This window comes from Kitasatospora sp. NPDC043949, assembly GCF_056435365.1.
In genome coordinates this window covers 1-43,072 of the sequence record NZ_JBWKEQ010000009.1, presented here as the reverse complement: position 1 = coordinate 43,072, position 43,072 = coordinate 1, and the positions used below count along the sequence as shown (strand labels likewise).

The 43,072-nt window shown below is 73.7% G+C and carries 29 protein-coding genes, 4 tRNA genes and 1 pseudogene; 18 read left to right on the top strand and 16 right to left on the bottom strand.

The features are described 5' to 3' along the window. Window positions 1-865: 865 nt before the first annotated feature. From AC07AL_RS10010 to AC07AL_RS09970, 9 genes and pseudogenes are all read left to right on the top strand, one after another. Complete coding sequence (locus AC07AL_RS10010; protein WP_478317294.1) at window positions 866-3,217, top strand: hypothetical protein; 2,352 nt, start codon at window positions 866-868, stop codon at window positions 3,215-3,217. 114 nt (window positions 3,218-3,331) lie between these two features. Next, window positions 3,332-4,846 carry a GT4 family glycosyltransferase PelF gene (gene pelF, locus AC07AL_RS10005; protein WP_350876425.1) on the top strand — a complete coding sequence of 505 codons (1,515 nt, stop codon included), beginning with the start codon at window positions 3,332-3,334 and terminating at the stop codon, window positions 4,844-4,846. Beyond that, window positions 4,843-4,998 carry a hypothetical protein gene (locus AC07AL_RS10000; protein ID WP_478317293.1) on the top strand — a complete coding sequence of 52 codons (156 nt, stop codon included), beginning with the start codon at window positions 4,843-4,845 and terminating at the stop codon, window positions 4,996-4,998. The genes pelF and AC07AL_RS10000 overlap by 4 nt, the downstream gene beginning before the upstream one ends. Then, window positions 4,995-6,512 (top strand): hypothetical protein, encoded by a 1,518-nt coding sequence (locus tag AC07AL_RS09995; protein ID WP_363579762.1) that lies wholly within the window; start codon window positions 4,995-4,997, stop codon window positions 6,510-6,512. Before AC07AL_RS10000 ends, AC07AL_RS09995 begins: the two co-directional genes overlap by 4 nt. A gap of 183 nt (window positions 6,513-6,695) precedes the next feature. Next, window positions 6,696-7,688 carry an SDR family NAD(P)-dependent oxidoreductase gene (locus tag AC07AL_RS09990; protein ID WP_363579763.1) on the top strand — a complete coding sequence of 331 codons (993 nt, stop codon included), beginning with the start codon at window positions 6,696-6,698 and terminating at the stop codon, window positions 7,686-7,688. A 74-nt stretch (window positions 7,689-7,762) separates the two neighbouring features. Continuing rightward, window positions 7,763-8,464: pseudogene (locus AC07AL_RS09985) on the top strand (nucleotidyltransferase family protein); the annotation flags it as partial. A gap of 125 nt (window positions 8,465-8,589) precedes the next feature. After that, window positions 8,590-9,507 carry an NAD-dependent epimerase/dehydratase family protein gene (locus AC07AL_RS09980; RefSeq protein ID WP_363579764.1) on the top strand — a complete coding sequence of 306 codons (918 nt, stop codon included), beginning with the start codon at window positions 8,590-8,592 and terminating at the stop codon, window positions 9,505-9,507. Beyond that, window positions 9,504-10,199: a spherulation-specific family 4 protein gene (locus tag AC07AL_RS09975; RefSeq protein WP_363579765.1), complete on the top strand. Its 696-nt coding sequence runs from the start codon at window positions 9,504-9,506 to the stop codon at window positions 10,197-10,199. Before AC07AL_RS09980 ends, AC07AL_RS09975 begins: the two co-directional genes overlap by 4 nt. A 22-nt stretch (window positions 10,200-10,221) precedes the next feature. Next, a complete protein-coding gene (locus tag AC07AL_RS09970; RefSeq protein ID WP_363579766.1) occupies window positions 10,222-11,262 on the top strand; it encodes an endo alpha-1,4 polygalactosaminidase in 1,041 nt (346 codons plus the stop codon). Window positions 11,263-11,337: 75 nt separating this feature from the next. Here AC07AL_RS09970 and AC07AL_RS09965 read toward each other — a convergent pair whose 3' ends face one another. Next, complete coding sequence (locus AC07AL_RS09965; RefSeq protein ID WP_350876437.1) at window positions 11,338-11,547, bottom strand: hypothetical protein; 210 nt, start codon at window positions 11,545-11,547, stop codon at window positions 11,338-11,340. 154 nt (window positions 11,548-11,701) lie between these two features. On the opposite strand from AC07AL_RS09965, the gene AC07AL_RS09960 reads away from it, so the two are divergent. Beyond that, window positions 11,702-12,667 (top strand): aldo/keto reductase, encoded by a 966-nt coding sequence (locus AC07AL_RS09960; protein WP_363579767.1) that lies wholly within the window; start codon window positions 11,702-11,704, stop codon window positions 12,665-12,667. Between the two features lie 530 nt (window positions 12,668-13,197). Here AC07AL_RS09960 and AC07AL_RS09955 read toward each other — a convergent pair. The 6 genes from AC07AL_RS09955 to AC07AL_RS09930 all read right to left on the bottom strand — a co-directional run bounded on the left by AC07AL_RS09955 (window position 13,198) and on the right by AC07AL_RS09930 (window position 19,585). Further along, window positions 13,198-14,211 carry a C40 family peptidase gene (locus tag AC07AL_RS09955; protein ID WP_478317292.1) on the bottom strand — a complete coding sequence of 338 codons (1,014 nt, stop codon included), beginning with the start codon at window positions 14,209-14,211 and terminating at the stop codon, window positions 13,198-13,200. Next, complete coding sequence (locus AC07AL_RS09950) at window positions 14,208-15,431, bottom strand: SPFH domain-containing protein (RefSeq protein WP_478317291.1); 1,224 nt, start codon at window positions 15,429-15,431, stop codon at window positions 14,208-14,210. The genes AC07AL_RS09955 and AC07AL_RS09950 overlap by 4 nt, the downstream gene beginning before the upstream one ends. Window positions 15,432-15,688: 257 nt before the next feature. Then, window positions 15,689-18,799, bottom strand: coding sequence for an Ig-like domain-containing protein (locus tag AC07AL_RS09945; RefSeq protein ID WP_478317290.1), 3,111 nt, complete (start codon window positions 18,797-18,799; stop codon window positions 15,689-15,691). A gap of 277 nt (window positions 18,800-19,076) precedes the next feature. Next, a tRNA-Arg gene (locus tag AC07AL_RS09940) sits at window positions 19,077-19,152 on the bottom strand. A gap of 31 nt (window positions 19,153-19,183) precedes the next feature. Then, window positions 19,184-19,259: transfer RNA gene (locus AC07AL_RS09935), tRNA-Arg, on the bottom strand. Between the two features lie 235 nt (window positions 19,260-19,494). After that, window positions 19,495-19,585 (bottom strand) — tRNA-Ser (locus tag AC07AL_RS09930). 178 nt (window positions 19,586-19,763) lie between these two features. On the opposite strand from AC07AL_RS09930, the gene AC07AL_RS09925 reads away from it, so the two are divergent. Further along, a complete protein-coding gene (locus AC07AL_RS09925; protein ID WP_478317289.1) occupies window positions 19,764-23,234 on the top strand; it encodes a hybrid sensor histidine kinase/response regulator in 3,471 nt (1,156 codons plus the stop codon). 105 nt (window positions 23,235-23,339) lie between these two features. Here AC07AL_RS09925 and AC07AL_RS09920 read toward each other — a convergent pair whose 3' ends face one another. Next, window positions 23,340-25,001 carry a long-chain fatty acid--CoA ligase gene (locus AC07AL_RS09920; RefSeq protein ID WP_363627850.1) on the bottom strand — a complete coding sequence of 554 codons (1,662 nt, stop codon included), beginning with the start codon at window positions 24,999-25,001 and terminating at the stop codon, window positions 23,340-23,342. Between the two features lie 147 nt (window positions 25,002-25,148). After that, window positions 25,149-26,006 carry a glycoside hydrolase domain-containing protein gene (locus AC07AL_RS09915; protein ID WP_478317288.1) on the bottom strand — a complete coding sequence of 286 codons (858 nt, stop codon included), beginning with the start codon at window positions 26,004-26,006 and terminating at the stop codon, window positions 25,149-25,151. A 152-nt stretch (window positions 26,007-26,158) separates the two neighbouring features. Here AC07AL_RS09915 and AC07AL_RS09910 point away from each other — a divergent pair, with 152 nt between their 5' ends. After that, window positions 26,159-27,223: an EamA family transporter gene (locus AC07AL_RS09910; RefSeq protein ID WP_363579775.1), complete on the top strand. Its 1,065-nt coding sequence runs from the start codon at window positions 26,159-26,161 to the stop codon at window positions 27,221-27,223. Window positions 27,224-27,269: 46 nt separating this feature from the next. Here AC07AL_RS09910 and AC07AL_RS09905 read toward each other — a convergent pair whose 3' ends face one another. The 6 genes from AC07AL_RS09905 to AC07AL_RS09880 form a co-directional block, all read right to left on the bottom strand. Then, window positions 27,270-28,055 (bottom strand): pyridoxine/pyridoxamine 5'-phosphate oxidase, encoded by a 786-nt coding sequence (locus AC07AL_RS09905; RefSeq protein WP_350876456.1) that lies wholly within the window; start codon window positions 28,053-28,055, stop codon window positions 27,270-27,272. Between the two features lie 447 nt (window positions 28,056-28,502). Next, on the bottom strand, window positions 28,503-28,832 hold the full coding sequence (locus AC07AL_RS09900) for a hypothetical protein (RefSeq protein ID WP_363579777.1): 330 nt from the start codon (window positions 28,830-28,832) through the stop codon (window positions 28,503-28,505). Window positions 28,833-29,258: 426 nt separating this feature from the next. After that, on the bottom strand, window positions 29,259-30,623 hold the full coding sequence (locus AC07AL_RS09895) for an FAD-binding oxidoreductase (RefSeq protein WP_363619483.1): 1,365 nt from the start codon (window positions 30,621-30,623) through the stop codon (window positions 29,259-29,261). A 111-nt stretch (window positions 30,624-30,734) separates the two neighbouring features. Continuing rightward, window positions 30,735-31,562 (bottom strand): MerR family transcriptional regulator, encoded by an 828-nt coding sequence (locus AC07AL_RS09890; protein ID WP_363627853.1) that lies wholly within the window; start codon window positions 31,560-31,562, stop codon window positions 30,735-30,737. Window positions 31,563-31,680: 118 nt separating this feature from the next. Continuing rightward, window positions 31,681-31,768 (bottom strand) — tRNA-Ser (locus AC07AL_RS09885). A gap of 63 nt (window positions 31,769-31,831) precedes the next feature. After that, complete coding sequence (locus tag AC07AL_RS09880) at window positions 31,832-33,655, bottom strand: S1C family serine protease (protein WP_363627854.1); 1,824 nt, start codon at window positions 33,653-33,655, stop codon at window positions 31,832-31,834. A gap of 442 nt (window positions 33,656-34,097) precedes the next feature. Here AC07AL_RS09880 and AC07AL_RS09875 point away from each other — a divergent pair, with 442 nt between their 5' ends. The 4 genes from AC07AL_RS09875 (at window position 34,098) to AC07AL_RS09860 (ending at window position 38,397) form a co-directional block, all read left to right on the top strand. After that, on the top strand, window positions 34,098-35,555 hold the full coding sequence (locus AC07AL_RS09875) for a purine-cytosine permease family protein (RefSeq protein WP_478317287.1): 1,458 nt from the start codon (window positions 34,098-34,100) through the stop codon (window positions 35,553-35,555). A 79-nt stretch (window positions 35,556-35,634) separates the two neighbouring features. Next, the gene (locus AC07AL_RS09870) at window positions 35,635-36,459 is read left to right on the top strand and encodes a glycerophosphodiester phosphodiesterase family protein (RefSeq protein ID WP_363627855.1); all 825 of its coding nucleotides are present in this window, start codon (window positions 35,635-35,637) and stop codon (window positions 36,457-36,459) included. Window positions 36,460-36,764: 305 nt separating this feature from the next. Further along, a complete protein-coding gene (locus AC07AL_RS09865; RefSeq protein ID WP_478317286.1) occupies window positions 36,765-37,307 on the top strand; it encodes an ATP-binding protein in 543 nt (180 codons plus the stop codon). A gap of 106 nt (window positions 37,308-37,413) precedes the next feature. Further along, window positions 37,414-38,397, top strand: a complete 984-nt coding sequence (locus AC07AL_RS09860) for a DUF5926 family protein (RefSeq protein ID WP_363579784.1) — start codon at window positions 37,414-37,416, stop codon at window positions 38,395-38,397. 206 nt (window positions 38,398-38,603) lie between these two features. On the opposite strand, the gene AC07AL_RS09855 is transcribed toward AC07AL_RS09860, so the two are convergent. After that, window positions 38,604-39,281 (bottom strand): bifunctional DNA primase/polymerase, encoded by a 678-nt coding sequence (locus tag AC07AL_RS09855; RefSeq protein WP_363579785.1) that lies wholly within the window; start codon window positions 39,279-39,281, stop codon window positions 38,604-38,606. Between the two features lie 613 nt (window positions 39,282-39,894). On the opposite strand from AC07AL_RS09855, the gene AC07AL_RS09850 reads away from it, so the two are divergent. Together AC07AL_RS09850 and AC07AL_RS09845 are read left to right on the top strand one after the other, a co-directional pair. Then, window positions 39,895-41,331: a PP2C family protein-serine/threonine phosphatase gene (locus AC07AL_RS09850; RefSeq protein ID WP_478317285.1), complete on the top strand. Its 1,437-nt coding sequence runs from the start codon at window positions 39,895-39,897 to the stop codon at window positions 41,329-41,331. 136 nt (window positions 41,332-41,467) lie between these two features. After that, window positions 41,468-42,967, top strand: a complete 1,500-nt coding sequence (locus AC07AL_RS09845; RefSeq protein WP_478317284.1) for an aminopeptidase P family protein — start codon at window positions 41,468-41,470, stop codon at window positions 42,965-42,967. Window positions 42,968-43,072 lie beyond the last annotated feature (105 nt).

The window sequence follows — 43,072 nt, the reverse complement described above, 5'->3', positions numbered from 1 at the left end:
GCTCCCCCCGTCTCCCCCACAACAAACCGACCCCCCTAAGGGAGGAGACGAAAAGGAAGGGACCAAACACCCGAACCCCCCCCCCCTCCCCCTCCCCCCCCTCCCCCCCCCCCCCCCCCCAGGACGGCGTCGTCCATCGCCCGGGCCGGCCACTGCGGTGGCGCGTTCGACGGGCGCGCTCGACGGTGCGCAGGTAGTCGGCGAGGACAGTTCCGCGGTCGGCGCCGACGGCGTGCGCGCAGCGGGCCGAACTCGTCGGTAATGACATGGTTCAGGCCATCACTGCACAGGGCCGCGGCGCCCGCCCGCCGACCGTCCAATAGCCGTCGGGATCACGGTCGTTGAGCGCACCGCGCAGTCCGGGACTGCGCCCGACCAGCGCCGTTCGACCGGTTCCGGCGCCGCTTTCCGCCCGGCCCCGATTGCACCGGACTCGGTCCGCCGATCGGCCGCACGAGCACCTCCATTGCATATTCGGACTGTCACATGGCACAGCGGTGCCCGATATTGCATGAACCTGCCCAAGGCGTCGGCAAGATGTGCAAGAGTGTCATGCGCGACGACGACAGTGTAGGTGTCCGGTGGTCCGCCCAAGCCGCACGGGCGGTAACCAGGTGTAGCTCTCAGCTTCCGCTTTTTCATTCTCAATTCATTATTTGCATGGCCGGTCCGGTTCCGGTCACAATCGGCGCCTTCATGGCTTCGCCATGAACGTTGGTAACAGGTTCGCTGCACTCTCGCCCAATTGGTCCCTCGCAGAGGCCCCCCTCGACCAGGATGGGCGCCGGGCAGCCTGCTGCCCGCGAACAGCTACAGGGCAGGCGAGCGCTGAGCAGCGAGGCGCCTACCCAAGGGGAGGATCACCATGGGTCGAGCGACCCGAAGAGTTGCCGCGTGCGCGGCGGCAGTTCTGCTGGCCAGCGGCCTGCAGACCACCCTGGCCCACGGCGACACGCCGCCCAGGATCGACCTCACCATCCTGGTCATCGACGACGGAGGCCCGTCGGTCGCGGCGATCACCGCCGAACTCAAGAACCAGGGCACCCCGTACAAGGTCGTCAACCTCAACGACACCAACCGTCCCATCATCAACTCCGCTTTCCTCAGCGACACGGTGAACGGCCAGCCCCGCGGGAAGTACCAGGGCATCGTCCTTCCCAACGAAAACCCCTTCCCCAACAGTGCGGCCGAGATGACGGCCATCGCGGGCTACGAAGCCGCATTCGGAATCCGGCAGATCGACGCGTACACGTTCGCCAGTCCTGCGGTGGGGCTGAACTACGCGGTGAATCCCGGTTACTACGGCACGCTGGACGGATTCCAGGGCGCCACCACCACGGCCGGCACTTCGGGCCCGTTCGGGTACCTGAAGGGCAGCGTTCCGTTCGAGGACAACGACCCGACCGTCAGCGAGAGTTACGGTTACCTGGCCACGCCACTGGCCAACCTGCCGGCCGGCGCCTCGTTCGTCCCGCTGGTCGACGCCGCGATCCCGAGCACCACCTCGCGCGGTTCGCTGGTCGGCGAGTACACCCACGACGGCCGCAAGGAACTGGTCGTCACGTTCGTCTACAACCAGTACCAGCAGCAGTACCGCCTGCTGGCCCGCGGCATGGTCGACTGGATCACCCAGGGCGTCCACCTCGGCTACGACCGCAACTACTTCGCGGCCCACGTGGACGACGTCTTCCTGGCCGACGACCGCTGGGACACCGTGCTCAAGTGCACCCCCGGCGACGTCACCTGCCCGCCCGGCACCCCGGACACGGCCAGCCCGATCCGGATGACGCCGGACGACGCCCAGCACCTCAAGCAGTGGCAGACCGCCAACAACTTCACCCTGGACATGGTGTTCAACGGCGGCGGCAGCGAGGACTGGAAGGCCGACCACCAGACCACGGTGGACCCCACGGCCAACCAGATGATCGCCGACCAGAACAGCTACCGCTGGGTCAACCACACCTACACCCACCCGTACCTGGGCTGCGTCCAGGACGTCACCGTGGTGCCGTGGCGCTGCACCAAGGACTCCTCGGGCAAGACCGTCTGGACCGACCAGAACACCATCTCGGGCCAGATCAAGGACAACTTCGACTGGGCCGCCAAGAACGGCCTGAAGGTCGACCCGCAGGCCCTGGTCACCGGCGAGCACTCCGGTCTGCTGACCGCCCCGCAGGAGACCAGCGACAACCCGAACCTGGCGCCGGCGCTGGCCGCCAACGGCATCAAGTTCACCGGCAGCGACGCCTCCCGCGAGCCCGCCCAGCGGACCGTCGGCTCGTCCACGCTGACCGTGCCGCGCTACCCGATGAACGTCTTCTACAACGCCGGCACGGCGAAGGAGGAGGCCGACGAGTACAACTGGATCTACACCAGCAAGGCCAACGGCGGCAGCGGCGTCTGTGAGAACAACGCCAACTCCACCTGCCTGACGCAGCCGCTGGACGCCAACACCGGATTCCAGTCGTACATCGTGCCGCTGGAGGCCCGGATCGACCTCGGGCACGTGCTGAGCAACGACCCGCGGCCACACTTCATCCACCAGTCGAACCTGTCCGAGGACCGGATCCTCTACCCGGTGCTGGAGAAGATCCTCGGCACCTACCGGTCGCTGCACGCCGACAACACCCCGATCGTGAACCTCGGCGAGCGCGAGATCGGCCTGGAGTTCCAGCGCCGCGCCGCCTGGAACTCGGCCATCTCGGCCGGCCAGGTCACCGGCTACCGGGTCGGCAACACCATCACGGTCAACGCTCCGGCCGGTGTTCAGGTCCAGGCCACCATGCCGACCGGAACTTCTCAGAAGCTGGTCATCGGATCGACCGCCTTCGGTTCGTCCTACGCCGGTACGCTCTCCGGTTGGGTGTCCCCGGGCACCCTGCAGAGCAGCGTCTCCCTGCAGCTCCCCTCGGCCGGCACCCCGGCCGCCCCGGCCGCCGTCGCCCCCGGCGTCGCGGCCAAGTCCGTCCCGGCCCCGGCCCCGGCGGACAAGAAGGTCGTCCCGCAGGGCGTCGCCACTCCCGTCCCGGTGGGCCCGAGCGACACCGGTCGTACCAGCGCCCCGACCCTGGTCCCCGGTAGCGGAACCCCGGTGCCCGGCAAGGGCGTCGCCACCGACGGCAGCGACGGCACCGCCGCTGCCGCCAAGAGCGGTAAGGCCACCGGGGGGGCGGCCTCGCTCGGCACCAGTACCACCGGACGCTCCGGCAACCGGTAGCCCGCAGCACCCGATGGCGGGGCCGGGCCGGTCGCCCGGTCCGGCCCTGCCTCGGGTCCCGTTCCGGCCACCCAGACCGGACACCGAAGCAAGGAACAGGAGGGGGGACAGGAGATGCGCGTCACCCTGCTCACCGAGGGGACGTATCCGCACCAGCACGGCGGTGTGAGTGTCTGGTGCGACCAGCTCGTTCAAGGCATGCCGGACGTCGACTTCGACGTCATCGCCGTCACTGGTACCGGCCAGGAACCGCTGGCCTGGGAACTGCCCGCCAACGTGCGGTCGGTCACGACCGCACCGCTGTGGGGCCCGGCCTCCGAGGCCGGACCGCCCCGCGGCAAGGAGATGCGGCGCTTCCTCAACGCGTACGAGCGCTTCCTCCACTCCATCCTCGATCCGGTCTACACCACCCACTTCGGCACCGAGCTGTACGGCTTCGCCGACCTCGCCCGGCGCGGGCTGCTCAGCCCGGCGCTGCGCAGCGAGCGCGCCCTGCGCACCCTCCAGCACGTCTGGACCCGTGACTACCTGCCCACCGCCGTCTCCCGGCCCACCATGCACGACGCCCTGAACGCCACCGACCTGCTCGAGCACGCCCTGCGGCCGCTCTCGGTCGAACCGCCCACCGGCGGCGTCGCGCACGCCGCCAGCGGCGGGCTGGCCACCCTGCCGGGGCTGATCGCCGCCCAGCAGTACGGCGTACCGTTTCTGCTCACCGAGCACGGCATCTACCTGCGCGAGCGCTACCTCGGCTACCGCACCGGCCCGTATCGCTGGCCGGTCAAGGCGCTGCTGCTCGGCTTCTACCGGATGCTGGCCGAGGAGAGCTACCGGCAGGCCGCGCTGGTCACCCCCGGCAACCGGTACAACCGGCGCTGGGAGGAGCGCGGCGGCACGCCGTCCGCCCACATCCGCACCGTCTACAACGGCGTGGACCCGGCGGCCTTCCCGCCCGCCGGGCCCGAACCCGAGACGCCGACCCTCAGCTGGGCCGGCCGGGTCGACCCGATCAAGGACCTGGAGACGCTGATCCGGGCCTTCGCCATCGTCCACCGTGAGATCCCCGAGGCGCGGCTGCGGCTCTTCGGCGGAACCCCCAAGGGCGGCGAGGCCTACCGGGACGGCTGCATAGCCCTGGCCGCCGAACTCGGCATCGCCGACTCGGTGGCCTTCGAGGGCCGCGTCGCCGACATCACCGACGCGTACGCGGCGGGCAACGTGGTCATGCTCTCCAGCATCAGCGAGGGCTTCCCGTTCACCCTGATCGAGGCGATGTCCTGCGGCCGCGCGACCGTCTCGACCGACGTCGGCGGCGTCCGCGAAGCCGTCGGCGACACCGGACTCGTCGTCCCTCCCCGCGAACCCGAACCGATGGCGGCCGCCGCGATCGAGCTGCTGCGCGACGCCGAACGGCGCGCCCGCCTGGGCGAACAGGCCCGGCTGCGGGTCATCGAACAGTTCACGCTCCGCCAGAACATCGACGGCTTCCGGGGCATCTACACCGAACTCCTCGGCACCGCCCGCTGGATGCCGGACGGCGTGGTGGCCGTCACCGACCAGACCCCCACCACCGACTGGGACCAGCAGCTCGCCGCCGCCCAGCCCCAGCACAGCGAGGTGGGCGCGTGAACGAGCGGAGCGAGAGAACCATCGACAGGCGCGTGTACCGCGAAGCGGCCGCCGAGCACAGCGGGGGGCGCGTGAACGAGCGGAGCGAGAGAACCATCGACAGGTGCGTGTACCGCGAAGCGGCCGCCGAGCGCAGCGAGGTGGCAGCATGAGTGGCCCCCTGCGGCTCGTGGAGGACGAGGGCGGCTCCGAGCGGACGATGCAGCTGCGCACCCTGCCGCTCAAGCGCCGCCGCCCCGCCCTGCCGGCCCAGCCCGAGCCCGAGGAGCAGCTCGACCTCTCCGCGGATCCGCTGGACGAGCTCGCCGAGCGGCTGCACGACATCTGCGCCGATGCCGTCCACCCGTACGAGATCGCCGCGTTCCTGGAGTCCGACGGCCTTTCCGACGAGCAGGCCGCCCTGCTGTACGGCCGCCCCGACTCGTTCACCCTCGCCGAGGAGCTGTTCGAGAAGGTCGAGCGCCGCTATCCCGGCCCGAGCTCCGAGTTCGCCAACCCGTGGCGGGCCGACCCCTGGCGCTGCGTCGTGCGCGGCCTGGTGTTCGCCCTGCCCGGGCTCGGCTACCTGCTCGGCGCCAACCTGTTCGCGGCCACCCGGATGCGGTTCGGCCTGCCCTCCGGCATGCTCGCGCTGTCCGTCGCGACGCTGGTCAGCTGGGGCTTCAACCAGGCGCTGGCACACCGCTCGTACCGCTGGCTCGGCCGGCTGCGGCGCCGCGAGGCCGCGATCTGCCTGGCCCTCGGGGCGCCGCTGGGCGCACTGGTCGCGTCCACCGCGGCGTACGTGGTCGGCGGGCCGCTGGGCGCGCTCTTCTTCGCCGCCGGGCAGTCGCTGTACCTGGGCGCGGCCACCGTCCTGCTGGTGCTGGGGCGGGAGAAGTTCCTGCTGCTGGCCCTGGTTCCGGCCTCGGTGGGCGCGGGCGTGGTGCTGGCCGCGGACGTCCCGCAGGTCGTGCGGACGGTCGTGCTGCTCGTCTCGCTGGTGCTGGCGGTCGGCCTGGCCGCCCGGGAGCTGCTGTTCTGCATCCGCGGCGGCGAGAAGGAGTCCGTCGAGCTGAAGCTGCCGATCCGCCAGGAGGTCCCGCACCTGCTGTTCGGCCTGGCCTGCGGCACCCTCACGCTGATCGCCGGCCTCGGCGAGACCATCCACCAGGCCGTGCAGACCGGCGCCGCGCACGGCGCGAAGGCCACCCCGACCGGACCGGCCATGATCGCGCTGACGCTCAGTCTCGGCCTCGCCGAGTGGCTGCTCTTCCGCTACCGGGCGATGGCCGTGGCCGCGCTGCGCACCAGTCACACCAGCGGACAGTTCACCCGCCGCACCGGCGGGATCCTGCTCGGCTGCCTGTTCATCTACCTCACCACCGTGGCCGCGCTGGACGCCGCCACGACCGTGCTGTGGCCCGGCGCCCCCGCGCTCGGCGTGCCGCAGCTCGGCGCGATGCTGCTCCTCGGCGGCTCGCTCTGGCTGGCGCTGCTGCTGAACGCCTTCGGGTTCAGCTGGAGCACCGCCCTCATCTGTCTGGCCGCCGCGGGTGCCGAGAGCGCCGGGCTGCTGACCGGTGCGGATCCGATCGTCCTGCAGCTGATCGGCTGCGGGGCGGCCGCCTTGCTCCTCACCGCCATCGCCGGGCCTGCGCTCGGCCGCACCACCCAGCACCGCTGAACACCGAAATCACGCACGCCCAATTCGCGTGCACCGCTGGACCCGCTCCACCTGAACACGCTCCACAACGCGCTTCACCGCAACACGCTTCACCCGCACACGCTTCACGGCACAGCTGAACCACCACCGGCCGGTCGCCACCGGGAGTCCGGCCGTTCCCAAAATCGAGAGAGCGAATCACGCATGAGCAGCGTCGCGGTCACCGGAGCCGAGGGCTTCATCGGCTCCCACCTCGTCGAGTCCCTGGTTGCCGACGGGCACCAGGTCCGGGCCATGGTCCAGTACAACTCCTTCTCGTCCTTCGGCTGGCTGGAGACCCTGCCCAAGGAGGTGCTGGACTCGGTCGAGATCGTCCTCGGCGACGTCCGGGACCCGGGCTCGGTCAACGGCCTGGTCAAGGGCACCGAGGCGGTCTACCACCTGGCCGCCCTGATAGCGATCCCGTACTCCTACCGGGCCCCGCACTCGTACGTCGACACCAACGTCACCGGCACCCTGAACGTGCTGGAGGCGGTGCGCCACCAGGAGATCCCGCGCCTGGTGCACACCTCCACCAGCGAGACGTACGGCACCGCGCAGACCGTGCCGATCACCGAGGACCACCCGATCAACACCCAGTCCCCGTACGCCGCCTCCAAGGCCGGCGGGGACCGGCTGGCCGACAGCTACCACGCCAGCTTCGAGACCCCGGTCGTCACCCTGCGCCCGTTCAACACCTTCGGCCCGCGTCAGTCGATGCGCGCCGTCATCCCGACCGTGATCGCCCAGGTCGCCGCCGGCGAGACCGAGATCACCCTCGGCGACCTGCGCCCGACCCGCGACTTCACGTTCGTCAAGGACACCGCGCACGCGTTCCGCACGGTCGGCACCGCTCCCGCCGAGACCGTGGTCGGCAGGACCTTCAACGCCGGCACCGGCGGCGAGATCTCGGTCGGCGACCTCGTCTCCCTGGTCGGCAAGCTGATGGGCGTCGACCTCCTGGTGAAGGAGGACGAGCAGCGCATCCGCCCGGCTAACTCCGAGGTCATGCGCCTGGTCGCGGACGCCACCCGGCTGCGCGAGGCCACCGGCTGGGCCCCCCAGTTCACCCTGGAGCAGGGCCTGGAGCAGACCATCGAGTTCTTCCGCGACCCGGCCAACCTGGCCCGCTACAAGACCGACATCTACAACGTCTGACCGCCGTAGCGATCAATGCCCGTCCTGGTAACCAAGGTTCGTGTCCTGCACATCCTTTCCGTGGGGGAAACACCATGCATGCAGTGATCCTGGCCGGCGGTAAGGGCGTCCGCCTCCGCCCGTACACCACCGCGCTTCCCAAGCCGCTCGTCCCGATCGGCGACCAGCACGCGATCCTGGAGATCGTGATGCGCCAGCTCGCCGCCGCGGGCTTCAAGACCGTCACCCTGGCCATCGGCCACCTCGGCCACATCATCCGCGCGTACGTCGGCAACGGCTCCCAGTGGGGGCTGCGGGTCGGCTACGCCGTCGAGGACAGCCCGCTCGGCACCATGGGCCCGCTGCTCACCATGCAGGACCGCCTGCCGGAGCACTTCCTGGTGATGAACGGCGACATCCTCACCGACCTGGACTTCGCCGGGGTGCTCAAGCACCACGAGGCGTCCGGGGCGCCGCTCACCATCGCCACCTACGCCCGTCAGGTGAAGATCGACTTCGGTGTGCTGACCGCCGAGTCCGGCAGCATCACCGGCTTCCAGGAGAAGCCGAGCATCGACTACCGCGTCTCGATGGGCGTGTACGGCGTGTCCCGTTCGGCACTCGCCAAGTACACCCCCGGCCTGCCGCTGGGCTTCGACGAGCTGGTGCTGGACCTGCTCGCCGCCAAGACCCCGCCCGCCGCGTACGACTTCGGCGGCTACTGGCTGGACATCGGCCGCCCGGACGACTACGACCGGGCGAACGCCGAGTTCTCGTCCATCCGACCGGTGCTGATGCCCTTCGAGTCGGCCGCCGCTGGCCAGGGCGTGGCGGAGCTACCGATCCCGGCCGCCCGCACCGCCCCGGACGACACGGCCGAGGCTCCCGCCACCGCGGGCGCCCAGAGTGACGGACGGGCCGCGTGAGAATCCTGCTCCTCGGCGGCGACGGCTTCCTCGGCCGTCACGCCACCGCCGTCCTGCGGTCACTGCCCGGTGCCACCGTGCTGACCGCGGGCCGGCGGCCCGCCCACGACCTCCGGCTGGACCTGGCCACCGCCCAGGCCGGCCCGCTCGGCGAGGAACTCGCCGCGCTGGCACCCGACGTGGTGGTCAACTTCGCCGGCGCGGTGGCCGGCAGCGCGGTCAAGCTCGCCGAGGTGAACGCGCGCGGCCCGGCCGTGCTCTGCGAGGCGCTGCAGCTCGGCGCCCCGAAGACCCGGCTGGTGCACATCGGTTCGGCCGGCGAGTACGGCGTCTGTCCGGCGGGCAGCTCGCTGTCCGAGGACTCCGATGCCCGCCCGGTCGGCGTGTACGGCGCGACCAAGCTGGCCGGCTCCCTCGCGGTGGCCGGCTCGGCGCTGGACGCCGTGGTCCTGCGGGTGTTCAACCCGGTCGGCCCGGGGGCACCGGCGGGCTCGCTGCCCGGCCGGCTGGCCGCCGAGCTGCTCCGGGTGGCGCCCGAGGGCGCCGACGGCGTGATCACGGTCGGCGACCTCTCCGCCTACCGCGACTTCGTCGACGCCCGGGACATCGCCCGCGCGGTCGGCCTGGCCGCCGCCGCGGACCGTCCGCTCCCCCGGGTGCTCAACCTCGCCTCCGGGCAGGCCCGGCAGGTCCGGGCGATCGCGGACGGGCTGGCCGCCGCGGCCGGCTTCACCGGCCGGATCGACGAGAGCGGGGCGGGCTCCGAGCGCTCGGCCGCGGTCTCCTGGCAGCAGGCCGACGTGTCGGCCGCCGCCCGGGAGCTCGACTGGCACCCGGAGACGGACCTCGCCGACACCCTGCGCGACCTGTGGCTCAGCACCGCCCAGCCCGCCTCCCCACCGGTCGTCGCATGACCGGCGGGATCATCCCCGACGGCCGCCTGCTGGTGCCGCTGTACGTCCACCCCGCGGTGGACCCGGCGGCCTGGCAGGCGGTCGCCGCCGCCGACCCGGGCCGGATCGCCGCCGTCGTGCTCAACCTCGCCGACGGGCCCGGCGAGAACCCGGACAACGTCTTCGCCGAGGCCGCCGACCGACTCCGCGCGGCCGGAGTGCCGTTGGTCGGCTACACCGACACCGACTACGGCCGCCGACCGCACGCGGCGGTGGTCGCCGACATCCTGACCTACCGTCAACGCCACGACATCACCGGCGTCTACCTCGACCAGGTGGCCACCCACCCGGGCGCCCTCGCGCACTACCGGCGGCTGGCCACGGCCGCGCGCGCGGCCGGCTGCGGCACCGTGGTCTTCGGCCACGGCGAGCACCCCGACCCGGGGTACGCCGAAGTCGGCCTGGCCGACCTGCTGGTCACCTTCGAGGGCGACTGGGACACGTACCGCGCGATGACGCTCCCGCTGTGGACCGGCCGCCACGCGGCCTCCCGCTTCTGCCACCTGGTGTACGACGTCCCCGCCGAACACGCCGAGGACGCCACCGCGCTGATCGCCGCCCGCCGGGCCGGCGTCGGCTGCGCCGTACCGGGCGCCGGGGAGAACCCCTGGCGCACCCTGCCCTACGGCCTGACCGCTGCTGAACTGACCTGACCCGATCCGGAGTTCGACTACCGTGAACCGCCGTACCCGGCTCCTGCCGGCCGCCATCACCATCGCCGCCGCCCTGCTGGCGACCTCGTGCAGCAGCTCAGGCTCGGACGACGACGGCTCCTCGGCCGACGGCTCCCCGAGCAGCCCGCCCGCGGCCACCGCCCCGACCACCCCGGACGGCAGCGCAACCCCGGGCACCCCGTCGGACGCCGGCACCACACCCCCGGCCCCCGGCACGCCCAGCGCCCCCGGCTCGCCCACCGCGCCCGCCGCCACCACGCCCCCGGGCGCCACCACCGCCCCGGGCACCCCCGGGACCCCAGGCGGAACTCCCGGCGGCACCACCGCCCCGCAGCCCGCCGGCGCCCGCTGGCAGCCCACCCCGGGCCTCGCCTGGCAGTGGCAGCTCGGCGGCACCGTCGACCAGTCCGTGGACGTCCCGGTCTACGACATCGACGGCTTCGAGAACGACGCCTCGGTGGTGGCCGCGCTGCACGCCAAGGGCCGCAAGGTGATCTGCTACATCAACGCCGGCTCCTGGGAGAACTTCCGCCCCGACTCCGCGGCCTTCGCCAAGTCCTTGCAGGGCTCCGACACCGGCTGGAAGGGCGAGAAGTGGTTCGACATCCGCAAGCTCGACCAGCTCAAGCCGCTGATGGCGGCCCGCTTCGACATGTGCAAGAGCAAGGGCTTCGACGCCATCGAGCCGGACACCATCGAGGCCTACAACCAGAACAGCGGTTTCCCGCTCACTCCTGACGACCAGATCAAGTACAACCGCATGCTGGCCCAGCTCGCCCACGAACGCGGCCTGGCCATCGGTCTGAAGAACGACCTCGACCAGATCCCGGCGCTGCTGCCGGACTTCGACTTCGCGGTCAACGAGGAGTGCTCGCAGTTCGACGAGTGCGACCGGGTCGCGCCGTTCGTCAAGGCGGGCAAGGCGGTCTTCCACGTCGAGTACAAGCTCGGCACGGACCAGTTCTGCGCCAAGGCCAAGTCGCTCGGCTTCAGTTCGATGCAGAAGAAGCTCGACCTGGACGCCTGGCGCAAGCCCTGCTGAGCACCGGCGCACCGGTTCTCGGCGCACCGGTTTCCGTCGCGCGGGTGACCCTCGTCCGGGTCACCCGCGCGAGGATCACTTGACCGCCAGCCAGATGACGCCGCCCAACACGGCCAGCACGATGACGGCGACCAGCGCGATCACGCCGGTGCGGCCACCACCACCGCTGTTGCTGCGGCCGTAGGTGGAGACGGTGCCCGGCGCCTGCGGGGCCGCCGGGGTCTCGTCGACGAACGCCCGGAACATCTGGGTGCTGCCGGCGGGGTCGTAGTCGTTGTCAGCCATGGCACGGACTCTAACGAATCCGCCCACCTCACGGACACCCCGGACCCCTCCTGCGCGACCCCCACCACCCGGTCGCGCAACGGCGGTACGACATCCTCGTGAAGTCCGCCCGACACGCGGAATGCCGCCCAGTGCGATCCGGTTGAATCCGACCATGACCGGAAACCACAGCGACGCCCCGGGCCGGGTCCGCCTCGGCGCCTCCGACCTGTCCGTCTTCCCGCTCTCCCTCGGCGGCAACGTCTTCGGATGGACGGCCGACGAGCAGCAGTCCTTCGCCGTCCTGGACGCCTACGCCGCGGCCGGCGGCAACTTCGTCGACACCGCCGACGTCTACTCGGCCTGGGCCCCGGGCAACACCGGCGGCGAGTCCGAGACCGTCCTCGGCAACTGGCTGCGCAGCCGCGGCAACCGCGACGACGTCGTGATCGCCACCAAGGTCGGCATGCATCCCGAGGCCGGCGGTCTGGGCGCGGCCAACATCAAGGCCGCGGCCGAGGGTTCGCTGCGCCGCCTGGGCGTCGAGCGGATCGACCTGTACTACACCCACCGGGACGACGACACCCCGGTCGAGGAGTTCGTCACCGCACTGGACGAGCTGGTCCGCGAGGGCAAGGTCGCCGCGGTCGGCGCCTCCAACATCGGCGCCGAGCGGCTGTCCGAGGCGCTGGCCTTCGCCGACCGCGAGGGCCTGGCCAAGTACGTCGCCGTCCAGCCGCACTACAACCTGGTCTCGCGCGGCACCTTCGAGGGCCCGCTGGCCGACGTGGTCGCCGAGCACGGCCTCGCCACCGTCCCGTACTACGCGCTCGCCTCCGGGTTCCTCACCGGCAAGTACCGCCCCGGCGGCCCCGGCGTCGACAGCGCCCGCTCCGAGGGCGCCGCCCGCTACCTGGACGACCCGCGCGGCCCGAAGGTGCTGGCAGCCCTGGACACCGTCGCCGGGGAGCACGGCGTCGCCCTCGCCACGGTCGCCCTCTCCTGGCTGGCCGGGCGGCCGACGGTCGCCGCCCCCATCGCCAGCGCCCGCACCGTCGAGCAGCTCCCGCCCCTGCTGGCAGCCACCACGCTCCGACTCACCCCCGAACAGACCGCCCTCCTCGACGCCGCCTCCGCCTGACCCCGCCCCACCCGCAGGCTGCGAACCCGCCCCCACCCGGGCCCGTTCGCAGCCTGCGCCCGTTCCCGGCGAACCCCGCCCGGTTGGGAACGCCGTCCGCAGTGATCAGACTTGGTCCACGAACGACCTGACGCGGAGCGGGACTTCAACGCCGAATCCACCACGGCGGCGGCATCGCCGGGAATCCCGCCCGGGACGGGCTCTTCGACCACGAGGACCGGAAGAAGTACGCGCGCCCGGCCCTCGATGCCGCAGACAATCCGGGCCCGGGCGGTAACACCCGCAGGATGACCGTCGGCCCCGCCGATCTGAGGGCCCGCGCCGGAACCGTCGACGAAATCCGAGCGATTTTCCGGGCGGTCGGCGAATCGGCCCGGAAAAGGACGGCCAACGCGCTTGGCGCACCGGCCCATTGGCAGATCGGGCCCGAACTGCGCACCCGATGTATCCGCGGGGACGACCAGGTGGCCACGGTCACGCTTCGGGCCCCCGACAGCGGCGTGCCGTCGAGGGCCCGGTGCGCCCCGGCGCTACGGCCGCCCGAAGTGGGTCGGGTAGTAGCCCGAGTTGAGAGTGGAGACCCGGACCGTCTTGCCGGGCCGGGGCGCCTCGACGAACTTGCCGCCGCCCAGGTAGATCCCCACGTGGTGGATCCCGGAGGCCCGGCCGCTGTCCGACCAGAACACCAGGTCGCCGCGGCGCAGCTGCCCCGCGCTGATCGGCGTGGTGGCCGCGTACTGGTCGTCGGCCACCCGCGGCAGGCTGATCCCGCTGCGCCGGTAGGCCTGCTGGACGAGCCCCGAGCAGTCGTAGCCTGACGGGCCGTTGCCGCCCCAGACGTACGGCTTGCCCAGCTGGGCGAGCGCGTAGTCGATGGCCGCCTCCATGCTGCCGGAGGCCGGTGCCTGGTCCGCCGACGGCGTGGCCGCGGGCCGGGCGGGAGCGGGATCAGCGCCGCCGCCGGACTGGCCGGTGCGGCTCGCGTAGACGTCGTAGTGGCTGGTCCACCGCCACTCGCCGCTGCCGTTCTTGAACCAGTACTTCGACCCGTCCCAGCCCTGGCGCAGTCCGGAGGAGGAAGCGGAGGAGGCCGAACCGTTGGACACGGCGGCCGCCTTGCCACTGGCACCGCCCGAGCCGCCGGACTGGCCGGTGCGGCCCGCGTAGACGTCGTAGTGGCTGGTCCACCGCCACTCGCCGGCGCCGTTCTTGAACCAGTACTTCGACCCGTCCCAGCCCTGCTTCCCGGCCGCGGCGTGCGCGGACCCGGCACCGGCCGTCAGGCCGACCACGCCTGCGCCCGCCAGCACGGTGGTTGCCAGGCAGGTACTTCGCACGGCGCGGTGTATTCGGCTGCCGCCGGTCCCCGTCGCGGGGCGGGCGGTGCGCGGCCGGGCCGCGCAGTTCGGGCAGCCGCACCCCGCGATCGCGGGGATGCTGCCGGTGCTCTCCTCGAAGCCGATCAGGCCCCGGTCGAGGGCGGCGTCGAAATCGGCGCCGAGGTCGAGGCCGGGATCGGCGTACGCGCCGGTGGCTATCCTCATGCGGGTCGTCCTTCCTTCCGCCCGGCCCGTGCGGCCGGGGGCGGTACCGAGGCGGCCACTCCGGCCGGGGCGACGAAGGCGACCAGCAACTGCTCCATCAGCGCACTGCGGGCGGCCTCGTCCAGTTCGTGGGCGGTGGCGCGCTCCAGCCGCCGGACGGCGAGCGCCGCCGCCTCGACCGCGTCGTCCACCAGCACCGTCCGCAGGCCCGCGTCCAGGTCGGCCAGCCGGCGGCGGCGCATCGACTCGGCGACCTCGGGCGCGTAGTCCAGCGCCAGCGGCTGCGCCGAGTAGACCTCCAGGCCCGCCGGGGCGACCTCGGCGGCCAGTGCTCTGGTCAGCTCGTCGGCGAACCACTGCCCGTCACGCAGCGCGGGCCCGGGCGCCGCGTTGCTGTCGCACGGCAGGATGGACGCGGTGCGGGTGAGTACCGCCTGGACCTGCTCGCGCAGGTAGCTCTCGTGGTCCTCGATCGCCAGCAGCGCCCGCGCGGTGTCCTTGACCCGCCAGACGATCAGCAGCCGGACGACGATCGGCGTGCCGGTCCGGTCGACCGCCTTGACCGGCTCGCTGCGCCAGTGCCGCAGTCGCACGTCCACCCGGCGCCGGCGCAGCAGCGGGTTGACCCAGACCAGGCCGGTGCGGCGGACGGTGCCCCGGTAGCGGCCCCAGCGGGTCAGCACCCGGGTCTCGCCGCCCGCGTTGGCCAGCAGCCCGGCAAGCGCGAACACCACGAGCAGGCCGACCGCGCTGACCGCGGCGACCGACTTGGCGTCCACCTCGGCCTGGCCGCTCGCCTGCGCGGCGGCGCTGCGCAGGTCGGGCAGCGCGTCCCAGTACGGGATGACGCCGTCGCGCAGCAGCATCAGCAGCACGCCGGCCACGCCGACCAGCACCACCAGCAGGGCGATCCAGCCGGGCAGGGCGGTGGCGCCGTGCTCGCGGACCGCCTGGTCGGCGCGCGGGGGGCGGCGGGAGGTGGCGGCCGCGGGGGCGCCGACCTGGATGGCTTCCGGGATCTCGGCGGTCTCCGGGGCGGCCGCCTCCAGCGGATCGCGCAGGTCGGCGGAGGCGCCGGAGGCCGGGCCGGGGACGACGACCAACGGAGTGGTCGCGGGGCCGCCGTCGACCGGGCCGAGCAGCTTGGCCGTCTTGGCGGCCGTGACGGTGGCTGTGGCGGTGGCCAGCGGGCTGGCGCCGGAGGCGGAACGTTCCGGCAAGGCCGGTGGGAGCGCCTTGGGCAGGTGGTCGGGTCGCTGCGAAGAATCGCGGGTGACGTCCATGCACGGATCCTCGGGGTCGGTGTGTCGCGCAACGGGCGGCCCGGATCTGACGGGCAGTGCCAAGATCAGGCTAAGTTCATACGTCATCAAATGCGACATTTGAGGTGAGGTGTGTCGACATTTGCTGACGAATCGTCCGAAGCCGACCTGACGCGCAGGCACATGAATGGATGGTCGGGATGGTTCAGCGCAGGTCAGCGCCGCCGGACACCGCCATCACGGGCGAACACCCGGCGGGTGATCAGCCCGATGGCGGCGAGCACCAGCAGGCCACCGGCGACCCCACCGCGCCAACCGCTCGCGGTGGACCGCGCGGCCGCCGCCTGCGAGGCCTCCGCGGCCGCCCCCACGGGCAACGCACTGGGCGGCGCCGGCAGCTGCCCGGCACTCTCCCCGGCGGACCCGAGCGGTTCGGCCGCCACCGGCGTCGATGACGGTGACGGTGACGGAGGCGATGACAGGGGCGGTGGCAGTGACGGTGACGGTGACGGTGACGACGCCACGACGCCGACGGCCGCCCGGGACGGACTGGCGCCCAGGGACGGAACGGTACGGAGCGTCGGAGGGACGGAACCGGCGGAGGTGGTGGTGGGGGCGGTCGGGACGGTCGGGGTGACTGAAGCAGCGGACGGCCCGGCCGCTGCCGGAACGGCAATCGGCAGCACGCCCACCGGCACCGGTGCGAGCACGGACGCATCGGGCGCCGCCCCCACAACCGGGCTCGGCGACGAGGTGACCGGGATCGAAGGCGTGGACGGGAATGTGGACGTGGGCGTGGGCGACATCGCGGGACGGGACGGTACGGAGGAGGCCACCGGCGCGGAAGCACCGGCCGAGGGCAGCACCGGCACCGCCACGCTCGGACTCGGCCCGATCGGCACCGAAGCCGACGCCGACGGGCTCGGCACGGTTGCCACGGTCGACACCGAGGCCGCGGGGCTGGGCCGCACGGGAACCGACGCCCCCGAACTCGGCACCGCAGAAGTCGACGCCGCCGCCGATACCGACGGGCTCGGCACGGTCGGCACGGTCGACACCGAGGCCGCGGGGCTGGGCCGCACGGGAACCGACGCCCCCGAACTCGGCACCGCAGAAGTCGACGCCGCCGCCGACGCCGATGGGCTCGGCGCCGCCGCGACGCGCACCGGCACCGCGTCCGCCGCCGCCCCGTTCCCCGCCAGGTCGGTCGCCGTGACGACCAGCCACTGCTGCCCGTCCGTCAGGTCCCGGTTGGCGGTGCAGGTCCAGCTGCCATCGAGGGCCGCCGTCGCCCCGCACAGCACCGTCCGCTCGCCCGAGACCGAACCCAAGGCCGAACCCGAGGCCGAAGCCGGCCCCGAGGCCGCCGAGCCGCCCGCCCGCGCCGTGACCAGCACCTTCGAGCCCGGCTCGGCCCGCCCGGTGAACGTCGGCCGACTGACCCGCAGGGTCTCCCCGGCGGCCGGCGAGCCGAGCACCGGCTTGTCCGGCGGGACGGTGTCGACGACCAGCACGACCGCCTGCCCGGCCGTCCGGTTCCCGGCCGCGTCGACCGCGACGGGGGTGAGCAGGTGGCGCCCGTCCACCAGGTTCTCGACCGGCAGGCAGGACCACTGGCCGTCCGCCCGGACGGCGCTGCGGCACAGTTCGGCGGCCTGGTCGGTGACCGCGACGGTGCTGCCCGCCTCGCCGGTGCCGGTGAGCTGGATCCCCGGGTCGTTGGTGTACTCCGGGAGGGTGAGGACGGGCGCGGCGGGCGGCGCCGTCTTCACGGTGACCCGGACGGCCTCGCCGCGCAGCACCACACCACCGCTGGTGATCTCGACCGGGGTGAGGGAGTGCGGGCCCGCGGTGAGCGCTTCACCGGGCCGGCAGGACCAGCCGCCGCCGCGCTCGACCCGGGCCCGGCAGGCCGTGGCGTCACCGTCCCGGATCTCCACCGAGGCACCGGCGACCGCTCCGTCGCCGTGGACCCGCGGACGGGCTTCGGCGAGGACGGCGCCGTCGACGGGTTCGGCGATCTCGGGCCGGGCGGCGCCGACGGTCAGTTTGATCCGCTGGTCGGTGACCTGCCCGGAGTCGGCGAAGCCGCCGGAGGGGACGAGTTGGCTGGCGTCGCGGGCGATCCGCAGCCGGGCCCAGGTGTCGCCGGAGCCGGCGCCGGTCGGGACGGTCCATTCCAGGGTCGCGGTGTCGGCGCCGGCCGGGATCTCGGTCTGCACCCGCTCGGCGGGGTCGAAGCGCCCGCTGTGGTCGAAGTCGATCCAGCCGGCCAGGGTCGCGGGCTGGTCGCCGACCGCCACCGGGACGGTGAGCCGGTAGTAGCGGCCGATCGCGGCCTCGGTGGGGAAGCCGATCGACGGGTCGGCGCCCTGGTACTCGCCGCGGCCGGGCTGGAGCTTGGGGGGCGGCGGGCTGGCGAAGACGCTGCGCCGGCCGGCTCCGTGGTCGAGCTGGACCAGCGGCTCACCGGTCGGCCCGACCGTGCCCCGGTCGTCGGCGGACCGGGGGCGGGTGCGATGCGCAGCGTTGGCGGCGTCCGCGCCGAGGAACAGGTCGGAGAGCACGTGCGAGGCGTTGCCGTAGTTCTGCGGGGCGGTGCCGAGGTCCTCGTCGACGGTGACGGTGTAGGCCTGGCGCAGGACGGGCGGGGCGGTGGTGCTGCCGGCCCGGGCGGTGGAGCGCTGCTCGATCCGGAAGACCGCGGTGCGCAGGGTGCCGACGAGTTCCAGGGTGCCCTCGGAGGCGGAGCCGGCCGCGCCGTCGGAGCTGCCGTCGGCTCCGACGGGCGCGAGGGCGTTGGCGTCGACCGTCCAGCCGGGCCAGTCGGTGCGGTTGACCAGGGTGGGGGCGGCGGGTGAGCCGCCGGTGAGGGTCAGCCGGGCCGCGGTGCTGGTGGTACCCGACTTCCCGGTGGCGAGCGCGACCAATCCGCTGAGGTGCAGCCGGGGATTGCGGACCGGTCGGGAGAAGGCGAGCCGGAGCGTTCCGACGGTGCGCCAGGATCCGTCCGTCTGCGGGCGGTTCTCGGTGACGCTGAAGGTCTGCGCGGGGTTCCCGGGGTGCATTCCGTCCGTGTACGGCCCGGCCGCACGCCCCCCGCCGGGGCGGTCGGCCAGTTCGCCGGCCGCGGCGGCCACCTCGGTACCCGGGGTGGCGGTGAATTCGAGCTGGACGGAGAGGCCGGAGGGCAGGACCGCCCGGTGCTCCCCCGACCAGGCGTCAGGGGACTGCTGGGCCACCGAGCGTGGGGCGTTCCAGCCGGTCAGCAGCCCGGCCACGAGGACGGTCAGGGCGACGGCCGTGCGGGGAAACTGTCGGCCCATCCGGCTCTCCTTCGCGGTCGGCTGCCGGGGTGCCGGGCAGCCTGGGCACAAGATCTGACAAAAAGGAATCACGATCCTGAGCCGGTCATACTGCGACACCTGGGCTTATAGCCGGGTCCCACCCGTTTGGCGGTCATCCGAGCGACAGGACGGGATATACCCGAAACAGATGCATTTCATCCATTAGGCCCGCAATCCAGAACGGACCAGGCACCCGGCGCCCTGTCCGGGCCCGGAAACGGGAGAAGCCCCCGGCCGGTGGCCGGGGGCTTCTCGCTGGTGCGCTCAGCAGGATTCGAACCTGCAACCTCTTGATCCGTAGTCAAGTGCTCTATCCGTTGAGCTATGAGCGCAAGGAACGGGCGAACCCGATCTTGCGGAGATTGGTGCGCTCAGCAGGATTCGAACCTGCAACCTCTTGATCCGTAGTCAAGTGCTCTATCCGTTGAGCTATGAGCGCTCGCCCTGATGAACGGTGCCAGCGGGGCGTTGCGGGGACAACATTACATGACCTGCGACGCGGGACGAAATCGATTGCTCCCTCCCTCCGGGCCGACCCCTTGGAGGCCGCCCGGGCCCCCGACGGCCCCGGCCCGCGGGGCAGGTCGGGGAGGTGGGCGGCGGGGTGGGTCCGGAACCTCCCCGGGGACGGGGAAAGCCCCGCCGACAAGATCGTCGACGGGGCTTTCCGGCTGCGGAGGCTGAGGGATTTGAACCCTCGATCAGGAATAACCCCGAAACCGCATTAGCAGTGCGGCGCCATAGACCGGACTAGGCGAAGCCTCCTCCACAGGGACCACGTCCGCGTGAGCGGACCCGTTCCGTGTGCCTGAGATGATGCCACAACCGTGGGGCTCGGCACCAACCACCGCCCACGTTACTAGGCGGGTCGACCCCGCCGCAAAGAAGAATGAGATACTGCCGTCTCCGGAGGAGCTGCCCTGAGCCGAGGAGACCTGTCGACGTGAGCAGCAGGCCGATCCGAGGCGCTGCTCGCCTCGCCGCCATACTCGACGCCCTGCCCGACGCGTTGTTGCTGGTGAACAGCAACGGCACCGTCGTGGACGCCAACAGCGCAGCCGTCCAGGCGCTCCAGACGCCCGGCACCTCGCTGGTCGGCATGGGCGTGCTGGACCTCCTGCCCGAGTTCGACCCCAGCCGGATCCCCGGCTCGATGCGCCCGGCCGCCCGCGACGGCGACGAACCCGACCGCCCGGTCCGGATGACCGCCCGGCGCACCGACGGCACCAGCTTCCCGGTCGAGGTCTCCGGCAACGACTTCCCCGACGACGGCACCGGCGAGGGCCGCGGCTACGGACTCACCTCGTACGACTCGTACCGCGAGCGCTCCCGCCCGTCCTCCGCGAGCGACCTGCTCCTGCTGCTGGTCCGCGACCTCTCCAGCCGGCTCGGCGTCGAGGCCGAGCTGCGCCGCCAGCACAAGCAGACCGAGATGATCCTGCGCGCCGCCGCCGAGGGCGTGCTCGGCGTCGACCTCGAAGGCCGCTGCGTGCTGGTCAACCCTGCCGCCGCGCACATCCTGGAGTACCGGGCGAGCGAGCTGGGCGGGCGCGAACTGCACCCGCTGATCCAGCACTCCCGGGCCGACGGCACACCGCTGGCGCTGGAGGAGTCCGCGCTGCTGGACACCCTGACCTCCGGACGCAAGCACCGGGTGCGCGGCACCGTGCTGTGGCGCAAGGACGGCCGCCCGGTCACCGTCGACCTCACCACCGCGCCGGTGCGGGACGGCGACCAACTGGTCGGCGCGGTGATGACCTTCACCGACCGCAGCCGCGAACTCGCCCTGGTCGCCCGCAACGAACACCTCACCGCCGTCCTGGAGAGCGAACTCGGCGGCGCGCTGACCGCGCTGAACCAGCGGCTGGACGCGCTCGCCGCCGACCCGGCCGGGCAGCTGTGGCCGGAGGCCAACTGGACGCTGCGTCGGCTCGCCGACGAGTGCCGCCGGTTCAGCCGGCTGATCGACGGCGTGCTCGCGCACCAGCGCTCCGAGGCCGGCGAAACCGGCGAGACCGCCCCGGCGGACGGCCCGGACGCGAAGGACGGCAAGGACGGCAAGGACCGCCGCAAGCCGACCGAGCGGCGGGTGCCGGTCGCCCTGGACAAGGTGGTCCGACGGGCCGTCGAGGCGGCCGGCGAGCTGGTCGGCCCGGGCCGGGTGCGGTTCTCGGTGCACGCCGCCGCCGTCGAGGTGATCGCCGACGAGCGCCGGCTCGCCCAGGCGCTGGCCCACCTGGTCGCCGACGTCAGCGGCATCGGCCTCGCCCTGGACGCCCCGACCGCCCCCTCCCCCGGCCTGGCCGCCCCCGGCGCGCCCGCCGCGCTGCCCTCCGGCGGCGAGCCGCCGACCGTCGTCCTGGCCGCCGCCCAGCGCGGCGAGGTCGCCCGGGTCGAGATCCGCGGGCCCGGCCTCGGCGGCAGCCCCGTCCACCTGCCGATAGCCCGCGCGGTGGTCGAGCGCCACGGTGGCGTGCTCCAGCCGCACGAGCTGCCCGGCAAGGCCGGCACCACGTACGTCGTCGAGCTGCCGTTGGACCCGGCCGCCGCGAAGGCCGCCGCCGAGCGCGCGGCCGCCGAGGGCCGCTCCGACCGGCCCAAGGAGGGCGACAGCGCCGTCCTGCCCGACCTGCCGGGCATCCCGCAGCTGCCCAGCAGCGACGAGGCCGCCGAGCCGGTCGCCGACGGCGGCGAGCAGCCCGACCGCGAGACCCCGGCCGCGGAGGCGGAGCAGCCCGCCGAGGAACCCGCCGCCGAGCGGCGCGGCCGCCGGGGCCGCCCCGCCGCCGAGGAGCCGGCGCCGCCGGCCCGGACCGCCCCCAGCGCCCCCGCCGACCAGTGGCCGAACGCCCCCGCCCGGATCGAACGGGCCGTCCCCGAACAGTGGAACGGCACCGGCAACGACCCCGCGTACGGCCGCCAGGGCCTGGCCGGTCCGGACGGCGCGCAGCGCGACCCCTGGGGCAAGGACGACGGCCGCTCCGGCCCCGCCTACGCCGTCCCCGTCGAGGGCGAGCGCCCGCAGCAGCACCGGACCGGCGGGCGCGAACCGCTCGCGCTCGGCCCCGGCACCGGTGCCGCCCCCGCCGACGGCACCCCGGCGGGCGGCACGCCCGCCGCGGAAGGCGCCCCGGCCGCCGACGGCGCCGAGGCCAAGCCCCGCCGGCGCCGCGCCCTGCCCTCCACCGAGGACTCCTCCGGTGGCTTCGCCCTCCCCGGCGCCACCGACACCCCGGTGTACCCCGGCCTGGAGCACGCCCTGCCGACCGGCCCGGCACCCGCGCAGCCCGAGCCCGCCGCCGCACCGACCGGCCGCCGTCGCCGGCTGGCCGTGCCGCCCGGCCCCGGCCAGGAGGCCCCGGCCGCGCCGTCCGACCAGGCCCCGCAGGAGGACCGGCCCGCGCCCGGCGGCCCCGCCGCGCTGCCGGCCGCCCGCCCGGCGCTGCCCGCCGCCGAGGACCCGTCCGGCCCGCGCCCGGTCGGCACCGGCCTCGCCGAACTCGCGCCGCCGCGCCCGCTCGGCGGTTCGCCGACCCCCGCCGCCGGGCCGCAGCCGCCCGTCCCGGCCGAGGCCAGGACCGCCCCGCGCCCGATGGCCGAACTGCCCGCCGCCGCCGGCGACCGGACCGAGGAGCAGCCGCCGGCCATGGCCGGCCCGAACGGCTCGACCGGCGAGGGCGGCAGCGCCCGTCGGCTGCTGGTCTGGCCCGAGCCCGATCCGGCCACCCGGCAGGCCCTCCAGGAACGCGGCTACCGCCCGGTGATCGTCCGCTCCCGCGAGGAGGTGGACGCCCAGGTCGCCGGCTTCCCCGCGGCGCTCTTCGTCGACCCGCTGACCAGCCCGATCACCCGCACCGCGCTGCAGTCGCTGCGCACCGCCGCGCTCAACAGCCGCGTCCCGGTGCTGGTCACCGCCGGTCTCGGCCAGGCCACCCGGGACGCCGCGTACGGCGCCGACCCGGCCGTGCTGCTGCGCGCCCTCGCGCCGCGCGACGGCGAGCACCACGCCCCGCGCGTCCTGCTGGTCGAGGGCGACCCGGACATCGCCGCCGCCATGATCAGCAGCCTGGAGCGGCGCGGCATGCACGTCGAGCACGCGGTGGACGAGAACGACGCCGTCGCCCGGGCCAGCAGCGTGCAGCCCAACCTGGTGGTGATGGACCTGCTCCAGATCCGCCGCCGCCGGGTCGGCCTGCTGGACTGGCTGCGCGCCAACGACCGGCTGCACCGCACCCCGCTGGTGGTCTACACCTCGGTGGACCTCGACCCGCGCGAACTGCCCCGGCTGCGCACCGGCGAGACGGTGCTGTTCCTCTCCGAGCGCTCGACCAGCGCCGACGTCCAGTCCCGGATCGTCGACCTGCTCGGGCGGATCGGCGCGATGGGCGAGGCGGGCGTCGCCGCGGCGGGCTGACCGCGCCCTGACGCCGAGGGCCCGGCGAGATCCACACGGCACGCGCCGAGGGCCGACCACCCCGCTGGAACGGGGGTGGCCGGCCCTCGGCGGTCGGGCGGGCGGCTACTCCTTGCCGAGCACCGTCACGTCCAGTTCGTCCGCCGCGTAGCTGGCGCGGATCACCTTCTTGTCGAACTTGCCGACCGAGGTCTTCGGCACCGACTCGACGATCGACCAGCGCTCCGGCAGCTGCCAGGAGGCGATCCGTCCGGCCAGGAAGGCCCGCAGCTCGCTCAGCCCGGCCGTGGCACCCGGGCGCAGCACGACCGTGGCCAGCGGGCGCTCGCCCCACTTCTCGTCCGGGACGGCGACCACGGCGGCCTCGGCCACCTCGGGGTGGGCCATCAACTGGTTCTCCAGTTCGACCGAGGAGATCCACTCGCCGCCGGACTTGATCACGTCCTTGGCCCGGTCGGTGAGGGTCAGGTAGCCGTCGGCGGTGATGGTGCCGACGTCGCCGGTGCGCAGCCAGCCGTCCTCGGAGAACTTGTCGTCCGGCCGGAGCGGGTCCTGCCCGGCACCGCCGTAGTAGGCCCCGGCGATCCACGGGCCGCGCACCTCCAGCTCGCCCGCCGCGACGCCGTCGTGCGGCATCCGCTCACCGGACGGGCCGACCAGCCGGGCCTCGACGGAGGCCGGGAAGATGCCCTGGGTGACCCGGTAGGGCCACTCCTCCTCCGGGGTGAGGCCGCCGGGCGGCTGGGCGAAGGAGCCGAGCGGCGAGGTCTCGGTCATGCCCCAGGCGTGCAGCACGCGGATGCCGTGGCGCTCCTCGAAGCCCTTCATCAGCGAGGGCGGGCAGGCGCTGCCGCCGATGACCACCATGCGCAGGCTGGAGGTGTCGTAGTCGCCCGCGTCGAGCTCGTCCAGCAGGCCGCTCCAGATGGTCGGGACGGCGGCGCCGACGGTGGGCCGGACGGCGGCGATCATCTCGGCCATCGGCTTGGGCTGGAGGAAACGATCCGGCATGAGCAGGTTGGCGCCGGACATGAAGGCGGCGTGCGGGATGCCCCAGGCGTTCACATGGAACATCGGGACCACCGGCAGCGCGGTGTCGCGCGGGGTGAAGGCGAAGTTGTCGCCGGTGTTGACCTGGAGGCAGTGCAGGTACACCGAGCGGTGGCTGTAGAGCACGCCCTTCGGGTCCCCGGTGGTGCCGGAGGTGTAGCAGAGCACGGCGGCCTCGCGCTCGTCGAGGTCGCCGCGCCACGGGTAGGCGGTGGGCCGGCCCGCGATCAGCTCCTCGTAGTCGTGCACGGTGCCCGGGAAGCCGGCCAGCAGCGAGCGGTCGCCGGGGCCGTTCACCACGATGTGCCGGAGCGTCGGGGCGAGGTCCGGCAGGACGGCGGCGAGCAGCGGGAGCACGCTGCCGTCCACGATCACCGCGTGGTCGGCGGCGTGGTTGACGATGAACGAGAGCTGGTGGGCGGGCAGCCGCAGGTTGAGCGTGTGCAGCACGGACCCCATCGCGGGGACGGCGAGGTAGGCCTCCAGGTGGACCGAGTTATTCCACATCAGGGTCGCGACCCGGTCGTCCCCGGTCACCCCCAGTTCGTCGCGGAGCGCGTGGGCGAGCTGCGCGGCCCGCGCCCCCACCTCGGCGTACGTCCGCACGACCGGCCCGGTGCCGTCCCAGGTGGTGACGGTGGACCGGCCGTGGATGGTGGACCCGTGCTCAAGAATCCGGGCGACGGTGAGCGGGACGTCCTGCATCGTGCTGAACACGGGTCCTCCTTGACCTGGCGGCACTGGCGGCTGCGCCCGCGGCACCTACCGGGCGGTAATGCGCGCGGACGTGCCCGATTGTGCCGCCCCGCCCCGCCCGCTGTCAGTATCCCGGCCCCGTTGCCCGCATCACGGATCGGCGACGCGTCAGCCCGCGGTCGGGCCGTCGACGTGGTTGCGGTCGATCGTGAGGGCGGCGCCGCCGTAGGTCTCCTCGACGTTGCCGCGGTACTGGTGGACGCGCTGGCGGTAGCCCCAGAGGTCGGAGCCTAGGGCGCCGGAGTCGGCGGTGTCGGCCCGGTCGTCCCAGCGGGCGTACCAGAGGGCGTCGGGCAGCGGGAAGCTGCCGGCCCGGGCGGCGGCGGCCAGGTCGGCGATGCCGGAGTCGAGGCTGGAGTAGAAGCCGGAGCGGTAGCCGGCGGCGTGCAGGGCCTGGGTCCAGCCGACGGCGAAGTCGACCACCGCCTGGCCGCAGGCGGGGTCGCGCATCGGGTAGGCCTCGATGTCGAGGTAGACCGGGCCGCCCTTGCCGAATCCGAGCGAGCCCATCGCGTGGACGGCTTCGGTGGCCTCGTCCCGGCCCTGCTCGACCGCGTGGGCGGGGTCGATCCGGCGCGGCTTGTTGCCGAGTTCGCTGCACGGCGCCTGGAGCCCGACGTGGGCCGGCAGGAAGCGCCAGCCCAGTGCGCGGGCCTGGCGCACCCACTCGGCGGTGAGCCGGGGCTGGCCGCAGCCGCGCTGGGCGCCGCTGACGTAGATGCCGAGCGCGCCGTACGGGGAGGCCCCGTGCCAGGCCCGCAGGGTGTCGAGGGGCGGCGCGGTGCAGGCGTCGAAGGCGGGGCCGGTGAAGTCGTCGTGGATCCTGGGCGGGCCGAACCGGTCGGGCAGGGTGAGGGCCCGGATGCGGGGGAGGGCGGCGGCCCCGGCGCTCACGCCCGTCCCGTCGGTGGCCAGCAGGAGCACGAGGGAGGCGGCGAGCAGGGCCACGGGGCGGAGATAGCGCACCCGCCCTTGCTACTGACGGACCATCGGACGAATGCGGCAACCACGCCGGGCGCACCGGGAGAGCCCACCCTTTCGGCCGCACCCGTCCACATCCGTCCCGATAGTTGTAACGAGCTTGCCCGTTCATCACTCCTTACGGCAAACTCGCCCATATGCCCACCTCCCATCCCAGCGAAACCACCGCCCCGATGCCGGCTGCCGCCGTCGCCGAGGCGCTTGCCATGCCGCCCGCCCCCCAGGGCGAGCCCGCCGGCGAGCGGGGCAGCTGGCGACGAGGCGGGGCACCCGGCTCCACGGCACCGCCCGACGCGCCCCCCGGTCGGCCCACCGGCCGACTCCCGAAGGTCCTGCGGCGCCCGGAGAGGATCCCGGCGCCGCTTCTCTGTCTGACCGCGATGTTCCTGGTGCAGACCGGGATCGCCCTGTCCAAGCCGCTGTTCGGCCCGCTCGGGGTCAGCGGCACCACCTTCCTGCGGCTGGGCTTCGCGGCGGTCATCCTGCTCGCCGTCACCCGGCCCCGGCTGCGCGACAAGCGCCCGCGCGACCTCGCCGCGGCGGCCCTGCTGGGCGTGGCCTCGGCCGGGATGACCTTCCTGTTCGCCGGGGCGATCGACCGGCTGCCGATGGGCACCGCCGCGACCATCGAGTTCCTCGGCCCGCTCGCGGTCGCCCTGGTCTTCGCCCGGCGTGCCAGCCACCTGCTCTGGGCGCTGCTCGCCGCCGGCGGCGTCGTCCTGCTGACCCTGCTCGGCGAGGGCGGCGACGGGGGCGGGCTCGACCCGGTCGGACTGCTCTACGCCTTCGGGGCGGCCGCCTGCTACGCCGCGTACATCCTGTTCACCGACAAGGTCGGCGCCGCCTTCCAGGGCTTCCAGGGCCTGGCGGTGTCGATGACGGTCGGCGCGCTCGCCCTGGCGCCGTTCGGACTCGGCCAGGCCTGGGACGGGCTGACCGCGCCCGGCGCCTCGCCGCTGGGGCTGCTGGCCGCGGTGGCCGGGGTGTCGCTGCTGCTGCCGGTGATCCCGTACGCGCTGGAGATGACCGCGCTGCGGCGGATGCCGCAGCGGGTGTTCAGCGTGCTGGTCAGTCTGGAGCCGGCGGTCAGCGCGCTGGTCGGCCTGGTGGTGCTCGGCCAGCTGCTGGGCGTGCCGCAGCTGGCCGGGATCGGCTGTGTGGTGGCGGCCAGCGTGGGAGCCACGCTGACCGGGCGGCGGTAGGGCAGCACGGTCGGTCCAAGGGCCGGGCCCTTGGACCGTCAGGTCGTCACGGCCACAGCAGGGTGCGCGACCACTCCGGGGTCCGGACCGGTCCGGTGCGGGTGTAGCGCAGCCGGACGTGCCGGCGCTGCGCGTCGCCCTGCCAGTACTCCACCTCGTGCGCCCACAGGGTGTAGACCGCGTGCCCGGCCGCGACGGCGTCCGGGGTGGCCTCCAGGCGGCGGCGGGCGACGGCGACGGCCTCGTCGTACTCGGCGAGCGAGGCCATCGGCTCGCTCTGCCGCCCGACCAGCGCGCCGACCCGGGCGTCCGGGGAGCGGGTGGCGAACTCGGCGGCGGCGACCAGGTCGGCGGCCCGCTCGACGGTGCCGCGGACCCGTACCTGGCGGCCCAGCTGGGGCCAGTAGACGGTCAGCGCGGCGGCCGGGTGGTCGGCCAGCTGGCGGCCCTTGGGGCTGTCGGCGGCGGCGGAGAAGACCCAGCCGGTGCCGGCCGCGTCGACGTCGCGCAGCACCAGCACCCGGGCGTCCGGCAGGCCGTCCGCGTCGACCGTGGAGAGGGTGACCACCTGCGGGTCCGGCACGCCGGCGGCCAGCGCGGTGGCGAGCCAGTCCACGAACAGCGGGCCGGGCTCGGCGGGCGCGGCCTCGGCGTCGAAGGTCGGCAGCGGGCGGGCCATCGGCGGGCGGCCGAGCAGCAGCTCGGGCACGGACTTCGGCTCGGGCCGGTGCTCCGCCGGCTCCCGGCGGGCGTCCGGCCCGGATCGCGGATCCGGCTCCGGTGCAGGCCAGGCCTCGCCCGGGCCGGTCAGGCCCTCCTCCTCCGCCGCCATCGCGCGCCCTCTCCTCCGGTTGCCGCGGTCGCCGCCCCGGCCGGGCCGTCCTTCCCGGGCCCGGGCACGTGGTGCGCTGTCGGAGCGCAACCGTACCGCCGAACACCGACGGCTCCGGGCGCGGGCCCTCGCTGGACGCGTCCGGGCCGTCCGGGCCGGCCTCGACGGGCGGTCCCGGGCGGTGTCGGCGGCGACGGGCAGCCGGCGACGAGCGGGCCCGGGCGGTTCGCTCCCGGCTCCGGACGCACTCGTGGGCGGTGCCGATGGCGGCACCGCCCACGAGGCCGGCTTCACGGTGACCCTTTCCGCTGGCCGGTCATGCGCTGTTCTGATCCGCGCCCGGGCGGGAATTCCGCCCGGAGACTGGTTCGAGCCCCTCCGCGAGTGCTCAGCTCACCCGCGGCCGCCCACCTCCGGCGCCCCCGCCGTCGGTGGTGCCCGATCGGATCAGTGGAAGATCGGGGCGAACACGACGTTGATGTTCTTGTTGGACTGCCCGGCCAGGATGGTGCCCGCGTTGTCCTTCACCGCGAGGGTGTTGTTCTGGTTCGAGGCGCCCGTCCCGGTGGCGGTCTGCTGGGTGGAGATGTAGTTGCCGTCGACCCCGCCGAACACGTTGCCCGTGCCGACGTTGGACACCACGCCGGCGTTGGAGCCGGCACCGGCGCCCGCACCGTTGTCGGCGGCCGCAGCACCGGCACCGGCCAGCAGCAGGCCGGCCGCGAGCGGGGCGGCGAGCAGGAGTCCGGCCACCCGGCGGGTGTGGATGCGAGCCATGAGAGCCTCCAAGAAGCTGTAAATCGTGCAATTGTCGAGCAGGGGGTGCGGGAGTTCGCCGGCCAGACGAACACCTGCGGGCTGCGACGCCGAGAGACAGACTTCCGCAACAAATCGACAAAGCACTAGTCGGCGAAGCAGTTTTCGCCCGTTAGCGTGATATCCACCCGGGCTGCGCATAACGGACCGAAAATCGGACAGTGCGCCGACACGCCCCTACTGAGCTGGCACTTTGCCCGGGCGATGGCCTCCTGGAAGGCCCTTCAGGCAGGGCGCTCCGCCGTCACACGAACCACCAGGCGCACCACCCCGGCGCAGGGAAATCAGGAAACGCGCCCCCGAAAAGTTCGACCACCCTCCCATGTCGACTTTCCCAGCCATTCCCAGACCATCGGAAAGTCGTACTGGAATATGGGAGAAATAACATCACACCATCTTGCCCGGGTTCATGATTCCCAGCGGATCGAAGACCGCCTTCAGCTGTCGCTGGAGGTCCAGCGCGACCGGCCCCAGCTCGCGCGCCAGCCAGTCCCGCTTGAGCAGCCCCACCCCGTGCTCCCCGGTGATCGTGCCGCCCAGCTCCAGCCCCAGCGCCATGATCTCGTCGAAGGAGCGCTGCGCCCGCGCCGCCTGCTCCTCGTCCGAGCCGTCGAAGATCACGATCGGGTGGGTGTTGCCGTCCCCGGCGTGGCTGACCACCCCGATGGTCAGCGCGTGCCGCTCGGCGATCAGCGCCACGCCGTTCAGCATCTCGGCCAGCCGGGAGCGCGGCACCGCCACGTCGTCGATCATCGTGGTGCCCAACCGGTCCAGCGCGGGCAGTGCCAGTCGCCGGGCCTCCAGCAGCAGCTGCGACTCCGCCTCGTCCTCGGCCGGCACCACCTCGGTCGCCCCGGCCGCCCGGCAGAGCTCCGCCACCCGCGCCAGCCCGGCCTCCCGGTCCGGCCCGTCGAAGGCCACCAGCAGCAGCGCCCGGGTCGTCTCCGGCAGCCCCATCCGCCCCAGGTCGTTGACCGCCCGCACGCTGACCGCGTCCATCAGCTCCATCAGCGACGGGGTCAGGCCGCACGCCATCACCTCGCAGACGGCCGCGCCCGCCGCGTCCGCGCTCGGGAACTCCGCCGCCAGCGCCAGCTGCGGCGCCGGCGCGGGCCGCAGCGCGAGCACCGCCCGGACCACCACGCCCAGCGTGCCCTCCGAGCCGACCAGCAGCCGGGTCAGGTCGTACCCGGCCACGCCCTTGGCCGTCCGACGCCCGGTGGACAGCAGCCGCCCGTCCGCCAGCACCACGTCCAGGCCGAGCACGTACTCGCTGGTGACGCCGTACTTCACGCAGCAGAGCCCGCCCGCGCCGGTGCCGATGTTGCCGCCGATCGTGCAGGACTCCCAGCTGGACGGGTCCGGCGGGTACGACAGGCCCAACTCACCGGCTGCTCGCGAAAGTTCGGCGTTCACCACGCCGGGCTCGACCACCGCGATCCGGTTCACCGGGTCGAGCTCCAGGATCCGGTTCAACTTCACCATCGACAGCACGATGCAGCCGTCCACGGCGTTCGCCGCCCCCGACAGCCCGGTCCGCGCCCCCTGCGGCACCACCGGCACCCGCAGCGCGGTGGCGGTGCGCAGCACGTGCTGCACCTGCTCGACCGTCTCCGGGAACACCACCACGGCCGGCGCACCGGCGGCGCAGAAGCCGGCCATGTCGTGGCGGTAGGCGGCGGTCACGTCCGGATCCACCACCACCGCCCCGGCCGGAAGGCCCTGCGCCAGTCGGTCCGTCAGGTCACCCATCGCCGCCTCCACTCGCCGCCAGCCGCCTCCACCGCACTCTGCCCGCCCGCCGGAGGCCGGGCAAGTGGGCCCCCGGCGGATCTGCGGGCGTGGGCCCCGGCCGGACCGTGCCTACCGGCGGACCACCGGCTCCTGGAACTCCGTGACCCACCGCGCCGGGTCGTCCGGGCACTCCAGGTAGAGCTCCCGGGCGTAGCCGGCCGAGCGGTAGCCGTTCGCGTCGATGAAGCGGGCCAGCTCCTGGAAGCTCCCCATCGCCTCGTCCATCGAGCCGCGGTGCACGACCGTCGCCGCCTCCTCGATCGGCGGCAGGTCGAGCACCGCGAAGCCGTACCGGCCCGGCTCCACCGCCGGCCCGACCGGGACGGCCACCCGGATCAGCACCGTGCCCTCGCCCTCCGGCACGTCCTCGTACCGGGCGACGGACGGGCCCGCCTCGGCGATCCCGGCCTCGGCCAGCCGCCGGCACAGCTCCGCGAACAGCGGGCCGATCACCGGCCCGATGTCCTCCGGCTGGTAACTCGCGGCCACCGCGGTCAGTTCGGCCACCCGGACGGACGGCACCCGCTTCAGTACGACGTCGTGTGCGGACATGGTCCCCTCGCTCTCGATCGTCCGGAGCCTCGCCTCCACCCGGGTCAGCCGCTGCTCGTCCGCGGCGATCGCCTCGGCGAGTTGGGCCCGGCGCAGCCGCAGCATCCCGCGCAGTTCGGCCGCGTCCACCTGCTCGTCCAGGACGGCCCGCACCTGCTGCAGCGTGAAGCCGAGCTCCTTGAGCGCGATCACCCGGTTGAGCCGGGCGAGTTGGGACGCCTCGTAGGACCGGTACCCGCTGACCGGGTCCACCCTGGCGGGCCGCAGCAGCCCGATCGCGTCGTAGTGGCGCAGCATCCGCACCGACACCCGGCCGTGGCTGGCGAAGTCTCCGATGTTCAACATGGTGCCCCCACTCCACCCCCTGCCACCGTGTCAGGGTCAACCCCCGCCCGCCGAAAACGCGGAAGGCGGGTGCCGAGTGATCTCGGCACCCGCCCTGAGCAGGTGGTTCTCCAACCAGCGGAGAGCGTGGGATTCGAACCCACGGTACGGGGTCACCGCACGACAGTTTTCAAGACTGTTCCCTTAGGCCGCTCGGGCAGCTCTCCAGGCGGAGGTCAGCCTAACGGGTCCGGCGGGGTTCGGTGCACACCGTTTCGTGCGGGTGGGGGTCAGCTGTCGCCGTCCCGCTGGCCGAGGGTGACCTTGGTGTTGAACTGCTGGCCGTTGCGGGTGTACTCGACGTCGACGGTCTCGCCGGGCTTGTGCGTCCAGATCCGGCTGACCAGGGCAGGGCCGTTGTCGATCGGCACTCCGCCGAGCTTGGTGATGACGTCGCCCGGCTTGAGACCGGCCTTGTCGGCGGCGCCGCCGGGGGTGACGGCCGGCTGGCCCTGGATGTCGCGGGTCTGGATCTGCGCGCCGTCGCCCTTGTAGTCGTCGTTGCGCAGCACGTCGAGCTTGGCGTAGACCGGCTTGCCGGTCTTGATCAGGGTGTCGGCGACCCACTTGGCCTGGTTGATCGGGATGGCGAAGCCGAGGCCGATGCTGCCGGCCCGGCCGTTGGCGGAGGCGTTGGACTGGATCGCCGAGTTGATGCCGATCACCGAGCCACTGGAGTCGAGCAGCGGGCCGCCGGAGTTGCCGGGGTTGATCGAGGCGTCGGTCTGCAGGGCGTTCATGTAGGAGGACTGGCCGCCGGTCTCGTCGCCGGAGGCGACCGGGCGGTCCTTGGCGCTGACGATGCCGCTGGTGACGGTGGACTCCAGGCCGTACGGCGCACCGATCGCGACGGTGGCGTCACCGACGTTGACCTTGTCGGAGTCGGCCAGCGGAAGCGGGGCCAGCTTGCTCTTCGGCGGGTTTTCGATCTTGACCACGGCGACGTCGTAGCCCTCGGCGTGGCCCAGCACGGACGCGTTGTAGGACGTGCCGTCGGCGAACTTGACGGTCAGTTTGCCGCCGTTGAGGGTCGGCGCGACCACGTGGTTGTTGGTGAGGATGTGGCCCTCGGTGTCGAAGACGAAGCCGGTGCCGGTGCCCGACTCGCCGTTGCCCTGCGCCTTGATGGTGACGACGCTGGGCAGCGCCTTCTGCGCGATGCCGGCGATCGAGCCGGGGGCGGGCTCGTTCTTCTGGGTGTTGCTGGCCTGGACGGTGGTGCTGCGGTGGTCGTCGGCGCTGCTGGTGCTGTCGTTGCGGTCCGCGACGGTCACGCCGAGCGCACCGCCGGCCACGCCGGCGACCAGCGCGACGGCGGCGATCAGGGCGACCAGGCCGCCGCGCTTCTTGCGCGGGCCGCCGGGGCCGCCGGGGTAGTCGGCCGGGTAGCCGAGCGGTCCGGCCGGGCCACCCGGGTAGCCCGCGCCGCCGCCGGCGTCGTGGGAGGCACCCCAGCCGCCGAGCGGCTGGCCGGCGCCGAACGGGTGGTGGCCGGGCGCGGGGTGCGCGGCGGGCGCGCCGGGGGCGGCCGGGGTGCCGTACGGGTCGTGCGGGCCGGCGGCGGGGACGCCGTGGGCCGGGGTGGCGTACGGGTTGGCACCCGGCGGCAGGGCCGGGCTCTCGGCGACGGGTGCGACGGGTGCAGCGGGTGCCGCCGGCGCGGCCGGGACCGGCGGGGCGGGCGGCAGGACCGGCGGCGGCGCGTCGATGTAGCCGGTGGCGGCGTCGACCGGGGCGGCCGGTGCGTCGACGACCGGCGCGGCCGGGGTCTGCGGGGGCGCCTCCGGCGCGGGGACCTTGGTGAAGGCCACGGTGGGCTGGTACCCGCCCTCGGCCGGAACACCATCGGCCGCAACGCCCTCCGTCGGCGCGGCCTCAGCCGGTGCGGCCTCGGCGGCCGGAGCGGCCCCGGGCTCGGGGACCCGGCCGAAGGCCAGTGTCGGCTGGTGCCCGCCCGAGGCGTGGCCGTCGGAAGCGGGAACAGCCGCCGCCTGGCCGCCCGAGGGCTGCTCCCCCTGCGGCCCGGTGGGCCCAACCTCGCGCTCGGTGCTCACGAACGACCTCCATAGCTGACAGAACCAAGGACCATAGTTTTTCGTACTGCCGATTCGTTTGCCGTAAGGACCCCTCTGAATAACTCATAAGAATCCTTAGCCGCAGCCGACAGCCGGGCCGCCGACCAGGCTGTCCTACGCCGACGACCGAGCGATGACCGAGCCGACGAGCAAGTCGACGGCCGAACCGAAGACCAGGCCGACGACCGGAGGCTCCCCCACCTCCGCCGGGCGTCCCGCGATGCGGGCCGCACACCCCGTGGCCTTGGCGTTCACCCCCGGGCCGGTTAGCCTGTCGCTCACAACTGACACGCGGGAGCTTGGACCATCCAGGCTGAGAGTGCGCTGGTCGACCGTACGCCACGGGATCGTGGGCGGACCGTCGAGGGGGCGCAGACCGCCGGAACCTGTCCGGGTAATGCCGGCGTAGGGAGTATCGGCCATGTCGCCTGCTTCGCCATCCTCTTCTTCGGACGCGCCCGCGTCCAAGGGTTTCCCCGAACCGTCCCCGACCGCTCACGGCGGTGACAGCGGTCACGCGGGCCCCACCGGCACGGCGACCGCCGTCCTGGAGCGCCCGGAGCGTGCCGAGGCGCCGCTCGTGCTGGACACCGAGCCGCCGCGCACGCTGCGCTTCCGGGACCACTTCGCGCTCTGGATGAACCTGGGCGTCAGCCTGATCGGCTTCTCCACCGCCGCGACCGTGCTCGGCGCCAAGGGCAGCGAGCTGTCGCTGGCCGCCGCGGTGACCGCGATCGTGGCCGGCACCGTGGTCGGCACCGCGATGCTCGGCGTGGCCGCGCTGATCGGGGCCCGTACCGGCGCGCCCGCGATGGCGAACCTGCGCGGGCTGTTCGGCACCCGGCTGTCGTATGTCCCGACGGTGCTGAACATCGTCCAGTGCGTCGGCTGGGGCGTGTTCGAGCTGCTGACGATCGCGGCGGGCGCGCAGACCGTCGCCCACACCGACGGCTACCGCTGGCTGTTCGTGCTCCTGGCGGGCGCGCTGACCACCGCGCTGACCATCTGGCCGCTGGGCTCGATCGCGGTGCTGCGCCGCTTCGTGGCCGGTGCGGTCGCCGTCGCGATGGTGTACTTCACCGTCCAGCTGGGCCGCCAGGGGGTGCCCGACCCGGGCGCCGGCAACTGGCACGGCTTCCTGGGCGCCACCGACGCGATGATCGCGGTGTCGATCTCCTTCGTCCCGCTGGCCGCCGACTACACCCGGCACTCGCGCACCGCACGCTCGGCGTTCTGGGGCAGCTTCTCCGGCTACACGATCGCCCAGGTCTGGTGCTACGTGCTCGGCCTGATGGCCCTGCTGCAGTCCGACGGCGACCCGAACAAGATCTTCGACTCCTTCCTCGGCGTCTGGGCCGGCTGGCTGTTCCTGCTGGTGCTGGTGCTGCGCGAGACGGACCAGTCCTTCGCCAACGTGTACTCGACCGCGATGTCGGTGCAGAACCTGCTGCCGAAGGTGGACCGCCGGGTGCTGACCGGCGGGATCGGCCTGCTGATCACCGTGCTGGCACTGCAGATCGACAAGTTCACCGACACCTACACCAACTTCCTCGGTCTGATCGGCTCGGTCTTCGTGCCGCTGCTGGCGGTGCTGGCGGTGGACTACTTCTTCGGCGCCGGCCGGTACGGCTGGAACCTCTCCGCCGACGCGCCCTCGCGCCGCCTGATGCTGCTGCCCTGGGTGCTGGGCTTCGCGGTCTACCAGTTCATCGCGCCGACCGCGGTGGCCGGCTGGTGGACGGACTTCTGGACCTCCGCCCAGGACGCCCTGCACTTCACCCCGCAGGAGTGGACGTCCGCCTCGCTGTTCGCCTTCCTGGTGCCCGCGCTGGTCACCTGGGCGCTCACCCCGCTGACCCGCAGGACGGCGCCGAGCTGACCGACCGACACCGAAGACGGCCCCGCGGATTGGGGCCGTCTTCGCCTGCGCGTCACTTCCGCCGCCTATCGTGGGGCCCGTGACCAGCACAGACCCGTCCTCGACGGCGGCGCGCACCACGCCGCCCGTCCAGGTGATCGCCCACCGCGGTTCCTCGCACGCCCTGCCCGAGCACACCCTGGCGGCGTACCGGCGCGCGCTCGACGAGGGCGCGGACGCGGTCGAGTGCGACGTCCGGCTGACCGCCGACGGCGAGCTGGTCTGCGTGCACGACCGCCGGATCGGCCGGGTCTCCAACGGCCAGGGCACCGTCTCGGCGATGACGCTGGCCGAGCTGGAGGCGTACGACTTCGGCGCCTGGAAGACCGGCCGCCCCAGCACCGACCCCGAGCTGCGCGGCGTGCTGCGGCTGGAGCGGCTGCTGGAGCTGGTGGTGGACTGCGGCCGCCCGGTGGACCTGGCGATCGAGACCAAGCACCCGGTGCGCTACCGCGGCCGGGTGGAGGCCGAACTGCTGCGGACGCTCGAACGCTTCAAGATCGGCGCGAGCCGGGAGGGCGAGCGCCCCTCGGCCCGGATCATGAGCTTCTCCTCGGTGGGGCTGAACCGGGTGGCGGCCTCGGCGCCGGAGTACCGGCGGGTGTTCCTGTTCGAACGGACCCTGCCGCTGCTCGGCCGGCTGCGCCCGGGCTCCCCGCTGCCGGGCGGGGCTCGGATCGCCGGACCGGGCATCGACCTGGTGCGGGCCCGCCCGCAGCTGGTGACGCGGCTGCGCGAGCTGGGGCACGAGGTGCACGTGTGGACCGTGGACGAACCGGCCGACGTGGAACTGTGCCTGGAGCTCGGGGTGTCCGCGATCATCACCAACCGGCCCGCCGAGGTCCTGGCGCAGCTCGGCCGGTGATCCGGCGTCGGACAGCGGGCCGCCCGCAAATCCACCCGCAAAGCCCGGACACAACCTGATCGTTCTGGTCGGCAGTCAAACCTTCCGGGCCCGTTATTGCCGGAATTCATGCGCCGGGGCGACGCACGGTGAGCACGGAATGACCTCAGGTCCACCCTCGGTCGCAATCGCTTGAAATGTCCTCGCGGGATCGTCCGGCGGTCGTTTCCGACGCATTACCAAGGGGCATCTCTCCCTCGGCATACGCTGAAGGAGGTCCGGGGGTGGCGTTGATGGTGGCGCGTGAAGTGCCGGCTTCATCGACCATGGCAGTGCCGCACGGCCCGGCGAGTGTCGGGGTCGCACGGCGCCGACTGCGTCGAGATCTCGGCGACCGGGAGATACCGGAGCCGGTCGTTGATGATGCCGTACTGATCCTTTCCGAACTGCTGAGCAACGCCTGTCGGTACGCCCGTCCGCTCGGCCCGCTGCGGGCCCTGGGGCGCGGCGCCCGGGCCGAGGTGGTGGACCAACTGCTGGTCGGCGTCCCCTCCGGGGCGCATTCCGCCAAGGGCGGCCGGGAGCGCGAGGAGCACGGGAGCGGAACGGACGGCGGCGTGCTGGTCCGCTGGCAGCTGCACGCCGACGGCGTGCTCACCCTGGAGGTCACCGACGGCGGCGCGACCACCCGGCCGCTGCCCGCCGGCCCCTCGCTGACCTCGCGCGGCGGTCGCGGCCTGAACATCGTCGACCAGCTGGCCAGCGACTGGGGCGTGCGCGACGCGCCCGGCGAGGTGACGGTCTGGGCGGCGCTGCCCGCCCGGGCCCGGCACGCCCGGCGCACCGGTGGTGACGCCCGCAGCGCCTGAACCGACGCGCGCTCCCCACCCGTCCGCCCGGCGTGTGCCCGCGCGCCGGGGGAACGTCAGTAGGCTGCCCGGAGCAAAGGACCACCGTTCCCGGGAGAGCCGCACCATGGGCAAGAAGGCCGCCAAGAAGGCGCCGCAGCGTCAGTCCACCACCGCCGTCGCGGGCGAGGTCCCCGTGGTGGGGGCCCGCGAGAACTGCCCCTGCGGTTCGGGCCGCCGGTACAAGGCCTGTCACGGCCGGGAGGCCTCGCACGCGGTGCAGGAGCTGGTGCACCGCCCGTTCGAGGGCCTGTCGGGCGAGGCCGACTGGGTCGCGCTGCGCGAGCTGGTGCCCGCCGCCACGGTGCCGCTGACGCTGGCCGCCGGGGTGGCCGAGGGCGCCACCGGCGAGGTCCCGTCGGTGACCCTGGCCACCGTGCTGCCGCTGGCCTGGCCGGCCCTGCGCCGCCAGGACGGCTCCATCCTGCTCGGCCTGCAGACCCAGTCCTCCTCCGGCGACCTCAGCCGCGACCTCGCGGACGCCCTGGAGCTGGCGCTGGCCACCGAGCCGGGCAACCCGGTGCCGTCCCGCCGGACCGAGGCGGGCGGACGCCGGCTCCAGGACCTGCTGGACGTCACCGCCGCGTTCACGCCCGCCGTGCACACCGGCTTCGAGTTCTGGCTGGAGGACGCCGAGACCGCGACCGGCGAGGTCGCCGCCTCCCTGGAGCGCGCCAACGCCTCGGCCATCCCGACCGAGAAGCTGGCGAGCGCCGACGCCGCCTACTGGTGCGGCACCCCCGACAAGAACCACCTGCGCTGGGTGATGACCGTGCCCGAGGAGCGGCTGCTGGACGCGCTGGCCCGGCTCAGCGCCGCCGACCAGTCCTCGCTCGGCCCGGACACCCGCCTGGTCGGCTCGTTCCGCGCGCACGGCCTGACCGTCCCGGTCTGGGACCTCCCGCTCGCCATGACCGCCGCCGACTGCGAGAAGCCGGCCGCCGAGTTCGCCGAGCGGCTGGCCTCGGTGCTCGCCGACGAGACCCCGTTGACCGCCGAGGAGCGGCGCGCCCGCGCGAACCTGGTGAACCGTCAGGTCACCTTGAACTAAAGCGCCCGGGATCCGGGTGATACGCGTCACATTGTCGCCATGAAGCCGCAATTTCCGGGCTGGCAGGGCGTCTTGGAAATTGGCGCGGGCGCGGATCCTTGTTACTGTCTAAAGAGTCCGGCCGCTGGTGCATCCCCCGTCGCCAGCGGCCGGATCTTTTGTTTTCCGCGGGGCCCCGACGAGCGGCCCGGGAACGGACCGGCGGATCAGTACGCCGAGCGACCGCTGTCCAGCCGGACCGTCGCCTCCACCAACTCGCCCAGCAGCGGCCCGACCTGCGGCAGCCACACGCCGCCGTCGGCGTCCGCGCGCGGGGCCAGCACCCAACGCACCCGGCCAGCCGCTCCACCGGGCGGCAGCGGCAGGAAGCCGTCCACCCCGTGATAGCGCAACGAGCCTGGCACCCAAGGGAGTTGAGAGAGCATCTCGCCGAGCGCGTCCAGCGAGTACGGGGCCACCAGCAGCGCGTACCGGCCCGGCATCGCCAGCACCGGACCGAGCGGCAGCCGCAGCGCGCCCAGGTAGACCAGCGCCCGGGCCCCGGCCGCCGCCGGCAGGCTGACCGCCGAGACCACCGAACCGGTGGCGGCCAGCACCGGAGCGTCCGGGCTCTGCCGCTCCCACCACCAGCGCACCATCCGGGCGTCCGTGGTGGCGGCCAGCAGCGACGGGTCGTGCGGGTGCGCGCCCGGCACGACGCAGTCCTGGTCGCCGCAGGAGCACTGACCGCCGCGCAGGACGGCCCCGGGCACCACGGGCCAGCGGTGGTCGACGGCGGCCGTCAGGGCCGCGGCGAGCCGGGCAGGGCGCTGACGTGCGACGTCGTCCTGGACGGGGTGGTGGGGAGTGGCGGGCGGACACGGATCTTTCGGGTTCTCACGCATGGCGCTCGTTCCTTTCCCTGACCGCTCGGTTCGCTCCGGCCCGTCGGCACCGCCGGGACTCGTCACGCGGACCCGCGGTGGCACGGCCCCGGCGGCGCGAAGGGGGGCGGGCGGCATGGCGGGCGGCGCGGCGACGACGTGGATCACGGTGTGGAGCACGACATGAGAAGGGCCGCGCACTGAAACAGCCCCTGGAACGAGAATCCCGTATGCGACCGGATGGACGCCGCCCGGGCGCGCTTGGTTCCACCGTACGAGTGAGAGACTTCCGGCCAGCCCGGGTCCCGGGCGGCGCGGGCATACGATCCGGACGGCCGCCGGGTCCGTCCCCTCCGTTCTGCCCGCTCCCGGTCCCCTCCATGCCTCCCGACCGGACCGGCGCGCGCCCAGGCCGTACGCGCCCCCCGACCGGGTCTCGCGGATGTGGAACAGGCCACCGCGTCGTCCTGGATCTGGACATGCCCCAAATGGCCTGTGTAGAAGTGGTGGCATTGCTGTCGATCAATGACGAGTAGTAGCGAATCGAGGCGAAACGCGCCCTTTGGCCGTCATCGCTCCACACCGGCCGTACCTGGGGGTTCCGCATGGCACGTAGCACGTCAGGAGTGGCGGCATGACCGAGTCCCACCCGTCGTCATCGACACCCTCCGAGCCGGGCGAGCCCGGCAGCGCCGGCGGGCTGACCGTCCTCGACCCACCGGGCTTCCCCGGTCCCGCCGACGCGCAGGACGGCGCGGCGGACGTCCGCACGGCACCGGCCGCCGGAGTGCAGGACCGTTTGGCCGGACGACTGTCCGATTTCGCCAGCCTGCACCGGCACACCGAACAGCTCGCCCGCGCCCGCGGCCTCGCCGCCACCCTGGACACCGTCCTCGTCTCCGGCGCCGCCCTGCTCGGCGCCCGACGCGGCGTCCTGGTCACCCGGATGCCCGGCGGCAGGCCCGGCCAGCCCGTCGGCCTCGGCCTCGACCGCGCCAGCCTCGGCGCACTGGAGACCGTCCCGCCCGAGCAGAGCCTGCTCGCCAGACTGCTGCGCGAACAGGACCGGCCCGAACGGCTGCACTCCCCCGACCTCGCCGAGGACCCGGCCACCGGCGCCCGGCTGCGCGAACTCGCCACCCAGCTCGGCCTCGGCGGCTGCTACGGCCTGCCGCTCGCCACCGAGGAGGACGGCCCGCTCGCCGCCGCCCTCTGGTTCTACGACGAGCCCGCCGAACCCACCGAGCGCCAGCGCGAGCTCGCGCACCGCTACGCCGCGATCGCCGCCCCGCTGCTCGCCAAACAGCTGGAGGCGGACAAGGTCCGGCGCACCACCGAGGCGCTGCGCCGCGGCCTGCTGCCCGACCGGCTCCCCCAGCCCGCCGGCCTGCGGCTGGCCGCCCGGATCCTCCCGGCCGGCCTGGACCGCTCCTGCGGCAGCGACTGGTACGACGCCATCCCGCTGCCGGACGGCACCGTCGGCCTCACCGTCGGCTCCGTCTCCGGCGACGGCCCCGGCGCGGGCCCCGGCTCCGCCCCCGGCGCGGCCGCCGCGATGGGCAGGATCCGGGCCGCGCTGCGCGCCTACGCCGTCCTGGAGGGCGAGGACCCGGTCTCCGTCCTCGGCGACCTGGAACTCCTGCTCAAGACCACCGAGCCGGCCCGCACCGCCACCGCCGTCTACGCCTGGGTGGAACCCGAGGAGCGCCGGATCACCCTGGCCGGCGCCGGCCACTGCCCGCCCGTCCTGGTCGGCCGGCACGGCGCCGAGTTCGTGGAGACCTCGCTCTCCGCCCCGCTCGGCATGCTGGCCTGCTGGGAGGCCCCCGGCGTCGAGCTCACCGCCGACCGCGGCGACACCCTGCTGCTCTACACCGAGGGGCTGGCCCGCCGCTGCGGCCCGACCCTGCACGCCGGCCAGGCCAACCTGCGCCGGGCCGCCGCCGACGCCCCGCGCGACGTGCGGATCGACCCGGACCGGCTCTGCGCCCACCTGCTGGCCGTCTGCCCCGACCCCGGACCCGGACCGGCCACCGACGACCTGCTGCTGCTCGCGGCCCGCTTCGAATAGCCGTCCCGAACAGTCGTCCCGACCCCGAACGGGCGAGCGGCCGGGCGTCCGTACCATGGACGCACGGCCGCCCGCGCGTGTCGCGATCCGACACTCCCCCGAGGGGCGGCGGTACCACCCCAAGGAGGCGTTACACGTGACCGAGGACCGCACGCCCGCAGTGGCCGAGAACCCCGAAGCCGACGGCGGCGACGAGCCGCAGCAGTTCAAGGGCCGCAAGAACGGCCTGTACGGCGAGGTCTCCGACGAGCTGGCCGCCTCGATGAAGACCGGCTGGGCCGACACCGAGCTGCACGGCCTCGTCCCGGTCGCCCAGGCCCCGTACGCGGCCGAGCGCCGCGCCCGGCTCTCCGCCGCCTACCCCGGCGAGCGGCTGGTCGTCCCGGCCGGCAACCTGCGGGTGCGCTCCAACGACACCGACTACAGCTTCCGCGCCGCCAGCGAGTACGTGCACCTCACCGGCGACCAGACCGAGGACGCCGTGCTCGTCGCCGAGCCCACCGGCGACGCCGGCCACGAGTTCGCCCTCTACCTGCTGCCCCGCTCCGACCGCGAGAACGGCGAGTTCTGGCTGGACGGCTACGGCGAGCTGTGGGTCGGCCGCCGGAACAGCCTGGTCGAGCAGGAGCAGCTGCTCGGCCTGCCGGCGCGCGACGTGCGCAAGGCCGCCGAGGAACTGGCCGGGCGCACCAAGGACTCCGCGGTGCCCACCCGGATCGTCCGCGGCTACGACGCCGGCCTGGAGGACACCCTGGCCGACGTGCTGGACGCCGACCGGGACGCCGAGTTCAAGGAGTTCCTGAGCGGCCTGCGGCTGGTCAAGGACGAGTGGGAGGTCGGCGAGCTGCGCGCCGCCTGCGACGCCACCGTCAACGGCTTCACCGACGTGGTCCGCGAGCTCGGCCAGGCCGTCGCCACCTCCGAGCGCTGGATCGAGGGCACCTTCTGGCGCCGCGCCCGGGTCGAGGGCAACGACGTCGGCTACGGCACCATCGCCGCCGCCGGCCCGCACGCCACCACGCTGCACTGGGTCCGCAACGACGGCGACGTCCGCCCCGGCGAGCTGCTGCTGCTGGACGCCGGCGTCGAGACCCACACCCTCTACACCGCCGACGTCACCCGCACCCTGCCGATCGACGGCCGCTTCAACGACCTCCAGCGCAAGATCTACGACGCCGTGTACGACGCCCAGGAGGCCGGCATCGCCGCGGTGAAGCCCGGCGCCCGCTTCCGCGACTTCCACGACGCCTCGCAGCGCGTGCTCGCCGAGCGCCTGCTCGCCTGGGGCCTGCTGGACGCCTCGGCCTACGACGTCGAGAAGGTCCTGGAGCTGGGCCTCCAGCGCCGCTGGACCCTGCACGGCACCGGCCACATGCTCGGCCTCGACGTCCACGACTGCGCCCACTCGCGCCGCGAGGAGCACGCCGACGCGCTGCTGGTGCCCGGCATGGTCCTCACCGTCGAGCCCGGCCTGTACTTCCAGCAGGACGACCTGACCGTGCCGCAGGAGTACCGCGGCATCGGCGTCCGGATCGAGGACGACATCCTGGTCACCGCCGACGGCAACGAGAACCTCTCGGCCGGCCTGCCGCGCCGCGCCGACGAGGTCGAGGCCTGGATGGCCTCGCTGGCCTGAGCCACCCTCCGGGGGGGGGGGGGGGGGGGGGGGGGGGGGGGGGGGGGGGGGGGGGGGGGGGGGGGGGGGGGGGGGGGGGGGGGGAGGGGGGGGGGGGGGGGGGGG

What these genes read in the sequence shown, in the direction of transcription:
- AC07AL_RS09960 (WP_363579767.1), top strand. Translation starts at nt 11,702, where the DNA reads ATGACCGGAAACCACAGCGACGCCCCGGGCCGGGTCCGCCTCGGCGCC.
- AC07AL_RS09995 (WP_363579762.1), top strand. Translation starts at nt 4,995, where the DNA reads ATGAGTGGCCCCCTGCGGCTCGTGGAGGACGAGGGCGGCTCCGAGCGG.
- AC07AL_RS10010 (WP_478317294.1), top strand. Translation starts at nt 866, where the DNA reads ATGGGTCGAGCGACCCGAAGAGTTGCCGCGTGCGCGGCGGCAGTTCTG.
- AC07AL_RS09900 (WP_363579777.1), bottom strand. Translation starts at nt 28,832, where the DNA reads ATGGCTCGCATCCACACCCGCCGGGTGGCCGGACTCCTGCTCGCCGCC.
- AC07AL_RS09895 (WP_363619483.1), bottom strand. Translation starts at nt 30,623, where the DNA reads ATGGGTGACCTGACGGACCGACTGGCGCAGGGCCTTCCGGCCGGGGCG.
- AC07AL_RS09910 (WP_363579775.1), top strand. Translation starts at nt 26,159, where the DNA reads ATGCCCACCTCCCATCCCAGCGAAACCACCGCCCCGATGCCGGCTGCC.
- AC07AL_RS09955 (WP_478317292.1), bottom strand. Translation starts at nt 14,211, where the DNA reads ATGAGGATAGCCACCGGCGCGTACGCCGATCCCGGCCTCGACCTCGGC.
- AC07AL_RS09975 (WP_363579765.1), top strand. Translation starts at nt 9,504, where the DNA reads ATGACCGGCGGGATCATCCCCGACGGCCGCCTGCTGGTGCCGCTGTAC.
- AC07AL_RS09875 (WP_478317287.1), top strand. Translation starts at nt 34,098, where the DNA reads ATGTCGCCTGCTTCGCCATCCTCTTCTTCGGACGCGCCCGCGTCCAAG.
- AC07AL_RS09850 (WP_478317285.1), top strand. Translation starts at nt 39,895, where the DNA reads ATGACCGAGTCCCACCCGTCGTCATCGACACCCTCCGAGCCGGGCGAG.
- AC07AL_RS09990 (WP_363579763.1), top strand. Translation starts at nt 6,696, where the DNA reads ATGAGCAGCGTCGCGGTCACCGGAGCCGAGGGCTTCATCGGCTCCCAC.
- pelF (WP_350876425.1), top strand. Translation starts at nt 3,332, where the DNA reads ATGCGCGTCACCCTGCTCACCGAGGGGACGTATCCGCACCAGCACGGC.
- AC07AL_RS09890 (WP_363627853.1), bottom strand. Translation starts at nt 31,562, where the DNA reads ATGTTGAACATCGGAGACTTCGCCAGCCACGGCCGGGTGTCGGTGCGG.
- AC07AL_RS09905 (WP_350876456.1), bottom strand. Translation starts at nt 28,055, where the DNA reads ATGGCGGCGGAGGAGGAGGGCCTGACCGGCCCGGGCGAGGCCTGGCCT.
- AC07AL_RS09865 (WP_478317286.1), top strand. Translation starts at nt 36,765, where the DNA reads ATGGCAGTGCCGCACGGCCCGGCGAGTGTCGGGGTCGCACGGCGCCGA.
- AC07AL_RS09860 (WP_363579784.1), top strand. Translation starts at nt 37,414, where the DNA reads ATGGGCAAGAAGGCCGCCAAGAAGGCGCCGCAGCGTCAGTCCACCACC.
- AC07AL_RS09855 (WP_363579785.1), bottom strand. Translation starts at nt 39,281, where the DNA reads ATGCGTGAGAACCCGAAAGATCCGTGTCCGCCCGCCACTCCCCACCAC.
- AC07AL_RS09965 (WP_350876437.1), bottom strand. Translation starts at nt 11,547, where the DNA reads ATGGCTGACAACGACTACGACCCCGCCGGCAGCACCCAGATGTTCCGG.
- AC07AL_RS09945 (WP_478317290.1), bottom strand. Translation starts at nt 18,799, where the DNA reads ATGGGCCGACAGTTTCCCCGCACGGCCGTCGCCCTGACCGTCCTCGTG.